General features: G+C 69.3%; 39 protein-coding genes, 1 tRNA gene and 1 pseudogene. 18 read left to right on the top strand and 23 right to left on the bottom strand.

What is annotated here, in order from left to right; translation table 11 throughout:
• Positions 1–5: 5 nt before the first annotated feature.
• Positions 6–79: transfer RNA gene (locus JF886_RS07720), tRNA-Ile, on the bottom strand.
• Between the two features lie 60 nt (positions 80–139).
• Between JF886_RS07720 and JF886_RS07715 the strand changes: the two genes are divergently transcribed.
• Positions 140–712: a deoxycytidylate deaminase gene (locus JF886_RS07715; RefSeq protein ID WP_337311189.1), complete on the top strand. Its 573-nt coding sequence runs from the start codon at positions 140–142 to the stop codon at positions 710–712.
• A gap of 7 nt (positions 713–719) precedes the next feature.
• On the opposite strand, the gene JF886_RS07710 is transcribed toward JF886_RS07715, so the two are convergent.
• Complete coding sequence (locus JF886_RS07710; RefSeq protein ID WP_337311187.1) at positions 720–2381, bottom strand: ATP-dependent DNA ligase; 1662 nt, start codon at positions 2379–2381, stop codon at positions 720–722.
• Between the two features lie 113 nt (positions 2382–2494).
• Between JF886_RS07710 and JF886_RS07705 the strand changes: the two genes are divergently transcribed.
• Positions 2495–3850: an HD domain-containing protein gene (locus JF886_RS07705; protein WP_337311185.1), complete on the top strand. Its 1356-nt coding sequence runs from the start codon at positions 2495–2497 to the stop codon at positions 3848–3850.
• Positions 3851–3857: 7 nt separating this feature from the next.
• Here the strand turns inward: JF886_RS07705 and JF886_RS07700 are convergent, their stop codons facing one another.
• Together JF886_RS07700 and JF886_RS07695 are read right to left on the bottom strand one after the other, a co-directional pair.
• The gene (locus JF886_RS07700) at positions 3858–5306 is read right to left on the bottom strand and encodes an MFS transporter (protein WP_337311183.1); all 1449 of its coding nucleotides are present in this window, start codon (positions 5304–5306) and stop codon (positions 3858–3860) included.
• A gap of 5 nt (positions 5307–5311) precedes the next feature.
• On the bottom strand, positions 5312–6421 hold the full coding sequence (locus JF886_RS07695) for an Mrp/NBP35 family ATP-binding protein (RefSeq protein ID WP_337311181.1): 1110 nt from the start codon (positions 6419–6421) through the stop codon (positions 5312–5314).
• 240 nt (positions 6422–6661) lie between these two features.
• Between JF886_RS07695 and JF886_RS07690 the strand changes: the two genes are divergently transcribed.
• Positions 6662–8092 carry an FAD-binding oxidoreductase gene (locus JF886_RS07690; protein WP_337311179.1) on the top strand — a complete coding sequence of 477 codons (1431 nt, stop codon included), beginning with the start codon at positions 6662–6664 and terminating at the stop codon, positions 8090–8092.
• Between the two features lie 7 nt (positions 8093–8099).
• On the opposite strand, the gene JF886_RS07685 is transcribed toward JF886_RS07690, so the two are convergent.
• Together JF886_RS07685 and JF886_RS07680 are read right to left on the bottom strand one after the other, a co-directional pair.
• Positions 8100–8435 (bottom strand): hypothetical protein, encoded by a 336-nt coding sequence (locus JF886_RS07685; protein ID WP_337311177.1) that lies wholly within the window; start codon positions 8433–8435, stop codon positions 8100–8102.
• A gap of 35 nt (positions 8436–8470) precedes the next feature.
• On the bottom strand, positions 8471–10528 hold the full coding sequence (locus tag JF886_RS07680) for a sodium-translocating pyrophosphatase (RefSeq protein WP_337311175.1): 2058 nt from the start codon (positions 10526–10528) through the stop codon (positions 8471–8473).
• A gap of 110 nt (positions 10529–10638) precedes the next feature.
• Between JF886_RS07680 and JF886_RS07675 the strand changes: the two genes are divergently transcribed.
• Entirely contained in the window at positions 10639–11475 is an 837-nt protein-coding gene (locus JF886_RS07675) for a competence/damage-inducible protein A (RefSeq protein WP_337311172.1), read from the top strand.
• Positions 11476–11484: 9 nt separating this feature from the next.
• Here the strand turns inward: JF886_RS07675 and JF886_RS07670 are convergent, their stop codons facing one another.
• From JF886_RS07670 to JF886_RS07660, 3 genes are all read right to left on the bottom strand, one after another.
• Positions 11485–11688: a cold-shock protein gene (locus JF886_RS07670; protein ID WP_337311170.1), complete on the bottom strand. Its 204-nt coding sequence runs from the start codon at positions 11686–11688 to the stop codon at positions 11485–11487.
• Positions 11689–11838: 150 nt separating this feature from the next.
• Entirely contained in the window at positions 11839–13065 is a 1227-nt protein-coding gene (locus JF886_RS07665) for a glycoside hydrolase 5 family protein (RefSeq protein WP_337311168.1), read from the bottom strand.
• 7 nt (positions 13066–13072) lie between these two features.
• Positions 13073–13906: an SDR family NAD(P)-dependent oxidoreductase gene (locus tag JF886_RS07660; protein WP_337311167.1), complete on the bottom strand. Its 834-nt coding sequence runs from the start codon at positions 13904–13906 to the stop codon at positions 13073–13075.
• Between the two features lie 83 nt (positions 13907–13989).
• On the opposite strand from JF886_RS07660, the pseudogene JF886_RS07655 reads away from it, so the two are divergent.
• Positions 13990–14142: pseudogene (locus JF886_RS07655) on the top strand (inorganic diphosphatase); the annotation flags it as partial.
• 194 nt (positions 14143–14336) lie between these two features.
• Here JF886_RS07655 and JF886_RS07650 read toward each other — a convergent pair.
• The 5 genes from JF886_RS07650 to JF886_RS07630 all read right to left on the bottom strand — a co-directional run bounded on the left by JF886_RS07650 (position 14337) and on the right by JF886_RS07630 (position 17828).
• Positions 14337–15581 (bottom strand): acyl-CoA dehydrogenase family protein, encoded by a 1245-nt coding sequence (locus JF886_RS07650; RefSeq protein ID WP_337311166.1) that lies wholly within the window; start codon positions 15579–15581, stop codon positions 14337–14339.
• A gap of 4 nt (positions 15582–15585) precedes the next feature.
• Positions 15586–16023 (bottom strand): MaoC family dehydratase, encoded by a 438-nt coding sequence (locus JF886_RS07645; RefSeq protein WP_337311165.1) that lies wholly within the window; start codon positions 16021–16023, stop codon positions 15586–15588.
• Complete coding sequence (locus tag JF886_RS07640) at positions 16020–16421, bottom strand: FAS1-like dehydratase domain-containing protein (protein WP_337311163.1); 402 nt, start codon at positions 16419–16421, stop codon at positions 16020–16022. Before JF886_RS07640 ends, JF886_RS07645 begins: the two co-directional genes overlap by 4 nt.
• 167 nt (positions 16422–16588) lie before the next feature.
• Positions 16589–17593, bottom strand: coding sequence for an asparaginase (locus JF886_RS07635; RefSeq protein WP_337311161.1), 1005 nt, complete (start codon positions 17591–17593; stop codon positions 16589–16591).
• A gap of 40 nt (positions 17594–17633) precedes the next feature.
• Positions 17634–17828, bottom strand: coding sequence for a hypothetical protein (locus JF886_RS07630; RefSeq protein ID WP_337311159.1), 195 nt, complete (start codon positions 17826–17828; stop codon positions 17634–17636).
• 569 nt (positions 17829–18397) lie between these two features.
• Between JF886_RS07630 and JF886_RS07625 the strand changes: the two genes are divergently transcribed.
• Positions 18398–19189, top strand: a complete 792-nt coding sequence (locus JF886_RS07625; RefSeq protein WP_337311157.1) for a CHAP domain-containing protein — start codon at positions 18398–18400, stop codon at positions 19187–19189.
• A 359-nt stretch (positions 19190–19548) separates the two neighbouring features.
• On the opposite strand, the gene JF886_RS07620 is transcribed toward JF886_RS07625, so the two are convergent.
• The 4 genes from JF886_RS07620 to JF886_RS07605 form a co-directional block, all read right to left on the bottom strand.
• Positions 19549–20247 (bottom strand): response regulator, encoded by a 699-nt coding sequence (locus JF886_RS07620; RefSeq protein WP_337311155.1) that lies wholly within the window; start codon positions 20245–20247, stop codon positions 19549–19551.
• Positions 20244–21902 (bottom strand): hybrid sensor histidine kinase/response regulator, encoded by a 1659-nt coding sequence (locus JF886_RS07615; protein ID WP_337311153.1) that lies wholly within the window; start codon positions 21900–21902, stop codon positions 20244–20246. Before JF886_RS07615 ends, JF886_RS07620 begins: the two co-directional genes overlap by 4 nt.
• A gap of 176 nt (positions 21903–22078) precedes the next feature.
• Complete coding sequence (locus JF886_RS07610) at positions 22079–23050, bottom strand: electron transfer flavoprotein subunit alpha/FixB family protein (RefSeq protein WP_337311150.1); 972 nt, start codon at positions 23048–23050, stop codon at positions 22079–22081.
• Complete coding sequence (locus JF886_RS07605) at positions 23050–23820, bottom strand: electron transfer flavoprotein subunit beta/FixA family protein (protein WP_337311148.1); 771 nt, start codon at positions 23818–23820, stop codon at positions 23050–23052. Before JF886_RS07605 ends, JF886_RS07610 begins: the two co-directional genes overlap by 1 nt.
• A gap of 180 nt (positions 23821–24000) precedes the next feature.
• Between JF886_RS07605 and JF886_RS07600 the strand changes: the two genes are divergently transcribed.
• Genes JF886_RS07600 through JF886_RS07590 form a run of 3 tightly spaced genes read left to right on the top strand, consistent with a single transcriptional unit; the run spans position 24001 to position 26003 of the window.
• Positions 24001–24591 (top strand): hypothetical protein, encoded by a 591-nt coding sequence (locus JF886_RS07600; RefSeq protein ID WP_337311146.1) that lies wholly within the window; start codon positions 24001–24003, stop codon positions 24589–24591.
• A gap of 51 nt (positions 24592–24642) precedes the next feature.
• Positions 24643–25119 carry a peptidylprolyl isomerase gene (locus JF886_RS07595; protein WP_337311144.1) on the top strand — a complete coding sequence of 159 codons (477 nt, stop codon included), beginning with the start codon at positions 24643–24645 and terminating at the stop codon, positions 25117–25119.
• 5 nt (positions 25120–25124) lie between these two features.
• Complete coding sequence (locus tag JF886_RS07590) at positions 25125–26003, top strand: PIG-L family deacetylase (protein ID WP_337311142.1); 879 nt, start codon at positions 25125–25127, stop codon at positions 26001–26003.
• A 17-nt stretch (positions 26004–26020) separates the two neighbouring features.
• Here the strand turns inward: JF886_RS07590 and JF886_RS07585 are convergent, their stop codons facing one another.
• Positions 26021–28504: a DUF8189 domain-containing protein gene (locus JF886_RS07585; protein WP_337311140.1), complete on the bottom strand. Its 2484-nt coding sequence runs from the start codon at positions 28502–28504 to the stop codon at positions 26021–26023.
• A gap of 163 nt (positions 28505–28667) precedes the next feature.
• On the opposite strand from JF886_RS07585, the gene JF886_RS07580 reads away from it, so the two are divergent.
• The gene (locus JF886_RS07580) at positions 28668–28886 is read left to right on the top strand and encodes a CapA family protein (protein WP_502711410.1); all 219 of its coding nucleotides are present in this window, start codon (positions 28668–28670) and stop codon (positions 28884–28886) included.
• A 3-nt stretch (positions 28887–28889) separates the two neighbouring features.
• Here JF886_RS07580 and JF886_RS07575 read toward each other — a convergent pair whose 3' ends face one another.
• Together JF886_RS07575 and JF886_RS07570 are read right to left on the bottom strand one after the other, a co-directional pair.
• Positions 28890–30062: an acetyl-CoA C-acetyltransferase gene (locus JF886_RS07575; RefSeq protein WP_337311137.1), complete on the bottom strand. Its 1173-nt coding sequence runs from the start codon at positions 30060–30062 to the stop codon at positions 28890–28892.
• Between the two features lie 17 nt (positions 30063–30079).
• Entirely contained in the window at positions 30080–31024 is a 945-nt protein-coding gene (locus tag JF886_RS07570) for a PfkB family carbohydrate kinase (protein ID WP_337311135.1), read from the bottom strand.
• A 74-nt stretch (positions 31025–31098) separates the two neighbouring features.
• Between JF886_RS07570 and JF886_RS07565 the strand changes: the two genes are divergently transcribed.
• From JF886_RS07565 to JF886_RS07545, 5 genes are read left to right on the top strand one after another with little or no spacing between them, the layout of a single operon-like run.
• On the top strand, positions 31099–32904 hold the full coding sequence (locus JF886_RS07565) for a DUF6909 family protein (protein ID WP_337311133.1): 1806 nt from the start codon (positions 31099–31101) through the stop codon (positions 32902–32904).
• Positions 32901–33815: a hypothetical protein gene (locus JF886_RS07560; protein WP_337311131.1), complete on the top strand. Its 915-nt coding sequence runs from the start codon at positions 32901–32903 to the stop codon at positions 33813–33815. The genes JF886_RS07565 and JF886_RS07560 overlap by 4 nt, the downstream gene beginning before the upstream one ends.
• Positions 33816–33837: 22 nt before the next feature.
• Positions 33838–35748: an ABC-F family ATP-binding cassette domain-containing protein gene (locus JF886_RS07555; RefSeq protein ID WP_337311130.1), complete on the top strand. Its 1911-nt coding sequence runs from the start codon at positions 33838–33840 to the stop codon at positions 35746–35748.
• A gap of 22 nt (positions 35749–35770) precedes the next feature.
• Complete coding sequence (gene hpt, locus JF886_RS07550; RefSeq protein ID WP_337311128.1) at positions 35771–36313, top strand: hypoxanthine phosphoribosyltransferase; 543 nt, start codon at positions 35771–35773, stop codon at positions 36311–36313.
• Complete coding sequence (locus JF886_RS07545) at positions 36310–37227, top strand: DMT family transporter (RefSeq protein WP_337311126.1); 918 nt, start codon at positions 36310–36312, stop codon at positions 37225–37227. Before hpt ends, JF886_RS07545 begins: the two co-directional genes overlap by 4 nt.
• On the opposite strand, the gene JF886_RS07540 is transcribed toward JF886_RS07545, so the two are convergent.
• On the bottom strand, positions 37208–38041 hold the full coding sequence (locus JF886_RS07540) for a hypothetical protein (RefSeq protein WP_337311124.1): 834 nt from the start codon (positions 38039–38041) through the stop codon (positions 37208–37210). The two genes, JF886_RS07545 and JF886_RS07540, sit on opposite strands and share 20 nt — an antisense overlap.
• A 156-nt stretch (positions 38042–38197) precedes the next feature.
• Here JF886_RS07540 and JF886_RS07535 point away from each other — a divergent pair, with 156 nt between their 5' ends.
• Positions 38198–38371, top strand: coding sequence for a hypothetical protein (locus JF886_RS07535; protein WP_337311122.1), 174 nt, complete (start codon positions 38198–38200; stop codon positions 38369–38371).
• Positions 38372–38393: 22 nt separating this feature from the next.
• Here JF886_RS07535 and JF886_RS07530 read toward each other — a convergent pair whose 3' ends face one another.
• Positions 38394–38717 carry a rhodanese-like domain-containing protein gene (locus JF886_RS07530; protein ID WP_337311120.1) on the bottom strand — a complete coding sequence of 108 codons (324 nt, stop codon included), beginning with the start codon at positions 38715–38717 and terminating at the stop codon, positions 38394–38396.
• A 56-nt stretch (positions 38718–38773) separates the two neighbouring features.
• Between JF886_RS07530 and JF886_RS07525 the strand changes: the two genes are divergently transcribed.
• Positions 38774–40048: a Glu/Leu/Phe/Val family dehydrogenase gene (locus tag JF886_RS07525; protein ID WP_337311118.1), complete on the top strand. Its 1275-nt coding sequence runs from the start codon at positions 38774–38776 to the stop codon at positions 40046–40048.
• On the top strand, positions 40032–40731 hold a 700-nt coding region (locus JF886_RS07520; protein WP_502711409.1), incomplete at its 3' end, for a protein kinase domain-containing protein. The genes JF886_RS07525 and JF886_RS07520, both read left to right, overlap by 17 nt.

Genomic DNA, 40731 nt, shown 5'->3' with positions numbered 1-40731 from the left:
GAACGTGGGCGGGGCAGGATTCGAACCTGCGACCCTGGGGTTATGAGCCCCGTGCTCTAACCGGCTGAGCTACCCGCCCGCGGGCCGACAGCCTACCCCGTCGTGTCGCCAGGCGGCGGCTCCGCGCTAGGGTGGAGTGGTGAGCAGCGGCGCAGCAACCGGGGTGGTCTCCGGCGCGACCCCCCGGCCCGACAAGAATCTCTACTTCCTGCTGATCGCCCTGGCAGCGCGCAGCCGGGCGGACTGTCTCGGCCGCCGCGTCGGCGCGGTGATCACGCGCGAGGGCAGGGTGGTGAGCACCGGCTACAACGGCACGCCGTTCGGGATGCCCAACTGCAGCGAGGGTGGCTGCCATCGCTGCTCGCAGCGCGACACCAACACCGCGCTCCGCGGTGGCGCCTACGACATCTGCGTCTGCGTGCACGCTGAGCAGAACGCAATCCTCACCGCCGCCCGGTTCGGACAGCAGACGCTCGGTGCCTCGTTGACCTCCACCACGCAACCCTGCTTCGGGTGCCTCAAGGAGATGCTCCAGGCCGGCATCACCGAGGTGCGCTACCTGCACCCGTGGGATCCCACCGAGGCCTACGGCGATCCTGCGCTGGCGGCGCAGTACGCCGCCTTGCGCGCTCGCTTCAGCACCTTCCAGCAGGTGGGCGTCCCGGCCATGGACACCCCCGAGCTCTTCGCTTCCTTCTTCCCGGCCGGTTGACCGGCGCTCAGCCGGCCGGGTCGACGAGCTGCTCGCGCTCGTGCGCCTGGCTCTCCGCGAGGGCGGCGACACGCTCCAGCGTGTCGATCTCCTCGATGGGCTTGTCGTGCCGCCAGCGCGCGATGCGCGGGAAGCGCAGCGCGTAGCCGGAGCGATGGCGTGACGAACGCTGCACTGCGTCGAAGGCGACCTCGAGGACGATCTGGGGGCGCACGGTGCGGTAATGACCACGGTCCTCGATGGTGATGTCGAGCAGCAGCGCGGTCATCTCGAGGATCTCTGCGTCGGTTAGCCCGGTGTACGCCTTGCCGACGGTGACGAGGTCGCCTTCGGCGTTGCACACCGCGAAGGTCACATCGCTGAGCACCCCGCGACGCTTGCCGTGGCCCCACTCCGCGCCCACCACGACGACGTCGAGTGTGTCCAGGGGTCGCTTGAGCTTGAGCCAGGCCAGGCCGCGACGTCCCGGCGTGTACGCCGAATCAGGGTCCTTGAGCATCAATCCTTCGTTGCGGCGTGCCCGCGCGTCCGCGAAGCGCTCGTCGACCGCCGTGGCCCCGACCGCGGGCTCGAGGTGGGCGAGCGCGAAGCCGTCGCCGAGCGAGAGTGCCTCGAGTCGTCTGCGGCGTTCGCGCAGCGGCGTGTCGAGCAGCGATGCCTCGCCGTGCAGCAATACGTCCCATGCGACGTAGATCACCGGAACCGCGTCGCGCGCCGCCTGCGAGGGGTTGCGGCGTCCGAGTCGCGTCTGCAGGTCGTGGAACGGGAGCACTCTCCCGTCGCGGAACGCGAGGATTTCGCCGTCGAGGATGACGTCGGCCGTGTCCGCGGCGGCCTCAGCGACCTCGGGGAACTGTTCGGTTACCTCGTTGAGGTCGCGGCTGTACAGGGCCACGCGCACGCCGCTGTGGTGCAGTTGACAGCGGATTCCGTCGTACTTGTCCTCAACCCATACGTCGTCGCCCAAGCGGCGCACCGCCTCCGCCGCGTCGGCAACCGGTGACGCCAGCATGAAACGGAGCGGCGAGAAGTACCGCGGGCGATCCACAGTTTCGCCGCGCGCCACCAGGCAGGCCACCTCGCCGAGGTCGCCGCGCAGCATCACCGCGCGCGCCACGTCCGCCGCAGGGCGCCCGAACGCGATGCCGATCGCCTCCTCGACAAGGCCCTCCCGCAGCCCGATGCGCATGTCCCCGGTCACCAGCTTCACGACGTAGCGGCCCTCGTCAGGTGAGCAGCGCCGCAGAAGCTCGGCCAGCGCGGTCTCGCGTGCCCTGGGACCGGCGGCCGAAGCGATGGCGCCGAAGGCCTGATCGATGTCGAGGATGTCGACGCCCTGGTACGCCGCCGGCCGCCGCGCGCTGAGCACGTCGGCGGTAGTGTCACCAGCGTCCCCGTGGCGGCGGTAGGCCGCGCTGAGGGCAGCGTCGTCGACACCCGCGACCTCGCGGAGCGCCTTCGAGAGCGCTGCGCCGCCGACGTTGAGGGTGCGCTGATCGCCGGGTGGGAACACGCGCCCCGCGAAGTAGCGGGTGGCCCGGAGCAGGTGCGGGAGGTCGAGTCCGACGAGGTGATCGGCGAGAAGCCGGACCTTGGCCCGCTTCGAGGAGGTCGCGGCGATGGCGTCGGCGGTGACGGCCAGTCCCGCGAGGGTGGGTGATGCCTGCACCCCTGCATCATCGCCGACCGTCACGCGCGCGCTTCCTGCGGGAACGCACGTGTGGCGTATAAAGACCGCCTGCGTCAACGAGTGGGAGGTGAGCCCAGAGATGTCGAGGTTCGGTGGCTAGCGGGGCGCTGTCCGCGGCGGACCGCTTCCGCGAGGTCAACCTGATCGCTGACCCACTGTACGGCTACATCGAGATCACCAAAGGCACCTCGACGCAGCCGGGAGAGCGCAACCTGCTCGACACGCCTTGGTTGCAGAGGCTGCGCCGGATCCACCAGCTGCAGTCGGCGTGGTGGGTGTTCCCGTCCGCTGAGCACTCGCGGTTCGTCCACCTGCTCGGTGCCATGCACCTGGCCAGCCTGTTCGCACGCCGCGTCGACGCGTCCCTGCGGGTGGCGTTTCCGGACGCGCCTTCGCCGGCCTGCGTCGAGGAGACGCTGCGCCTCGCCGGGCTGCTCCACGATGTCGGCCACGGTCCCTTCGGGCATTTCTTCGACCAGGAGGTGCTGGCCCAATGGGATATCGACCACGAGGTCATCGGCCGGTCGCTGGTGGAGACCGAGCTCGCCGACCTCATCGGCTCGCTGCGCGCCTCGCCGTCAGGCGTGTTCGAAGCGGGCGAGCGCGTCGACCCGCGCTGGGTGGCGTGGGTGATGGCCGACGCCAGCATCGAGGGCTATGAACCACCCGGCTGGCTGCGCGCGTGCAAGCCCATCCTCTGCGGGCCGGCCACTGTCGACAACCTCGACTACGTGCGCCGTGACGCATACATGTGCGGCATCTCGCTGGGCCCGGTGGACGTGCAGAGGCTCATCCACTACTCCTTCATCGCCGGTGACACGATGGTGTTGCACATGCACGCCTCTGGGGCGCTGCAGATGTTCCTGGCGTCTCGACTCTACATGTACACGCAGGTCTACCACCACCGCACCGGCCGTCGCTTCGACCTCTCGATGCACGAGATCTTCGCCGACACCATCAACCTTCTCCTCCCCGGCAACCCGCTGGAGAATCGCGACGCGTACCTCCAGCTCAACGACTGGTCCGTGCTCGAGGCAGCGCAGCGCTGGCTGCGCGCACCCGCCGGCACCGAGGAACACCGACTCGGTGACGCCTGGGGCAGGCTGCTCCGCCGTGACCTGCACTGGCACCTCGCCTACGAGACCATCGCCCACCGCGGCATCGATCTGTCGACCTTGCAACAGCGCCTCCTCGACGCTGTCCCCGAGGTTGCCGCGCGTGCGCGCGTCCAGGTGGACGTTGTCTCGGCCAAGATCGCGCCGGAAAACCCCATGGCCGACCACGGGTTCGTCGCCATGTACGACCCCATTAAGGGAACCGTGGAGCGGACCCACACCGCTGAGATGATCGCCCGCCTGCCCCAGCACAACCAGCTGGTGCGCGTCTTCACCGACGACGTCGCCGCCATCCCGGCGCTGCACCGCGCCATCCAGGAGGTGCTGGGCTAGTCGCTCATCACGTGCTGCGATAGGCACGGCCGGTGAGCGCCGCGACCAGCAGACACACGAGGGCGGCAACCGCGAACGTGCCCGTGGCCACGCCGTCGGCGCTGGACGTGCCGTGCACCGTCGCTGTGTACACGGCACCGGTGACCGCGAGCCCAATGATCACCCCGGCGTTGCGTGCCGTAGACAGGAAGGCCGCGGCGCTGCCGAGCGCGTCGCGCGGAGCCACCCGGATCGCCGCCGACGTGTTCGGCGATGAGAAGAACCCGTTGCCCAGCCCGAGCACGAGCATGCCGATGAGCAGCAACCACCAGGCGTCGGTGTGGGCAGCGATCGCCGCGCACGCGAAACCCGCCGCGGCGAGCCCCATCCCCGCAGCGGTGGCGCGCCGGGTCCGTCCCGAGTCAGCGAGCCTTCCCCCGCTGCGCGAGGTGACACCGATACCGACCGCAATCGGCACGAACGCCAGACCGGCGACGATCGGGGCGGTGCCGTGGGCCTGCTCGAGCCAGAAGGGCAGCACCGCGAAGCAGGACATCAGGGTACCCGTGCTCAGCAGCGTCGCCATGGTCGCGGCCGCGAAGCGAGGGTTGCGCAGCAGCCGGCCGTCGATGACCGGCCGCCGGGCGATGAGCTCGGTGGGCACCAGCAGGAGCAGGCTGACCCAGGCCACCGAGAACCACACCTCCGGGCCCGCCGTGCCGACCACCGGCCCCCCGATCGAGGCGATACCGGCGCCGATGCCGAGCAGCAGCGTCGCCGTCAGGACCGAGCCGGCGACATCGAGGCGCACGGTGCGGCGCTCCTCGCCGGCCGGCACGAACCGCAGCGCCAGGCCAGCACCGACGGCGGCCATCGGCAGTCCCGCCCAGAAGATCGCCTGCCAGCCTCCGACAGCGACGAGGATCCCGCCCAGCGGAGGCCCCGCCAGGCCTGCGAGCGCCTGGGTGATCACCAGTACGGCGACGGAGCGCCCGGTGCGGCCTCGCGGCGCCCACTGGGCGATGAGCGACAGGCTGCCTGCGGTGAGCACACCACCGCCGACCGCCTGCACCGCCCGGGCGGTGAGCAGCAGCCCGAACGACGGTGCCAGCGCGGCCGCCGCCGATCCCAGCGCGAAGACCGCGAACCCGCTCAGGTAGACGCGCCGGCGGCCAAAGCGATCGCCGAGCCGTCCGAGGGTCGGCAGCGTCGCGGTGATCGCCACCAGGTACACGCTGAGCACCTCCTGGCCGGCGCTGAGCGGCACCCCGAAGTGGTGCACGAGCGGGTCCAACCCGACGGCGACGATGGTCGCGTCGGCCATGCTGATGAACGCGCCGACCGCCAGCGCGATCAGCAGCCATCGGGACGGCGCGGCGCCTCGTGACTCCGCCGCCTCGACCGCGACCATCACCGCGCCGACTTCCAGCGCCGAGTGCGTGGTGACGGCGCGTGGAGCAACGCGCGGCGTCGCCACGGTGACTACGGGCGGAGTGGGATGCGCGGACCGGAGGGCATCACTGGCCCCGCGGTGCTGGCGAAGTTCTCCTGGCTCACCCGCCCGGCGATGTGGGCCGCGACCTCCCTGAAGACTCCGCCGACGGTGCTGTCGGGGGCCGCGGCCATGAGCGGCTGGCCGTCGCCCCCGCCAAGACGGATGCGCGGGTCGAGCGGGATCGCGCCGAGGAAGGGCACGTCGTACTTCTGAGCGAGGTCGCGGCCGCCGCCGCTGCCGAAGATGTCGGTCGTCTCACCGCAGTGCGCGCAGACGAAGCCGCTCATGTTCTCGACGATGCCGAGAACAGGAACCTTGACCTGCGCGAACATCTCGATGCCGCGGCTGACGTCGGCGAGCGACACGTCCTGCGGGGTGGTGACGATCACAGCGCCCGTCATGGGGACGCTCTGCGCGAGGCTGAGCTGGACGTCACCGGTGCCCGGTGGGAGGTCGACGACGAGGTAGTCGAGCTCGCCCCACTCCACCTCGTAGAGGAACTCGCGCAGGCCCTTGGCGAGCATGGGACCGCGCCAGATCACCGGCTGGCCGGGCTTGAGAATGGTGCCGAACGACATCACCTTGATGCCGTACGCGGTCAGCGGGCTGATGCGGTTGGACGCGCCCGGCTCGGGCTGGGCGGTGATCCCCATCATGATCGGCACATTCGGTCCGTACACGTCGGCGTCGAGCAGGCCGACGCGGGCACCGGTGAGGCTGAGCGCGATCGCGGTGTTGACGCTGACGGTGGTCTTGCCCACGCCGCCCTTGCCGGCGCTGACGGCCAGCACGTTGCGCACGCCCGGGATCTCCTGGCGGCCGGGGAGGCCGCGGGTGGAGGTGACGTTGGCGTCCCACGTGATCTCGATCGACTGGATGTCTGGCACGGTGCCGATGACCGCCGCCTCGAGAGAGCCGCGGATCTGGTCTTTGAGGGGGCACGCGGGGGTGGTCAGGACGACGCGCATGTGCGCCACCGATCCCTCGACGCGAAGGTCGCGGAGCATGCCGAGCTCCAGCATCGGCCGGCGCAATTCGGGATCGACGACGGTGGCGAGCGCCTGCTCGAGCACCGTCGGCGGCGAGGCGTCACTCATTCGCGTTCGAGTATGGCAGAGGCATTCGAGGCGGGAACTTCGTTCCCCTCGGGCACCCCCATCGTGCGGTGTCAACTCCGGCGACATGAAGTCGCCTGCCCTGACGGGCATGTCAGTGGGGCTCGCGAGCGAAACGTGAGCCCGGCGCGATTCATCGGGCCGAGAGGGAGGTGAGACCGCACGGCTCAGCCGGGACGTCGAGGAGGGCGCATCGCCCTCCTGTGAATAGAATGGCGACCTATGCTGAGCCGCGACGTCCTCCGTGACATGGAACGGCAGGTGGGCACGCCGCACGTCTACACCCGTCCCGCCGACCTCGCGGCGTACGGGTACGACGCCTACGGCGCCTCCGGGATGCGACGGCTCGCCGAAGCGATTGTGTTCCCAGCGTCCACGGACGAGGTGTCAGGTGTGGTCGCGGTCTGCGCGGCGCACGGCGTGGCGGTGACCCCGCGCGGCGCCGGCACCGGCTACGCCGGCGGGGCGTCGGCCGACGGCGGCGTGATCCTCAACCTCTGCCGGATGACCGCCGTGCGAGCGCTCGAAACAGAGGCGCAGCGGATCGCGGTGGAAGCCGGCCTGGTCACCGCGGCGATCCACGCGCGCGCCTCCGCTGCCGGTCTGTACTACCCGCCCGACCCCGGCTCATCGACCACCTCGACGATCGGCGGCAACGTCGCCTGCAACGCCGCCGGCCCGCACACCCTGCGCTACGGCACCACCGTCGACTTCGTCGCCGGGCTGACCGTCGTGCTCGCCGACGGCCGGGTGGCGCGGCTCGGCGAAGGCGCCGACGCACCACAGCTGATCCCGCTGCTGTGTGGCTCGGAGGGAACCCTGGCGGTGGTCACCGAAGTGCTGCTCCGCCTCATCCCCGCCCCGGCGGCGCGGGCCACCCTGGCCGGCACCTTCGATGACATGGACGCGGCGTCGGCCGCTGTGGCGGCGATCACCGAGTCCGGCATCGTGCCCGCTGCTCTCGAGTTCCTCGACCGCGCCGCGCTCGACGCCATCGCCGCCACCGGGGCGGGCGACGTGGCACCGGGGGCCGGCGCGCTGCTCATCGTCGAGGTGGAGGGAAGCTCCAGCGAGGTCAACGGGCACGCTGAGGCGGTGCGTGCGGCGCTGGTCCAGAGCGGCGCCCGCACCCTCGACCACGCCACCAGCGCGGAGGAGGCCGCCCGCCTGTGGAAGCTGCGCAAGTCGGTGAGCGCTGCGGTGGCCAAGGTGCAGATCGGCAAGGTCAACGAGGACGTCGTGGTCCCGCGCGACCGTGTCTCCGAGCTGGTCGCGCGAAGCCGCGAGATCGGCTTGGATAACGCGCTCGGCGTGGTCAACTTCGGCCACCTTGGCGACGGCAACATTCACACCACCTTCCTCATCGACCCCCGGGTGCCCGGTGACCGGCTCAACGCCGCGGCAGCCGCCGAGCAGCTCTTCGAGACGGTGCTGTCGATGGGCGGCTCGCTGAGCGGGGAGCACGGGGTGGGCACGGCCAAGCTGGCATTCGTCGAGCGCCAGCTCGGCTCCGACCAGGTTGCCCTGATGCGCCGCATCAAGCGGGCGTTCGATCCGACGGGGATCCTCAACCCCGGCAAGAAGATCCCCGCTCGGGCGCCTGTGGAAGGAGACGAGTCCGAGGCCGCGCTGGAGGCCGCGGGCGCTCGCTGACCGCGGGCTACTCAGTCGCGGCGAGCAGCGCTCCCACGAAGTCCGTCTGGCCGACGCGGGCCGCGAGGTCGTGTCCGGACTCGTCCATGTCCAGCGCGGCGTCGTACACGAACGAGTACACGTTCTCCATCGTCCACTCCCCGTACTCCAGCTCGGCGAGAACGGTGCGCAGGCGTGCGTCGTTCCGGCCAACCTCGAGCGTCTCCATGGCAGCCGCGTACAGAGCCATGAGGATGCGCAGCTCGGCCTCGTACTCCTCGATCAGCTCGGGATCGGCTTCGTCGGCGCGTAGCCGGTTGAGGGTCGAGCGGATCGACTGGATCTCGAGCTGGTACTCGTCCACGTCCGTCCCCAGTGGCGGTTCGATGCCGCCGCGCCTCAGTACAGCAGGTGGTGCAGTGCGATGGTGGGGGCCGCGAGGATGGCGATGATGTTCATCACCTTGATCATTGGATTGATCGCCGGTCCGGCCGTGTCCTTGTAGGGATCACCCACCGTGTCGCCGGTGACCGCGGCGGCGTGGGTGTCGGTTCCCTTGCCGCCGAAATGGCCGTCCTCGATGTACTTCTTGGCGTTGTCCCAGGCGCCACCGCCGGTGGTCATCTGCAACGCCACGAAGAGCCCGACCACGATGGTGCCGAGCAGCATCGCGCCCAGCGCCTGTGGTCCCAGGATGAAGCCGACGAGCAGCGGCGCCGCCACCGGGAGCAGCCCCGGGATGATCATCTCGCGCTGCGCCGCGGCCGTCACCAGCGCCACGCAACGCGCGTACTCCGGCTTGCCGGTGCCATCCATGATGCCGGGGATCTCGCGGAACTGGCGGCGCACCTCGACGACAACGCCGCCGGCCGCGCGTCCCACCGCCAGCATGCAGAGAGCTCCGAACAGGAAGGGCATGATCCCGCCGAGGAAGAGCCCGACGATGACGACGCCGTTGCTGAGCGAGAGATCGAAGCTGAACGGCACCCCGCCGTGGTGGTTCTTGAGCACGTCGGTGTAGCTGGCGAACAGCACCAGCGCGGCGAGCCCGGCCGAGCCGATCGCGTAGCCCTTGGTCACGGCCTTGGTGGTGTTGCCAACCGCGTCCAGAGGGTCAGTGACGTTGCGCACCGACTCGGGAAGATCGGCCATCTCGGCGATGCCGCCGGCGTTGTCGGTGATGGGCCCGTATGAGTCGATGGCGACGACGATGCCGGTCATCGACAGCATGGCCATGGCGGCGATGGCGATCCCGTACAGACCGGCGAGCGCTGCCGACGCCAGGATGCCGACGCCGATGACCAGCACCGGGATGGCGGTGCCCTCCATGCCGATGGCCAGACCGGCGATGATGTTGGTGGCGTGGCCGGTTTGCGAGGCGCGTGCGATGGTCCGAACCGGCCAGAACTGCGAGCCCGTGAAGAACTCGGTGATAGCCACGATCAGCACGGTGATGACGATCCCGATGACCGCGCACCAAAAGAGGTTGTTGGCGCCGGCGGTGAAGGCGGTGTTGTTGAACTCGCCGTTGTTGTCGAGCAGGCGGGTGGCCAGGTAGAAGAGCGGGATGGCCACCACCACCGCCGCGATCAGGCCCTTGTACAGGGCCCCCATGATCCAGCCGTTGCGAGGGATCTTCACGAACCACGTGCCGATGATCGAGGCGACGATGCTGATCGCACCGAGGATCAGCGGGTACATGATGAACGCCAGGCTGTGGCCGGTCGTGCCCTTGTAGAGGAGGCCGCCGAGCAGCATCGCCGCGACCGCCGTGACGCCGTACGTCTCGAAGAGGTCGGCGGCCATGCCGGCGCAGTCGCCGACGTTGTCACCCACGTTGTCGGCAATGACGGCGGGGTTGCGCGGGTCGTCCTCGGGGATGCCCGCCTCCACCTTGCCGACCAGGTCCGCGCCGACGTCGGCAGCCTTGGTGTAGATGCCACCGCCGAGCCGCGCGAACACCGAGATCAGCGATGCGCCGAAGGCGAAGCCGACGATGTAGTCGATGTTCTGGAAGAGCCCGTAGGCGATGACGACGCCAATCAATCCGAATGCGACAACCATGAGGCCGGTCACGGCGCCACCCCTGAAGGCCATGCGCAGAGCCGGCTGGAGGCCACCGCGAGCGGCCTCCGCGGTGCGCAGGTTGCTGCGCACCGCGATGTTCATGCCCACGTAGCCGGCGGCCGCGCTCAGAGCTGCGCCGAGCAGGAAGAGAACGGCTGTCTGCCAGCCGAGCGAGAAGAGCAGGAAGACAAAGATGACCGCCCCGATCGCGGCGATGATCGTGTACTGCCGGTTGAGGTACGCCTTGGCGCCGTCCTGGATGGCCAGGGCGATCTCGCGCATCCGCTCGTTGCCCTCGGGCTGGCGGAGCACCCAGAAGATGAGGTAGACCGCGTATGCGAGCCCCAGAACGCCGGCGGCGGCGATGGGCAGCAGGACATTGATCGTCATGTGGTCCTTCCTAGCAAGCGGCACTGCGCGTGGCGACCGCCGATGGAGTAGCGGCGGCATTGTAGCCAGCAGGGACCCTGACGCGACGCTCGCCGTGTAGGCTCGAACCGATGGCAGAGACGCCTGCGACGGTGATCATCGCCGTCGGCGACGAGGTGCTCTCCGGGCACACCCAGGACACCAACTCCGCCTTCCTCGCCGCCCGCGCATTCGCCGCGGGCTTCCCGGTGCGTCGCATCGAGGTGGTGGCCGACCGCCTTGAGGATGTCGCCGACGCCATCCAGCGGGCAGTGTCCGACGGCGGCGTGACCCGGGTGGTGGTGTGCGGTGGCATCGGACCGACACCCGACGACCGCACCTTCGAGGCCGTGGCCGGCGCTCTCGGCCGCCCTCTCGAGGAGAACCCCATCGCGCTGGCCAGCATCACCGCCATCGTGGCGCGCATGCATGCTGCCGGCTGGGTGGCCGACGATGTGGTCAGCGAGGGCAACAGGCGCTGCGCGATGGTCCCGGCCGGCGGCCTGGTTCTGGCCAACCGTCGCGGCATGGCACCGCCGATGGCGTACGAACTGGCGCCGGATCGCTGGCTGTTCATCCTGCCCGGGGTGCCGCGCGAGTTCACCACCATCGTCCAGGAGGAGTTGATCCCGCGGTTCTTCGCTGGCGGCACCGCGTCGCTGGTAGTCGAGGTGCGCTACCGGGGCGTCCCCGAGGCCGAGCTGTACACGCCGATGCGCCGCCTGGCCGAGGAGTTTCCCGAGGTCGCTGCGGGGTCCTACCCGCAGACCGAGGCGCGCCAGGTGATCATCCGGTTGCGCGGCTTGGACCGCGAGCGGGTGCACGCCGCCACGCTGCGGATGCTGGAGCTCGACGGGCGCGGCGAGCCGGTGGACGCAGACAAAGAAAAAGAGGAGAGCGCCAGCTCTCCTCTTTTCGGATCGCGCTAGGCGATCTGCTCAGCCAACCTTCTGCAGGTTGCGAGCGCGCGGCCCCTTGGGGCTGTCGACCACCTCGAACGTCACGGACTCGCCCTCTTCGAGGCTGTCGAAGTCGACGGTGGTGAGCTCGGTGCGGTGGAAGAACGCTTCCGACCCGTCATCACCGCGGACGAAACCGAAACCGCGGTCGGGACTGATCATCTTGATACGGCCAGCGGGCACTTGTGGTCCTCCAGGACTCGTGCTGACATCGAACAAGCACACGCTCGCGTGACCGACCCATGCAGGGACGCCCCGGGTCAGTGCCGGAGACCTGCGATCAACGCGACCGAGAGCGTGACCGCGAGCGGAGTGACCGTTCCGTGTCGACGCTCAGTCGAGAATAGCAGGCCTGTCACTCCGATCGCCCCGCCACGAGGCGTGCAGGTCGCGTAGTGAGTCGGGGAGGTTGGCGTAGTATGACTCGACGTCGATGCTCGCGGGATACGGGGAGTGCGGCGCGACCGTCCGCTCCCGACTCACAACCGATTCCCAAGCCTGCGCGAGGGGCTTGGAAACCCCAGCGCCGTCAAGGATACCCAGCCGCGTCAGCCACGGCCGGCGGTCGCCTGGCGGAGCCGCCAACAGGCGTTCACCCCAGTCGGACCACGCGGCGGAATGCAGGCCGGCGACACCTGAGGTGATGAGGCGTTGGAGCATCTCGTCGCAGCGGCGCCCGGCAAGCTCAGCAGGGGCGGTGACATGGTCCACGACGGCGTCGGATTCCTGATCGGCGTCGACGTCGCCCGACGCGACGCCGAGCTCGATCACCAGCGGCGCGGAGCCGCCCGCGAGTGCCTGCGCGAGCTCTGCGACGAACATCGCCCGATCCGGGTCGAGCGGCTCCCCCGGCAACGGGAGCCGCTGCGGGCGCACCACCAGGCCGAGCTCGTCCACATGCTCGGCAATGGCGCCCAGCCGGACCGCGCGGCCACGCACCAAGTCCCCCTGGCCCAGCGTGAGCCGGCACCGCTCGTCCTGCGCGTGCACGCGCTCTGCCAGCAGCGCCGCCCACTCCACCATGTCGACGATTCGCGCCGGCCTCACGGTGGTGGCAGGGTCATGGCCGAGGTCCCAGGCGGCGACCGCCGGGTGGCTCGCGAAACCGGCGAGCAGGGCGTCGAGCCAGCGCACCTGCACCTCCAGCATTAGCGGATCCTTGTAGATGTCGCGCGGCCCGCCGTCGACCGTTCGTGCGTCGGTCACGCAGCGCACCCCGCGGCGAGGCGCGCGCCGGTCGATGGCGTAGGCGGGCAGCATCACGCAGTCGCCGATCGACTGCGCGAACAAGGTGAGCACGACCTGCAGCTGGAGCTCGCGTGCCGCGGTGAGCAGTGTCTCGAGGTCGCGCATGCGGTGTGGATTGGGCGCGCGGTCGGTCGGCATGAACGCGTCCCAGCTGAGCATCACCCGCACCATTGGGATCCGCCGCGAGGCGATCGCCGCCAGGTCGCGTCGCACTGTGTCCACCGGGAACTCGTGCCACATGTAGGGGCCAACCGCCGCCGGCCAGTAGGTGACGCCGACCTCGAGCTGGTCGGACCGCGGCCGGGTCATCACCGCTGCGCTAGTAGACGAAGAGATCGATGCCTCCGGCGACGGTGAGCACCTGCCCGGTGATGTAGCGCGCCTCCGGTGACACGAGGAAACAGATCGCGTGGGCGATGTCCTCGGGCTCGCCGGCGGTGCGCAACGCGGTGCGCAGCACCATGCGGTCGTTCATCTTCGGGCTGCCCGCCTTGAAGGCCTCAGTGCCGATGATTCCCGGCGCGATGACGTTGGCGGTGATGCCGTAGCGCGCACCTTCCAGAGCCATCGACTTGCCGAGCCCGATGAGGCCCGCCTTGGTCGTGGAGTACGACGCCTGCCCAAAGCCACCCAGGGTGCCGGCAACGGACGCCATGTAAATCACGCGACCCCAGTTCTGCTCGCGCATGTACGGCCACACCGCCTTGGTGCAGAGCATAGCGCCGGTGAGGTTGACCCGGAGGTCGCGCTCCCACAGGTCGTCATTCTGGTTCTCGATCTGCGCGATGTGGTCGAGAGTGCCGGCGTTGTTGACGAGGATGTCGATGGAGCCGAACTCCTTCTTGACCTGGGCGAAAACCTCGGCCAGCTGGTCGCGATCCGTGACGTCCATCTTCATGGCGGCGGAGCGGCGGCCCATCGCGCGGATGTCCTCGCTGGTCTGCTCGGAGTACACCGCGTGCTGCGAGGTGAACAGCTGTGCGAGGGCCGAGTTCGCGCCTTCTGCGGCCTGCTGAATGTTGGGGTCGGACTCGATGAGGATGTCGGTCACAACGACGTCCGCACCGGCGCGGCCGAGGGCAAGACAGTCGGCGCGGCCGAGGCCGCGTGAGCCGCCGGTGACGACGGCTACCTTGCCGGTGAGGTCGAACATCTCCCGCTCTCCAAATGCACATGCGCGTGGGACAGCTGCCGATTATCGCCAAGCCCATGGCAAGGGCGTAGGCTCCCAACTGCATGAGTGACTACCTCGAGGTCGACGTCGTCATCGAGGTCCCCAAGGGGAGCCGCAACAAGTTTAAGTGGGACGCCTCCGTCGGCGCCATCAGGCTCGACCGCGAGCTGTTCACCGCCACCCGGTACCCGGCGGATTACGGGTTGTCGAACCAGGCAAAGCAAGCCAGGTACGAGGCTGGGACAGCAGAAGAGCAGCCGAAGCAGAGATCAAGCGAGGCCACCAGCGCGTCAGCGCCGCTCAATAAAGACCGTCAGCGCAGGCGACTTCACGTCGTCGGAGCGGACACCGCTGAAGGGGGGTGATCGAGGGGGGAACGAAGTTCCCCCTTCGACTTGTTCCCCTTCGCTTAACTAGCAACCGCCTCGACGGCGAGCGGGTCCTCCTTGATGACCCGCGGACGCGCGGCCAGCGCCTTGCGCTCCCCGAGGATGAGGCGGCTGATCACCAGGCGCTGGATCTCTGCGGTACCTTCCCAGATCTGGTAGATCTTGGCGTCGCGCATGAAGCGCTCCACGGGGTACTCCTTGACGTAGCCGTAGCCGCCCAGCACCTGGACGGCGTCCACGGTCACCCGCATGGCGACGTCGCCGGCCATCAGCTTGGCCATGGACCCCTCGCCGCGCGCGAAGGGGATGCCGTTCTGGGCCATCCATGCGGCACGCAGTGTGAGCAACCAGGCGGCGTCGATCTCGGTGGCCATGTCGGCGAGCTTGAAGGCGATCGCCTCGTGGCGCGCGATCGGCTTGCCGAAGGCGTGGCGCTCGAGCGAGTAGTCACGAGCGAACTCGTAGGCGGCGCGGGCGATGCCCACGGCGCCGGCGGCCACTAGCGGGCGGGTTGCCTCCAGCATGAGCAGCGCGCCGATAGCGCCCGGACCGGTGGCGTTGCCCTCCTTGTCAAAGCCGAGCCGCGCCTCCTCGGGGACGAAACAGTCCTCGAAGATGACCTGGGCGGTGTGCGAGGCGCGCACCCCGAGCTTCGACTCCTTGCGCCCCTGGCGCATCCCCGGGGTGTCCTTCTCGATGACGAACCCGGCGATGGCGGCGGCGCCGGCCGACTTGTCGGTGGTGACGAACGCCACCATGATGTCGGCGATCCCGCCGTTGGTACAGAACTGCTTGGTGCCGTTGAGCAGGAAGCCTCCGTCGACCTTGGTCGCGGTCGTCTCCAGTGCCATCGAGTCGGAGCCGCTGTTCGGCTCGGTGAGCCCCATTGCTCCGATGCGCAGCTCCTTGGGATCACAGAACTGGCTGATGTACTTCTGCTTCTGCTCCTCGGTGCCCATCGCCAGGATCGCCGCACCGCACAGGCCGGTGGCGTTGATGGAGACACCGATACCGGCGTCGCCCCAGGCCAGTTGCTCGGTCAGGATCAGCGAACTCATCAGGTCGATCCCACCGCCGCCGTACTGCTCCGGGAATCCGCTGGCGGCGTCAAGCCCGAGGTCGTGCGCCTTGTGCATCACTGCCCAGGGCGTCTCCTCCTTCTCGTCGTACTCGGCGGCAACCGGGCGCATCTCGTTGACCGCGAACTCGTAGGCGAGCTTGCGGATCTCCTCCTGTTCCTGGGTGAAACTGAAGTCGAACCCCATCGTCTTAACCCCTCTCGCGTGGAAGCCGGACGGTCGCCCGGCCATTGGTGAGTACGCGTTCGCCGCTGCTCGAGACTGCCTCGACGTCCAGGGTGGCGGTCCCCTCTGCGTCATCGATCTGCACCACACGCCCCGTGCACGTGACGGTCTCGCCGGGGAGCAGTGGCTTGGAGAACCGGCAGGCGACGGAGGCCACCTGCTCGTACCCGCCGGCCCAGCGCGCCACCGCCTCGGTCAGGATGGCCATGTCGAGCAGCCCGTGCGCGATGGTCCCCGGGAGGCCGACGGAGCGGGCGAAGTCCGGGTCGACGTGGATGGGGTTGTGGTCCCCGGAGGCGTCTGCGTACGCGCTGATCTGGTCCTGCGTGACCGTGCGGCTGAGCGGAGCCATCTCATCGCCCACGGCGACCGAGCTCAGCATGGCTGTGCCGGCGTCACTCATCGAATGATCATCAGGGAGCGGCCCCGACACACCGTCTCGCCATCCTGCCTGCGCGCCTCGTGCTCGATGCCGAGAAAGGTCATGCCTCGTTTCTCCTCGACGGATGCGATGACGGCGGTGGCGTCGACCACATCGCCGGCGCGCACCGGGGTGGGCCACTCGAAGGACTGCTCGCCGTGGACGAGGCCGGCGAGGTTCACTCCGACCTCGGCGTCGCTGAAAAGCTGGTAGAGGGTGGGGAACAAGCAGTAGAAGGCGGCGTACGTCGGGGGCACGGTCCCGGGCGAGAGGACCTCGCCCGAACCCGCGATGGCCCTCGCGAAGGCGTCGGCTGCGCCCGCGTCCACGAGCTGGCCACCGGCCTCATAGCGGCGGCCAACGTGGCTCTGATCAGGCATGCGGAGCCTCCTCGAAGCTGTCGTCGAGTGTCACGTCGTGACCATGCATCGTGGCGGTCAACGCGTCAAGCCAACCCGAAATTGACATCGGCGTCAACATTTCTTGGTCACTATAGCACCGAGGGATGCCGCCGTCCCGCATGGCCAGGATTCCCTGTCCCGCGGCGTCAGCGGGCCAGCGATTCGGCCCAGCCGGGCTCCGCGGTGATCGCCCCAACGTCGGCTCCGGCCCAGTTGCGCACCGGCGGTTGTGCGAAGCCGGCCAGCCGGGGATCGGCCGCCTCGGCCTCGCTCAACCAGCCCAGGTGTTGGAGCGCGGCGAGGGCGACCGCGGACATGGCGAACTGGTCGCCCCCCTCGAGCTTGATGGCGAGGCCGGGACCGGCCGGGCGACGAGCTGCGACCCACACTCCGGCCGCCCCGCCTTTGACGGTGAGGCGGCTCCCCGCCACGGAGAGGATCGCGGTGTCGAACCGGCCGCGTCCGGCCACCATGTGGGGATGGGTCGCCATCGCATCCTGGCAGCGCCGGAACGCCGGTTCCGCCGCGGCGGCGCCGAACATGCGGGCGAGCGCCGCGAGCGGGAGGCCATGGGTGGGGAGACCGCAGCCGTCGATTCCCACGGGGGCGCTGTCCACGTCGACTCCGGCCAGGCCGGTCATGATCGCCCGGATCTCGGCCTGGAGGGGATGGTCGAAGTCCGTGTAGTCGGCAACGCGCCAGCCGCGTGCCACGCAGACCGCGAGCATGCCGGCGTGCTTCCCCGAACAGTTGTTGGTGATCGCCGCCGCCCGTCCGCCCGCTGCCAGAATGTCCTCCGCGGATGGGTCGTCCATGGGCAGCTGCGGCCCGCACAGGAGGGCGTCATCGTCCAGGCCTGCTCGCCCCAGGAGCCGGCGCACCACCGCCACGTGGACCGGCTCGCCGCCGTGCGAGGCGCAGGCGACGGCCACCTCCTCGTCGGTGAGCGCCAACTGGTCGCCGGAGCGCACCAGAGGCAGCGCCTGGACCGGCTTCGCGCAGCTCCGCAGCGTGGTCACGGTCTCGGGGTCGCCCGCGGCAGCGAGGATCTCGCCAGCACTGCCGACCACCGCGACATGTCCGCGGATCACCGCCTCCAGGGCTGTCCCGCGGCAGATGGTCGCGAGGTGGGCCGGGGGAGAGACGGGCACGGCCGGCAAGTGTTACAGGCCGGTCCAGCTCAGCGGACGGTCAGATGAGCCCCACCATGGCGGTCTGGCGGTGGAAGCGCACCCGGCAGCGCTGACACCTGAAGACCAGGCGGAGCCCCAGCCGGCCGATCACCCCAGCCTCACGGTCGAGGCAGTTGGGGCAGATCGCGTGCTCTTCGGCGAACTCGGTGGGTACATCCTTCAGCGGCAGCTCAACTGGCTTGTACTTCCTCATGGGTGCGCATGGTAGCACTTTATGCGACAGTGTCAATATCAGTTTTCACCCCAATCGAGGAGTGGGAGCGAGGGAACGGCCGGAACTCGCCGAGCAGCCGTCTCCGGCGCCGCTCGGTGGGCTTGTCGGGGTCGGCGTCCTGAAGACCTCGCAGTGGAGGCTGCGCGCATCGCCCATGGCGGCGCGCACGAACACTGCGGTCAAGCTGGCCGGGGGCACGGCGACGAAGGCGCCGAGGAACCCGCCGAGCTCGATGCCGGCGAAGAGGCAAGGATCGTCAGTAGCGGGTGCAGCCGGACGAATCGGGCCTGGATGCGCGGGGCCAGCAGGTACCCCTCGATGATGTGGATGGCGAGGTTGCTCTTTTGACTGTGGGCATCAGCCTTTGTTAGCCTCCGGCGCGGCCTGATCGCAGGGGGAGCGATCGACGACGTCCCGTGGGGCGATCCGACCTGGAGGGGGAGACCATCCGCGGTAACCGACATCGACTCGTCAGGCATGCGTGGGTGCTGCTCGCGGCAGGCCTCCTGCCCGTGCTGGCCCCACGTCCCTCCTCCCCTACGGCAGCGGTGCTCACGCCGCCTGCCGCCAGCGGCGACATCATCCTCAGCGCCGTCATCCAGAGCCCGGCAGTCGTCCCCCCGATCGCGGCTCGGCCCGCTCAGACCGTGGTGGTTTCGAGAGGCGAAACCGTCGAATCGCTGGCGCTGCACGATCACTCCGACGCGGCCGCGATCCGCTGGGCCAACGGGCTCGGCACCGGCGCACAGCCGGCGCCCGGGACCGCCCTGCTGATCCCCCCAAGCGCCGCCGCCCTGGTCCAGGTGCTGCCTAGCGAGCGACCGAGCCACTTCGCCAAGCGGCTGGGTCTCGATCCCCGGGTCATCCTCGATTACAACGCGCTGACCAAGGACACCCCGCGTCCCGTCGGAAGCTACCTGCAGATCCCGTTGAGCGCCGCCCCCTCGGGCGCGCTGGTGGGCCGGTACTTCGCGCGCGCCAGCGACGGGGTGCCATCCGTGCCCGAGGCGCACGCGGCGGTGGCGGACGGCTTCCCGTACGGCCAATGCACGTACTACGCGGCGTCGCGGCGCACCGTCACGTGGGCCGGCAATGCGGGCTGGTGGTTCGGCGCGGCCAACGGCATCCGTCCCGAGGGACACGTCGCCGTCGCCGGCGCCATCGTCGTCTTTCACACCGGCTGGTTCGGCCACGTTGGGTATGTGGAGAGCGTCAACCCCGACGGCAGCTTCGTCGTCTCCGAGATGAACTACTACGGGGACGGCGGAGGCTGGGGACGCGTGGACCACCGCACCATCGCGCGCACCGATTTCTGGAGCGTCACCGGGTTCATCTACTAGCCGGGAAGCGGCGCTTTCGGGAACAAGGCGCAAGGGTGTCCTGCTGGGCTTCGTGGCCGTTTGCGTCGCTGCGAACTCGCCACTGGCGAGTTCTTCGCTCCTTCGGCCCCTGCAGATTCAGCTGGACACCCTTGCGCCTTGTTCCCAAAGGTCCCTTTGCGGTTCAGTCCATCCCGGTTGACGGACCAAAACCCGGACCGGCGGCGATGGGCGTTGGTTGCCACTGTTCGCGTATCGACGGACGGTTTTTCTCTTGGCTTGGACGTACCAGCCCGCAGTGCCTCCGGTTGCGGCTTTGGCCGGGTCGCGGGTTGGGTAGCGCGGGACGGCAACACCGTCACGCGCCGCCCCGCCCTCAATTACCCGGAGAAGCGGTAGCCGATCCCGGGCACGGAGTGGATGTACGTCGGCTTCTCTGCGTCCGGTTCGATCTTGCGGCGCAACCGATAGACGTGGGCGTCGACGGTGCGGGTTTCGATCTCCACCTCGTAGCCCCACACGCGGCGGAGCAGCTCGCCGCGGCTCATCACCTGGCCGGGTCGCGAGGCGAGCAGCGCGAGAAGGTTGAACTCGGTGAGGGTGAGCATCACCTCGTCGCCGTCACGGAAGGCCTGCCGGCGGCCGAGGTCGATGGTCAGGCCGGGGAACTCGAAGCGGTCGCGCGGTTGCTCCTGCGAGGAGATCTCGCTGCGACGGAGGTGGGCACCGATGCGCGCCATCAGCTCGCGCACCTCGAAGGGCTTGGTCACGTAGTCGTCGGCGCCCAACTCGAGGCCGACCACAACGTCGATGGTGTCGGCCTTGGCGGTGAGCATGATGATTGGCACCCGCGCGCCCTCGGAGCGCAGCCGTCGACAGACGTCCAGCCCGCTCATTCCCGGCAGGTTGATGTCGAGGATGATCAGGTCGGGGTTCTGCTCGCGCGCGGCGGCCAACCCGTCGACGCCGTTTGCCGCCTCGAGAAGGGTGTGGTTCTGCGCGCTGCACGCGAGCCGGACCACCTCGCGGCTGGGGGCGTCGTCCTCGACGATGAGGATGGTCTTTCCGGCTCCGGTCATGAGGCTTCGGTCTCCAGGTACGTGGCGATCCTCTGCACGAAGTTCGCCACCTCGATTGGCTTAGAGATGTAACCCGAGCAACCGGCGGCGAGTGCCTCCTGCTCGTTTCCCTTCATGGCATTGGCGGTGAGCGCGACAACTGGGACTGACGAGGTCTTGGGGTCGGACTTGAGCATGCGGGTTACGGTCAGGCCATCGATGCCCGGCAGCTCGATGTCCATCAGCACGAGATCGTAGGTGGAACTCCGGGCCTTGTGCAGACCCTCGTTGCCGTCGACGGCGATGTCCACCTCGAAGCCGTTGCCGGTGAGCACCATTGTGGCCAGCTCGCGGTTGCTGCGGTTGTCCTCGACCAGGAGGATTCGGTTGTGGTGGCTGCCGTTGGGGGCCTGCAGCCCGCCGAGCGGGATGCGGAACATGAACACCGATCCCGACCCGGGCTCGCTCTCGAGCTCCATCCTGCCTCCGTGCAGCTCGACGATGCGCCGCGTCAGCGACAGGCCGAGCCCGGTGCCCTCGACCTGGCGCGTGGTGGCGCTGTCGACCTGGTAGAACTCATTGAAGATCCGCTCATGGTGCTCGCGCGGGATGCCGACACCGGTGTCCCCCACCTCGAGGCAGAGCGTGTCCTCCCCCTCCGCTCGAGCCTTGACCCACACCCGCCCACCCTGGGCGGTGAACTTGATGGCATTGCTGAGCAGGTTGTAGAGCACCTGCTTGAACTTGCTCTTGTCGGCGCGCACCAGGAGGTCCTCGGGGACGACGTCGATGGAGAGATCGATATCGCGACGCTCGCTCAGCGAGCGAATCACGTTGTGAACTTCGCGGACGGCGTTGTTGACGAAAAAGTCGTCGTAGCTCAGCTCCATCCGACCGGCCTCGATCTTGCTGAGATCGAGCACGTCGTTGACCAGCTCGAGAAGATGCTTGCCGGAGGTGTGGATATTTTCCAGGCACTCGTGGCGCTGCTCCTCTTCGAGCGCCACGAGGTTGTCCTTGAGGATCTCGCTGAACCCGAGGATGGCGTTCAGCGGAGTGCGCAGCTCGTGGCTCATGTTGGCCAGGAACTCGCTCTTCAGTCGCGAGATCTCGTTGATCTGCGCGTAGCTGCGCTCCAACTCGCGCTTCTGCTCGGCGATCTGGGCGAGCTGCACGGTCTGGCGCGCGTGCAGGCGGGCGTTGTCGATGGAGATAGCCGCCTGGTTGGCGATGACCTGCATGAGGGCCTGCTCGACCGTGGTGAACGGCCTCACCTCGCGCCGCGCCATGGTGAGCGCGCCGACCAGCCGCTGCGGCGACTGCAGTGGCATGACCAGGCAGCTGCGCGGCGCGTGCGCCATGGGCAGGTTCTTGAAGCGACTGTCCTTGGTGGCGTCGGCCACGGACACCACCTTGCGGCGCTGTGATGCCCATCCCACGATCCCCTCGCCGAGCTCGAACGTGGCCACCTGGGCGACCGACTCGGTGAACGGGAAAGTGGCGATGGCGCTCAGGCTCTTGCCGTCGTCGTCGAGCAGGAAGACGGTGGCGGCGTCGCAGGCCACCAGGTCGGAGGCGGCCTTCAACATGAAGTCGATGGTCTCTTTCAGCTCCAGGCTGGAGGTGAAGAGATTGCCGACCTGCCCAAGCAGGTCGACAATGACCTTGTCGTCCATGGCCGGCCGAGTATAAGGGCGGCTGCGCCTCAGCAGACCACTTTCGCGCATTTCGGCAGTCACCAACAATGCGCTGTTCCCCCTGTTCATCCGCCTGCGCAGGCGACTTCACGTCGCCGGAGCTGACACCGCTCAGCTGGGCGGTGCCCGAGGGGGGAACGCAGTTCCCCTTCGCCCTACTTGCGGGCTTTGATCTCTTCGATGACCTGGGGCAGGATCTTGAGCGCGTCGCCCACCACCCCGAGGTCGGCAAGCTTGAAGATCGGGGCATCGCCGTCGCGGTTGATGGCGATGATCGTCTTGGCGCTCTTCATCCCCACCGTGTGCTGCATCGCGCCGCTGATGCCGACGGCGATGTAGACGGTGGGCTTGACCGTCTTGCCGGTCTGGCCAACCTGCATCGAGTACGGCACCCAACCGGCGTCGACCACCGCGCGGCTGGCTCCGACGGCACCACCGATCAGCGCGGCGAGCTGCTCGAGCAATTCGAAGTTCTTGGGGTCGCCGAGACCGCGCCCGCCGCTGATGACGACCGGCGCCTCCTCGAGCTTGGGTCCGGACGCCGCCTCCTCGCGGCGCTCGACGACCTTGACAGCGCGATGCTGTTCGGCGATGTCTGTGGCGATGGGCGTGACCGTGGCGGGACTCCCGCCACCGCTCTCGGCGGCGAACGACTTCGGCCTGATCAACGCCAGGGCGGGCTTCTTGCCCTCGAAGGCGGTGGTCACGTCCTGGGTGGCGCCGAAGATCGAGGACTGCACCGACACCTCGCCGTCGGCGGAGACATCGAGCCCGTTCGCGATCACGGGTACGTCCAGCTTGGCCGCCAGCCTCCCGGCGACGTCGCGACCGAGGTAGGTCGACGCGATCAGAATGAGATCGGGCTTCTGGTCGGCGGCCAGCGCAGCGATCGCATCAGCAGTGGGGCCGCCGGGAAGCAGCTCGCCATACGCCGCATCCGTGCCGGCGTGAAGCGTGGTCGCCCCGTATTCGCCGAGCACCGCGGCGGTCTCCTCGGCCTGCGAAGAGAGCGCCACCGCCTCGACCGTGCCGCCCAGGGAGCGGGCCTTGGTCAGCAGCTCCAGGACTGCGGCGACGGGCTTACCGTCGACGATCTCAGCGAAGACCCATGTCGTGGCAACCGCCATCAGATCACCTTCCTCTCGGCGAGGAAGTCGACGATCCGCTTGGCCGCCTCGCCGTCGTCCTGGATGATCTCTCCGGCCGCGCGCTGCGCGGCGGCGCTGACGTTGGTGACCTTCTGGCCTGCGGAGGCGCCGCCCAGCCCGTCGAGGCCGAGGTCTGCGACTGTCGGGCGGTCCAGCGGCTTCTGCTTGGCGCCCATGATCCCCTTGAGGGAGGGATAGCGCGGTTCGTTGACGCCGGCGGTGACGCTGATGACCACCGGCAGCTTGGCCTCGACGACCTCGATGCCGGTCTCCGTCTGGCGCTCGACCCGCAGCGTGTCGCCCTCGTACACCACCGACTTGGCGAACGTCACCGCGGGGATGTCGAGCAGCCCGGCCAGCATCTGCGGGACCACCCCGGTGTAGCCGTCCGTCGATTCGGTGGCGGTGATGACGACGTCGAACTCTTGCTTGCGGATCGCCGCGGCGAGGACCTTGGCGGTGGTCATGGCGTCGGATCCGGCCAGGGCGTCGTCGGTGATGAGCACTCCCTTGGCGGCACCCATGGCCAGCGCCTTGCGGACGGCGTCGACGCCGCGGTCGGGCCCCATGCTGACCACGGTCACCTCGCCACCGTGCTTCTCCGCCAACTGCAGGCCAGCCTCGACACCGAACTCGTCGCCGGGGTCGAGGACCAGCTCCCCATCGCGCTTGAGCGTATGGGTCCCTGGATCGAGCTGACCGGGCGAGTTCGGATCCGGCACCTGCTTGACGCAGACGACGACGTTCATTCGTGCTCCTGCAATCGCGGGGCGGTGGCCGCCGGTGACTCTACCCGACCGTTTCCACGGCCGGCGGGTCGGCGCACGGCGCGCCACGGTGTGGTGACTTCTCAGGGATGTTTCAGGGCCGGCGGGCCGGACGGGGCCGAGAATGTGCCCAGGTCATCCGCCCCACGAGAGAAGCGAACCATGTTGAGACGAGTCCGCACCGCCGCCCACAGGGTCGGCCGCCATGCATTCCCTGCCGCCGCCGCGACCGTGATCGTCCTCGGCGCGGCCGGGGGAGGCATCGGCTACGCCGTGGCCAGCCGGCACAGCACCGCCGCACCGGTGTCGTCGACCTCCGCCTCCACCGGCGCCACTACGCCGGTGGGAAGCGCCACGCCGAAGCACGCGACGCCGGCAATGCGCGGCGCCCAAGTCATCGAGCGCGTCCTCAGCCTGCTCGCCGCCCAGACCGGGCAAAGCGTCGCCTGGGTGCGCAGCCAGCTCGAGGCAGGCAAGTCCGTCAACGACATCGCCGGCGCCAAGGCCCCGGCCATCGAGAGCGCGATCCTCGCGCAGATCAACAAGCTGGCCGCTCGCGCGGTGAGCGCGGGCAGGATCACTGCCGCGCAGGAGACAGCCGGATTGGCCATGGCGAAGACGAAGGTCGAGGCGCTGATGGCCGAGCCAGGGACCCAGCTGCTCAAGGACGCGCAGAAGTTCCTGCAGTTCCTGCAGACACATGGCGCCGCTCGCCACTTGGCGGTCACCCCGACGCCAACGCCGGCGGCCTGAGGCCTCTCCGCGCCGGGCTCGCCGGCGGCGCCTGCTCGGTACACTGCGGCGATGCCCAAGTCCTACACGCACGCCGAGCAGGTCATCGAACCGTCCAAGAAGTACACGGCGACGATCGCCACGGATAAGGGCGACATCGTGATGTCGCTCGACCCCTCGCGCGCGCGCAACAGCGTCAACAACTTCGTGTTCCTGGCCCGTGAGGGTTTCTACGACGGTCTCACCTTCCATCGCGTCGTCGACGACTTCGTCATCCAGGCCGGATGTCCGGAGGGCTCCGGCCGTGGCGGTCCGGGCTACAGGTTCGAGGATGAGCCTGTGCAGGGCGAGTACATCGCCGGCGCGGTGGCCTGCGCCAACTCCGGTCCGAACACCAACGGGTCGCAGTTCTTCATCTGCACCGTCGACGACAGACACAAGCTCGCCAAGGCGTACAACCTCTTCGGCCAGGTGGTCAAGGGCATGGAGGTGGTCGGCGAGATCCGCCAGGGCGACGTGATGCGCACCGTGTCAGTGACCGAGGAATAACCGCGATGACTGAGCAGCTGCGCCTGTTGTCCGTGCACGCCCACGCGGACGACGAGTCAATCACCATGGGCGGGCTGCTCGCGGTCTCGCATGACCGCGGCGTGCGCACCGTCAACATCTGCTGCACCGACGGCAAGCTCGCCACGATCGTTGCCGAGGACATGCCCGAGGAGACGACGCGACCACACCTCGCGAAGATTCGCCAGCAGGAGCTGCGCGACGCCTGCGCGATCCTCGGCGTCGACGAGGTCCACTTTCTCGGCTACGGGGATTCAGGCATGTGGGGTGCGGACACCAACCAGCTCCCCGACGCGTTCTGGAAGGCGGACATCAACGAGGCGGTGGGGCGGATGGTCGAGCACATCCGGCGTCTCCGTCCCCACGTGGTGGTCACGTATGACGGGGTCGGCGGCTACGGTCATCCCGACCACATCCAGGCTCACCGCGTCACCCTGCTGGCCGTCGAGGCCGCCCACATGAAGTCGCTGTACCCACACGCAGGAGAGCCGTGGCGCGTGCCCAAGCTGTACTACACGTCGATCCCTGTGTCATTCCTGCGCAAAGCGTCCGATTTCGCCAAGGCGGCGGGGATGGAGCCGCCCTTCGGCGTCGAGAACCCCGAGGACCTGCCCTTCGTCACCCCGGATGAATGGATCACCACGACCATCGACGTTCGCAAGGGCATCCGCCGCAAGCGTGAGGCGATGATCGCGCACCACAGCCAGATCGGACCCGACTGGCCGCTGCTCGCCATCCCCGAGGCCGTGAACATCGAACACTTCGGCGAGGAGTCATTCCAGCTGGTCATCTCGCGTGTCCCCGTGAGCCTCCCCGAGACGGATCTCTTCGCCGGCCTCAGCGTCGAGGAAGCAGTCCTGGTCTGAGCCCTCCGCGGGCCGGGTCAGGAGAGCGAGCCGATCCCGCTGACGTCGGTCGGCGTCGACCATGCGCCGCCCCACCACGACTCGGTGAGATGGCCATTCGGGCTTCGCCAGAACACCAACTGGTCACTGCCCGCCAGGACTGCGCTGGGGGCCGAGCCGAGTTGGGCGCGGACATTGCTGCCGACGGCCCAGTCAATCGGCGCGCTGCGAGCACCGCCCCACCACGTCTCCCACAGGTGCCCGTTGGTGCCCTGCCAGAAGATCAGCTGGTTGCCCGTCGGGGTCACCACGACGCTGGGCGAGGATCCCAAAAGCGCGCCGGCACTCCACGCCGTGGACCAGTCGGAGGGGCCGTTCCACGAACCCGCGTACCAAGCCTCCATGAGGTGCCCCGCTCCGTCCTGCCAGAAGACCAGCTGCTCGGCGCCGTCCGGGGTGACCACCGCGCTGGGGGCGGAGGCGAGCGTACCGGAACCCCAGCGGCTGGTCCAGTCGACAGGCCCGTTCCACGAGCCTGCGTACCAGGCCTCGTCGAGGTGACCGTCGGCGCCGCGCCAGAACACGGTCTGCTGGCGTCCGTCAGGCGAGACCCACACGCTCGGCGCCGAGCCGAGGAGGCCGGCGCCCCATCGCGCCGTCCAGTCGACCGGGCCATTCCAGCTGCCCGTGTACCAGGCCTCCCAGAAGTGGCCGTCCGTGCCCTGCCAGAACACCAGCTGCGTGCCCCCGTCGGGCGTGACCGCAACGCTCGGTGCCGACGCAAGCGCGGCGGAGCCCGGCCAGCGGCTGGTCAGGTCGATCGGCCCGTTCCATCTGCCGGTGTACCAGGCCTCGAGAAGGTGACCGTTGGTACCCCGCCAGAAGGTCAGCTGAGTGCTGCCGTCGGGCGTCAATGTCGCACCCGGCGCGCTGCCGAGCAGCCCGGTGTTTCCCCACACGGCGGACAGGTCGGCTGGACCGTTCCAGCGACCGTTCCACGTTGACGATGCCAGGTCACCGGCCCTGTTCTGCCAGTACACGACCAGGCTGCCTCCCGAGGTGACGGTCGCCGTCGGAGGCGTCGCGATGCTGCCCAGCGAATCCCAGTCGGCCGGACCGTTCCAGGTGCCGTTGTACCAGGCCTCCCAAACGTGGTTGTCGGTGCCCTTCCAGAAGACGGACTGATCGCCATTGGCGGCGACCACGACCGACGGTGCCGAGCCGACGGATCCCTGACCTCCCCAGCCCTTGCTGACGTCGGTCGGGCCGTTCCAGCCGTTGCCGTACCAGGCCTCCCAGAGGTGCCCGTTGGTGCTCTGCCAATACACGAACTGGAGGCCGCCGGCGTTGATCGCCACGGCGGGCGCCGAGGTGAGTGGACCAGCACCGCGCCAGCCGGTCGAGATGGCCGCCGGCCCGTACCAGGTCCCCGCGGCGAACCACGCTTCCATGAGGCTTCCGCCTGCACCTTGCCAGAACACCATCTGGTCACCGCCAGGAGCGATGGCGGCACTCGGGGCGGATTGGAGCACTTGAGCGCTCGTCCATCCTGTTGAAAGATCGGCCGGCGTCGACCACCCATTGCTGTACACGGATTGCCACAGGTGACCCCCGGCCCCGCGCCAGTACACGGTCTGCCTGCCGTCAGGAGCGAAGACCGCGCTCGGGGCAGAGGTCAGCGGCGCCGCTCCCTTCCAGATCGCGGTGAGGTCCGTGGGGCCGTACCAGGTGGTGCCGACCGCCCACGCCTCGCGCAGGTGGTTGTCGGTGCCCTGCCAGAAGAGGTTCTGCTGTCCGCCCGACGAGGACGCGCTCAGCTTGCTGCCGCCGCTGCCTGGCATCACCGGGTTGTGCAGCCAGCCAATCACCGGGGTGTACCCGTTGGCGGTGACTGTGGTGCCGTTGAGCCCGAACGTATCCGTGCCGCTGGCGGTGCCGTTCTCCTGCACGATGGTGAGGCTGGTCGAACCGACCGCGGTGACCACCGCGACGTGGCCGTTGGCGTCGTAGTAGCTGCCCAGCCAGCCGGGGCCGAAGATGAGCAGGTCTCCGCGCTGCGGGGGGATGCCGCCACCCTGGTTGAACTGCTGCAGGGGCACAGGAAGCGCCGGCCCCGCCTGCCACATCTGCGCCGCGCTGCCGTTGGCGCCGCCGTAGCCGTCCCAGACGGCGGGCTCGCCCCAGGCGTAATACGCGTAGCGCTGGGCCAGCTCGGTGCATTGGAACTCAGGGCCGAAGGTGCACCCGTTGGGGGCACCGCAGCCGGCGTCGTCGAAGGAACTGCCGTTGCCGTAGACGGTGAGGTTCTGACAGCGCGACACCCACGTGGCCCACGAGCAGCCGTCGATGAGTGGCGACCCGTATGTACCCGTGCTCGATTGGCTGGCGGCGACGGAGAGCATTCCCGGCTTGGCGGCGAGCGCCGGCGCCGGGGAGCTGGCGGAGGCGCCGAAACCACCTGCCGTCAGGAACACGGTGACGACGACGAGCCCGGTCAACACGCGGCGCAGGCCGCGCGTCATCGATTGGAGATCCGTTGCTCAACCACCACAACACAAGGCATGCTTTCATGCGAGCCCGGACGGGGCCGTCGCGCCCGGGCAACGGATCAGTGGCTCAATGCCACAACGCAACACGCCCGCCACGTAGCTGGCGCGCAGCGCAATCGAGGCCGGGGCCGACTTCGTGGTCGGCTCGCACCCGCATGTAATCCAGCCGTTCGAGACCTACGCGGGCCGGCCCATCGTGCACAGCCTCGGCAATTTCGTCTTCGACGAGATGCTGTCCGATGACGTGCGTCGCGGTGAGGTGCTCACGCTGACAGTGCAGGGAAAGCAGCTGATCGACTGGAAGCTCCGCCAGTCGTACATCGTGGGCAACAGCGGCCAGCCGCGCTGGGTGTGAGCCTCAGACCCTCTCGACGACCATGGCGATCCCCTGGCCGCCGCCGATGCACATGCCCGCCACACCGATGGTGGCGTCGCGCTGCTGCATGGCGTGGAGCAGCGTGACCATGATGCGCGTGCCACTGGCCCCGATGGGATGTCCGATGGCGATGGCCCCGCCGTTGACGTTGAGCTTCTCGTCGGACACGCCCAGCTCCCTTCCGACCGCCACCGACTGCGCCGCGAACGCCTCGTTCAGCTCGAAGAGGTCGATGTCTCCCACCGACAGCCCGGCACGCTGAAGGGCCGCCCGCACCGCGGGGACAGGGCCCATGCCCATCACCCGGGGCGGCACGCCGGCGCTGGCGTAGGCGCGGATGCGCCCCAGCGGGGTGCGGCCTTCGGCGCGCGCCCGCGACTCGCTCATCACCACTACCGCCGCCCCGCCATCGTTGATGCCGCTGGCGTTGCCGGCGGTGACGCTGCCCTCCTTGTCGAAGGCGGGGCGCAGAGCGGAGAGCGCCTCGGCCGTCATCCCCGCGCGCGGATGCTCGTCGACGTCGACGTCGACGGTCTCCTTGCGCCTGGTGACCGGCACAGCGACGATCTCGTCGCGGAAACGACCGGCGGCGATGGCTTCCTGTGCCTTCTGCTGCGACGCGGCCGCGAAGGCGTCCTGGTCCTCGCGAGTCACCTCGTACTCGCGGGCGACGTTCTCGGCGGTGGTGCCCATGTGGCAGTGTTCGAATGCGCACCAAAGCCCGTCGCGGATCATCTCGTCGACGAGTTGGCCGTCGCCCAGCCGGTAGCCGTAACGGGCGCTCTCGACGAGATACGGAGCCCGGGACATGTTCTCCATGCCGCCGGCAAGGATCACCTCGCTGTCCCCGGCGCGGATCGCCTGGGCCGCCAGCGCGATGGTCTTCAACCCGGATCCGCAGACCTTGTTGACGGTCATCGATGGCGTGCTCTCGACGAGGCCGGCGGCGAGCGCCGCCTGCCGCGCGGGGTTCTGGCCGAGGCCGGCGGAGAGCACATTGCCCATGAGCACCTCGTCCACGGCGTCGATCCCGGCGCGGCGCAGCGCCTCCTGACCGGCCACCGCGCCGAGCTGCGGCGCCGGGACGTCGACGAATGCACCTCCCATGGTGCCGACCGGGGTGCGAACCGCGCTGACGATGACTGCGTTTTCCATGTCGACGACTGTAACGATCAGGGGGCGAGGAGCTTCTCGCCGAATGCCTCCGCGTATCGGGTTGCGAAGTCGTCCCATGTGTACGTGTGGCTCTGCGGCCCCTGCTGCTCGATGACGTAGGTGGCGGCGAGCGCGCCCATCCGCCCCGCCACCGCCGCCGGGCGTCCGGCGCGCAGGCCGGCGAGGAGCCCCGCGATGTACGCGTCCCCGGCGCCGGTGGGGTCGACCACGCTTGCCGCCGCTGCAACCGGGACGTGGTGCACGGTGCCGTCGATATAGAGCTCGCTGCCCTGGCCGCCGCGGGTTCGGGCGACGACCGCGCCCCCCGCAGCGAGCGCTGCGACGTCACGCCCGGTGCGGCGGTGGATGACCTCGAGCTCGTAGTCGTTGCCGACCACCATCCAGGCAGCGTCGAGCCCCGCGGTCAGGGTCTGCTCGGTGAGCGAGCTGAGCTGCTGAGCGGGCGCAAATACGAGCCGGGCACCCATCCGCGTGGCCTGCTCGACGTGCAGCGCCATGCCGTCCGGGGCGTCCGGGGCCACGACCACGTGCTCGACGTCGGACAGGGCCTCGAGGTTGACCCCGGCGGCCCGTGCCATCGCCCCCGGGAAGAAGGCGGTGATCTGGTTGTCGTCGAGGTCGGTGGTGATGAAGGCGGTGGCCGTGCCGATGTCGTCACAGAGGAGCGCCCGTGAGCTGTCCACGCCAACCCTGCTGAGTGCGGCGCCGTATTCCGCGAAGTCATTGCCGACGGCGGCGCAGAGCAGCGGTCGTTCACCTAGCAGGGCCAGGGTGTAGGCGATGTTGGCCGCCGTCCCGCCGCGACGCTTATCGATCCGGTCGATCAGGAACGAGACGTTGAGGATGTGCGCCTGGTCGCTGAGGATGTGATCAGCGAAGCGGCCGCCGAACACCATGATGGTGTCGTAGGCCACCGAGCCGGTGACGGCGATTGATCCCATGGCGGGGGCAAGCATAGGTGCGGGCCAGAGAGGCCGGAGGGCTGGCCGGGCCCGGCGCGCGGGAGAATGGGCGCATGGCGCTGCCCGGACCTCGACCGACCGCCGCCGCCCTCTCGGGGCCGATGTCGACCGAGCACGCTCCTGACGACGCCGCCCTCGCGGATGCGGTGGAGGTGTACCGGCGGACCTACACGACCGTGCTGCGGAGCTCGGGCGAGACGCGCCTGCGGGTCCTCGAGGCCTCCCACCGGGCGATGCGCAGCAGCCTCCACGCGCTCGCCGACTCGCCCGAGCTCGACCTCGGTGCCTTCCTGTACGCCGTCCGGCGGCTTCCGGAGGCGATCTTCGGCACTGAGCTGGTGGTCATGGGCCAGTCTGCCGAGATCTTCGCCCGCCGCGGCTTCGGCTCTTTCGAGTCGCAGACCGAGATCGGCGCTCCCGGACGGCGGCGGCGCTGGTACGACGACGGCCGGGGCACGCTGTCGGTGCTGATCGCCTCGGCCTCGGACGTCGACGACCTGGTCCCCACTCTGGTCGCCTTCCAGATCGAGTGGAACAAGCTGCACGCTGCGCTGCACGGCAACGGCGACCCCGGGGCGACCCCAGCCGAGCTGGCGGCGGCCTGCGGCGGTTCGGAGGACGACTGGGCGCATCTCCACGAGGTATGGGGCCCTGCGTTCGCCACGCGGCTCGAGCAGCTGCGCCGGCGCCGGATCTCCCTGCGGATCCGCATGCTGGGTGGCACCCAGGTCGGCTACGCGCGGGTGACGCGCCGCTGGTGGCAGCAGGTCACCGGGCTGATGCGCTCCGAGGGTCTGCTCGACCGTCCCGTCTATTTCGTCAGCAGCAACTCGCACAGCCTCGGCAACCTGGTGACCGGGCTGGCGCGGCGCCGCCAGGACGAGCTGATCGCAGCTGTGGAGCGCGGCGGCCCCGACGAGCTGCGCGACGAGCTGCGCGCCTTCCGTGAAGGCCGTGCCGAGGGCAACTGGGACAACCTCCTGTACTACGCCGCGCGCATGTGGTTGCGCGGCGTGCTCAGCGACAGCGAACGTGCGGCAGTGCGCCGTGAGGAGCGCGAGGCAGGGGTGATCGCGGTGAACAGCCGCACCGCCCTCGACGTGGCCGCCCAGGTGATCGCGCTCGACCGGCTCGACCCTGCCGCGCTCGACGAGCGGCTCGGTCCCGTGCAGGCCGCGGCTCTCCGTGCCAGCCGTGCGGTGATCGTCAACGTCGACTATCCGCTGGGGTTGGCCGCGTACAACATCCTGCGCGAGGTCGCCGAGACAGCGGCCGAGCTGCGTGGTGTCTACGTCCTCGGCAAGGCCGCGACGCTGAACGCCGATGTCGGCGACGTGATGATCTCCGGCGTCATCCATGACGAGCACTCGGGCAGCACCTTCTGGCTCGACAACGCCTTCCGTGTCTCGGACATCGCCCCCTACCTGCGCTTCGGCAGCGGCCTCGACAACCAGCGCGCGGTCACGGTCAAGGGCACGTTCCTGCAGAACCGCGGCTACCTCGACTTCTATCACCGCGAAGCGTTCTCGGTGGTGGAGATGGAGGCCGGTCCGTACTGCTGCGCGATGTTCGAGATGAGCGAGGCGGCGCGGTATCCGATGGGAGAACCGGTCAACTTCTCGCGCCTGCCGGTGGATTTCGGGGTCATCCACTACGCATCCGACACGCCGTTCACACAGGCTCGCACACTGGGCGCGCGCGGCCTCTCGTACTTCGGCATGGACTCGACGTACGCCTCTTCGGTGGCCATACTGCGCCGCATCCTCCGCCTCGAGAGCGCGCTCGTGGAAGACAGCGAGCCGCTCGACGCGCCCGTGGTCGAGGACGGCGACGAGATGCCCGCAGAGGCGACCGTGTGAGGCACGGCTGGCTGCTGGTCCCGGTTGCGCTGCTGGCATCTTCTCCCCTCGCGAGCTGCGGTGGCACCGAGACATGCGCGGCGGCCGGTTGCACCGCGCCGGCGGCGCAACCGCTCAACGTGCAGCCCCAGAACAGCACGCTGCTGGTCGGCGTCAACCGCATCTCGATCGCGCTGCTCGACGGCCGGGCAACGCCGGTTACCGCCGCCAACGTCTCCGTCCAGATCGTCGCACCAGGTGGCGCGTCGATCGGCGTCCGTCCCCTCGAGGACATCGCGCCCGTCTACGGGGGCATTCCCGTGTATGTCGGCATCGCCACCTTTCCCAGCGCCGGCCAGTACAACTACGTGGTCACCGGCACCAGCTCGAGTGGCTCACCGGTCAGCGGCAACGCGTACGTCACGGTCGCCGCCAGGGGCCCTGAGCTGGCGGTGGGGATGTCGGTGCCGGCAATTGCACAGAAGGTGGTGACCGATGCCGGCGTGACCCTGTCCATGGTGGACAGTGGCGTGCCCCCCGACACCTGGCACGACGTGACCGTCGCCCATGCTCTCGCCGCGCACAGGCCCATGGTGCTGTACTTCGGAGAGCCCGGCTTCTGCCCCAGCAAGACGTGCGGACCAACGGTGGCGATCCTCAAGCAGCTCTGCACGCAGTACTGCGCTCAGCTCTCCTTCCAGCACATTGAGGACGACATCCCGCCCGGGCCTGCCTTCGTGCAGCCCAACGCACTGCCCAACAATCCCGCCTTCCTGGCGTTCGGTCTGCGCAGCGACCCGTGGGTGTATTTCGTCAACAGCAGCGGCGTGGTGACCGACCGGTTCGAGGGCCCGGTGACCCTCGATCAACTGACGGGCGCGGCGGCGGGCACGCTCGCCGGACACGTCCCGGCGGTCTCGCTCGGCGCCTGATGGCGTGAGCGTCACCTAGTCCATGCCGCTTCTCACGCTCGACAACGTCGCGGTCGCCTATGGCGCCGAGGTGATCGTCAGCGGGATCTCGCTGGGCATCGAGCCACGCGATCGTGTCGCTGTGGTCGGCGCCAACGGTGCCGGAAAGACGTCTGTGCTCGACGTCATCGGGGGCACGCTCGAACCCAGCGAGGGTGTCGTCGAGCGCGCGCGCAACGTGCGCATCGCACATCTGCCCCAGGACGCGCCGGACCCGGTGGGCGCGACGGTGCTCGACGAGGTCCTCGCCTCGCGCGAGGATCTGCGCGCCACGCACTCCGAGCTGAGCAGGCTCGAGGCGGCCATGGGTGCGAGCCCGGACGACCTCGACGCAGTGATGGCCCGCTACGGCGAGCTGCAGCACGCATACCAGGACGCTGGCGGCTACGACCTCGAGGCGCGGGCGCGCGAGGCTCTCGGCGGGCTCGGCATCGACGAGTCCCTCCAGGGTCGCGACCCACGACATCTCAGCGGCGGGCAGAAGCGCCGCGTCGAGCTGTCCAAGCTGCTGCTCGCCGATGCCGACCTGCTGCTCATCGACGAGCCGACCAACCACCTCGACCTGGCCTCGATCGAGTGGCTCGAGGACTTCATGGCCGAGGTGCGCGCGACATTCGTGCTCGTTTCACACGACCGGCGCTTCCTCGACCGCGTGTGCACCTCGGTGCTCGAGCTGGGTGGTGGCGTGGCCGCGGAGTACCCGGGCAACTACACGCAGTACGTCCGCCTGCGCGGGGAACGGCGCGCGCGACGTCAGAAGGAGTTCGAGTCACAGCAGGCGCACATCACCCACCAGGAGGAGTTCATCCGCAAGTACAAGGCGGGACAGCGCGCCAAGGAGGCACGCGGCCGGCAGAAGCAGCTCGACCGCATCGAGCGGGTGAGCGCACCGCCGCGCGACAGACGCCCACGACTGCGATTCGCGACAGCCCCCACCTCGCAGATCCTGCTCAAGACCAGCGAGCTGCAGGTGGGACGCGGATCCGCGCTCCTGCACATGGGGCCGCTGGGCATCGCCCCCGGGGAGCGCATCGCGGTGGTCGGCCCCAACGGCTCCGGCAAGTCGACCCTGCTGCACACCCTGGCCGGCGAGCTGCCCCCGGTCGAAGGCACCATCCGGCTCGGACCGCGCACCCATCGTCGCCTGTACCGCCAGGACCTCGGTCGCGACGACGGGGACGACGAGAAGACGAGCGCGTACTCCACCGACGACGCGCGCACCGTCATGGAGGACCTCCTTGCCGATCACCCGGTGGGCGCGGAACGGGCGCGTACCGTGCTCGGAGCTCTGCTGTTCAGCGGTGACGATGTGCACAAGATGGTCGGTGAGTTGAGTGGCGGGGAGCGCGCCCGACTGCTGCTCGGCAAGGTCGCGCTCGAGGAGACCAATCTGCTGCTCCTCGACGAGCCGACCAACCATCTCGACATCCCCGCCCAGGAGGTGCTCGAGCAGGCGTTGACCGGCTACGGCGGTGCGGTGGTGCTGGTCACCCACGACCGCGCGCTCATCGACGCCGTCGCCACCCGGACGTGGGCGATCGAGGACGGTGGCATCCGCGAGGTGCTGGGCGGGTACACGGAGCTGCTCCGCGTGCGCGACCTCGAGCGCCGCGAGCTCGAACGCGAGGCGCAGCATTCCGCCGCCGGCCGCGCCCCACGAACCCGCGGCTCCAGTGCCGGGGCGACGACGCCGGCGTCGCGGGACGTTCGCCGGCTCGAGGAGGAGATCGCCGCCATCGAATCCGATCTCAAGGTGGCACGCAACCGGTTGCTCGACCCCGACACCTTCGCGGACATCGAGACCGGCGCCGCGGCAGGCAGGGAACACGATCGATTGAACGGCGCGCTCGCCGAGCTGTACGAGCGTTGGGAGGCGCTGGCGAAGTCCGGCTGAGAGTGATTCCTACACTGTGGCCATGAGCACGCCGACCGCCGGTCTCGGCGAAACGCTGGTGGATGCGGCCTCGATCCAGCGCCGCATCGGTGAGCTCGCCGCCGAGATCGACACGCAGTACCAGGGCCTGGATCGCCCGGTGGTGCTGCTCTGCGTGCTCAAAGGAGCGTTGATCTTCACCGCCGACCTGGTGCGGCGACTCACCATTCCCGTGGAGATCGACTTCATGGCGGTTCGCTCGTATGGCGCCGGTACGCAGAGCAGCGGACGGCCCGCGTTGTCCGCCACCGCAGAGGTGCAGTTGCGTGGACGGGACGTGCTCATCGTCGAGGACATCATCGACAGCGGCCACACCGCCGCGCTGCTGCGCCGGTATCTCACCGAGCTCGGCGCCCGCTCCGTGCGCCTGGTGACCCTGCTCGACAAGACCGCGCGGCGCACACGACCGGTGCACGTCGACTGGCGCGGGTTCGACATCCCCGACCGCTTCGTGGTCGGCTACGGCCTCGACCACGATGAGCGGTATCGCAACCTCGCCGATGTGCGCGTCCTCGACAGCGCGTGATCGCACAGCGAGCCGCGCCGCTGGCGCTGGTCGGCGCGACGGTCGCCGTGTCGGTGTCGGCGATTCTCATCACCGAGGCGCGCACGGATGCGGCGACTGTCGTGTGGCTGCGCATGGCCTTGGCGGTTGGCCTGCTCGCGCCGTGGGCGGCTCCGCAGCTGCGCGCGCGCATGGTCGGCGGCTCGCGTCGCGACGCCGTGCTCACCGCGGTCGCCGGCCTGTTGCTCGCGGCCCACTTCCTGACCTGGACCGCGTCCCTCGCGTACACGTCGGTGGCCGCCAGCGTGCTGCTCGTCTCATTGCATCCGCTGATCGTCACCCCCCTGGGGGCGCGCCTGCACGGCGACGCTGTCAGCGGGCGCGTCATTGCCGGCATCGTCCTTGCGCTGGCCGGCACGGTGGTGACCTGCGCCGGCGCGTTCACCGCCGGGGGAAATGCACTAGGCGGTGATCTCCTGGCGCTCGCCGGCGGGATTGCGCTCGCCGGGTACCTGTTGATCGGCAGGAGCCGACGCCGGCGAAGCGGTGTGGCCGCGTACTCCGCGGCGGTGTACGCGGTCGTCAGCGCAGCGGCGGTCGGAGTCGCCGCGGCGTCCGGCACTCTTCATGCACCGAGCGTGCGCACCCTGATCGCCTGCCTCGGCCTCGCCGCGGTGTGCACCATCGGAGGCCACACGGTCTTCAACTGGACGCTGCGTCGGCTGCCGGCGAGCACGGTGTCACTCTCCTTCCTCGGCGAGCCGCCCCTTGCGGCACTGCTCGCCTTTCTCATCCTCGGTCAGCGCATCGGCCTCGCCACCATCGTGGGAGGCGCGTTGATCCTTGCCGGGCTCGGTGCCGCCGTGTCGACGTGGACCGAGGCGCGACTGGCCGCGGCCCCCGGCGGGATGCGGATCAGATCGCCACGCGGGTGACCAGGTAGACGAGGTGCGCCGGCACGAGGCCCATGACCACGCTGATGATCAGCACATAGAGCATCGCGGTGGCCGGCTGGTTGGCGCGGATCCGCGCGAAGTACAGGGTGAAAGCGTTGACGGCCGCGGTGAATAGCACGCCGGAACCGATCACCAGCAACCAGAAGAGGAACGCCTGGTCACCGGAGAGGAGGCGTTCCCGGCTGCCCCCCGCGCCGAGCAGGGCGGTGGCGATCACTGCGCACTCCACCGCGACCGCACCGAACACGGCGTAGATGGACAGACGCAGAGGGCGGAACGACATGTTCGGCGTCACCAGGTACCAGTGACCGAGCAGCATTCCGGCGAGCGCACTGCCGGCGAGCAGCGCAGCCGACAGGAATGCGAGCGTCGCCGCGCCGGCGCCTCCGAGCGCCGGGCCGATCGCCAGGGCGGCGGTGACAATCGTCACCACGCCGACCGCCACCGTCGCGGCGGTGACCACGCGCCGGGATATCTCGGTGCCGACCGCCGCGAAGACGGCGTCGCCGGCGAGCAGGGCTGCAAACGCGACGGCCCAGTGGACGAAGTTCGCCACCGAAGCGCTGTCGACGCGGGCGTGCAGCAACCCGCCGAGGTCAGAGCTGCCGGAGATCAGCAGCAGGTCGGCGCCCATGATCAGCGCGCAGATGGCCGCGGTCGTCCCCGCAAAACCGCGGCCCACCCTGCCCACCTGGTCCAGCGCCGCGCTCACTGCGACGGTTCCGACCGCCAGCTCGAGCAGGACCAGGAGCCCCGCCAGAGGAGCGAGGTCGGGCAGCGAGATGGGTGGCACCGCGCGATGGTACGCAGCGCGCTGACTGTGCCCGGGCCGACTGCGTTACGGTCCCGACCCATGAACGGGGCGCCGACCGATGGACCACGGGCCCCGGATCCGCCGCCGCCGGCTGATCGACCTGGCCAACCCCGGCCGTGGACGCCCGCGGCGGCCATGGAACCGGTGCCCCCACTCGCCCCACCGCCGGCACGCCCTGGTGCCGGCACGCCGGTCTTCCCCAGCGCCCGCGAGGCGAACCCCGGCGCGCGCTCTCACACTACGCTGGTCCTCGTGGCGTTGCTGCTGATCGGCACGGTCGCGGTGTTGGTCCTGGTGCTGCACCACTAACGGGCGGCCCTCGCCCGCAGAGTCAGCCCCCGCCCTCGACCTCGAGTCCAGCATCCTGCCACGCCTCGATGCCCCCGACCACGTTGATCGCCCGCGGCCGGCCGTGCTCGTGGAGAAACTCGACCGCCTTGCCGCTGCGTCCGCCGAGCCGGCAGTGCACGTAGACATCGCGGTCGTCGGGAATCTCGTCGAGACGCTGCGGCACCTCGGCAAGCGGGATCAGGACAGCGCCGGGAATGCGCAACTGTTCCCATTCCCACGGCTCGCGAACGTCGATGAGCACTGCCTCGCCGGAGCTCACTGCGTCGTGCGCCTGCTGCGGTGTCGCCTCACCCTTGGTGGCCATGGCGCGAGTATAGGGATCGTCTGTTCGCATCCATCTCGGGCTGGTAGGCTGGCTGCGTGACCGCGACCGCGCCGGCGCCCGCGCTCCCGGCCGATGACCCCTGGCTGAACGCGCAGCGGCAGTTCGACAACGCCGCGCAGATCCTCAACCTCTCCCCGGGCCTCCGTGCGGTCCTGCGTGAAGTGCGCAGGGAGTTGCTGGTGCGCTTCCCGGTGAAGATGGACAACGGTTCGCTGCGCGTGTTCGAGGGCTATCGCGTGCAGCACAACACCACCCGCGGTCCGGCCAAGGGTGGCATCCGCTTCCATCCCCAGACCAACCTCGAAGAGGTGAAGGCGCTCTCCATGTGGATGACGTGGAAGTGTGCCCTCATGAACATCCCCTACGGCGGCGCCAAGGGCGGTGTGGTGGTCGATCCCAAAGAGCTGAGTCACCGCGAGCTCGAGCGCCTCAGCCGTCGATTCGCCAGCGAGATCAGCATGCTGATCGGGCCCGACTCCGACATCCCGGCCCCCGACGTCAACACCAACGCCGAGGTGATGGCGTGGATGATGGACACCATCTCGATGGAGGCCGGCTACTCGATTCCCGCGGTGGTGACGGGCAAGCCGCTCGACATCGGCGGCAGTGAGGGGCGGCCCAGCGCCACCGGACGTGGTGTGACCATCACTGCGATCGAGATCTGCAAGCGGCTCGACCGCGATCCCAACGCCACCACTGTCGCAGTACAGGGCTTCGGCAACGTGGGCAGCGTCAGCGCCGAGCTCATGGCCGAGCGCGGTTTCCGCATCTGCGCGGTATCTGACGTTTCCGGCGGCGTCTACAACCCCATGGGACTCCACGTGCATGGACTGCTCAACCACCGCAGCGCCACCGGTGGCGTCGCCGGGTTCCCCGGCTCGCGCCCGGTCACCAACAGCGAGCTGCTCGAGCTGCCGGTTGACATCCTCGTGCCCGCGGCGCTGGAGAACCAGATCACCGCGCGCAACGCCGGGCGCATCCAGGCGTCGGTGATCATCGAGGGAGCCAACGGCCCGACCACCCCGGACGCCGACCTCATCCTCGAGCAGCGCGGTGTGGTGGTGGTTCCCGACATCCTCGCCAACGCCGGCGGCGTCACCGTCTCCTACTTCGAGTGGGTGCAGGACCTGCAGTCCTTCTTCTGGGAAGAGGGCGAGATCAACAAGCAGCTCGAGCGCATCCTGCGCCGCGCCTTTGCACAGATGTGCCAGCAGGCCGACCTCCACCACGTCTCGCTCCGGCTCGGCGCGTATCTCGTCGCGGTGAAGCGCGTCGCCGACGCCACCGCTGTCCGTGGTATCTACCCCTGATCCCCCCGGTTACGGCGGAGAGATCGCCGGACCGGAGGGGGGCGGCGACTACGAGGTCGGGGAGCCGATCCGCGAAGGCTGGGGCGGCACCATCAGCGACGGCCGCTACCGGCGCAGCGGTCTGCGCGTGACCGTTGAGAACGTCCGTCACGACCTGGCCGCCACCCAGGGGTTCATCCAACGACTCGGTGACATCGGTCGTGAAGCGGCGGTCGTGCGCGATCCCCACCTGCTGGCGGTGTACGACTTGGTCGACGACGGCGGTACCTTTCGGCTGATCGCGGAGTGGTGCGATGGCGCCGCGCTCGCCGCCGTGCTGCGCCGCGGCTCGATCGCCCCGGAACGGGCCATCGCCGCCGTCCACGACATCCTTGGCGGCCTCGCCGCCCTGCACGCCGGCGGCCTCTTCCACGGCCAGGTCGGCCCCGAGACGGTGGTGATCAACGGCGACGGGCAGGCGCGCCTGGCTGAGCTCGCCCTGTGCGCGGCCGCGGCTGCGCCGGGGTTTGGGCCGCAGACCGACGTCCGCGACGCCGCCCGCCTCGGGTTGCACCTGCTTCGCAAGGCGGGCTCGAGATTCGACGCCGTGCGCCGCCCGTTGGACGCAGCCGCCACCGGCGCAGGAGCGGTCGACGCGAGCCGGCTGCGCGACGAGCTGGACGCGGTCGCGACCACGCTGGGGG

The sequence above is a fragment of the Candidatus Aeolococcus gillhamiae genome (assembly GCF_016464765.1).
Taxonomy (GTDB): Bacteria; Chloroflexota; Dormibacteria; order Aeolococcales; family Aeolococcaceae; genus Aeolococcus; species Aeolococcus gillhamiae.
This window is presented reverse-complemented; position numbering and strand designations above follow the sequence as displayed.

Coding starts and splice junctions, on each gene's coding strand:
- JF886_RS07695 (WP_337311181.1), bottom strand. CDS start 6,421: ATGAGTGACGCCTCGCCGCCGACGGTGCTCGAGCAGGCGCTCGCCACC.
- JF886_RS07690 (WP_337311179.1), top strand. CDS start 6,662: ATGCTGAGCCGCGACGTCCTCCGTGACATGGAACGGCAGGTGGGCACG.
- JF886_RS07680 (WP_337311175.1), bottom strand. CDS start 10,528: ATGACGATCAATGTCCTGCTGCCCATCGCCGCCGCCGGCGTTCTGGGG.
- JF886_RS07675 (WP_337311172.1), top strand. CDS start 10,639: ATGGCAGAGACGCCTGCGACGGTGATCATCGCCGTCGGCGACGAGGTG.
- JF886_RS07660 (WP_337311167.1), bottom strand. CDS start 13,906: ATGTTCGACCTCACCGGCAAGGTAGCCGTCGTCACCGGCGGCTCACGC.
- JF886_RS07650 (WP_337311166.1), bottom strand. CDS start 15,581: ATGGGGTTCGACTTCAGTTTCACCCAGGAACAGGAGGAGATCCGCAAG.
- JF886_RS07645 (WP_337311165.1), bottom strand. CDS start 16,023: ATGAGTGACGCCGGCACAGCCATGCTGAGCTCGGTCGCCGTGGGCGAT.
- JF886_RS07640 (WP_337311163.1), bottom strand. CDS start 16,421: ATGCCTGATCAGAGCCACGTTGGCCGCCGCTATGAGGCCGGTGGCCAG.
- JF886_RS07630 (WP_337311159.1), bottom strand. CDS start 17,828: ATGAGGAAGTACAAGCCAGTTGAGCTGCCGCTGAAGGATGTACCCACC.
- JF886_RS07620 (WP_337311155.1), bottom strand. CDS start 20,247: ATGACCGGAGCCGGAAAGACCATCCTCATCGTCGAGGACGACGCCCCC.
- JF886_RS07615 (WP_337311153.1), bottom strand. CDS start 21,902: ATGGACGACAAGGTCATTGTCGACCTGCTTGGGCAGGTCGGCAATCTC.
- JF886_RS07610 (WP_337311150.1), bottom strand. CDS start 23,050: ATGGCGGTTGCCACGACATGGGTCTTCGCTGAGATCGTCGACGGTAAG.
- JF886_RS07605 (WP_337311148.1), bottom strand. CDS start 23,820: ATGAACGTCGTCGTCTGCGTCAAGCAGGTGCCGGATCCGAACTCGCCC.
- JF886_RS07600 (WP_337311146.1), top strand. CDS start 24,001: ATGTTGAGACGAGTCCGCACCGCCGCCCACAGGGTCGGCCGCCATGCA.
- JF886_RS07595 (WP_337311144.1), top strand. CDS start 24,643: ATGCCCAAGTCCTACACGCACGCCGAGCAGGTCATCGAACCGTCCAAG.
- JF886_RS07590 (WP_337311142.1), top strand. CDS start 25,125: ATGACTGAGCAGCTGCGCCTGTTGTCCGTGCACGCCCACGCGGACGAC.
- JF886_RS07585 (WP_337311140.1), bottom strand. CDS start 28,504: ATGACGCGCGGCCTGCGCCGCGTGTTGACCGGGCTCGTCGTCGTCACC.
- JF886_RS07575 (WP_337311137.1), bottom strand. CDS start 30,062: ATGGAAAACGCAGTCATCGTCAGCGCGGTTCGCACCCCGGTCGGCACC.
- JF886_RS07570 (WP_337311135.1), bottom strand. CDS start 31,024: ATGGGATCAATCGCCGTCACCGGCTCGGTGGCCTACGACACCATCATG.
- JF886_RS07565 (WP_337311133.1), top strand. CDS start 31,099: ATGGCGCTGCCCGGACCTCGACCGACCGCCGCCGCCCTCTCGGGGCCG.
- JF886_RS07555 (WP_337311130.1), top strand. CDS start 33,838: ATGCCGCTTCTCACGCTCGACAACGTCGCGGTCGCCTATGGCGCCGAG.
- hpt (WP_337311128.1), top strand. CDS start 35,771: ATGAGCACGCCGACCGCCGGTCTCGGCGAAACGCTGGTGGATGCGGCC.
- JF886_RS07535 (WP_337311122.1), top strand. CDS start 38,198: ATGGAACCGGTGCCCCCACTCGCCCCACCGCCGGCACGCCCTGGTGCC.
- JF886_RS07530 (WP_337311120.1), bottom strand. CDS start 38,717: ATGGCCACCAAGGGTGAGGCGACACCGCAGCAGGCGCACGACGCAGTG.